Raw genomic sequence first — 57,213 nt, 5'->3', positions numbered from 1 at the left:
CATGTCCTCCTTGAGTCCCATTTCGCCGAGTTCGATCCGCGAGACGTCGAGGATGTCGTTGATCAGCTCCAGCAGATGGGCTCCCGCGGAATGGATATGGTGGACGAACTCGACATATCGCTCGCTCCCGATCGGCCCGAACATCTCCTTCTGAAGCAGATCCGAGAACCCGATGATACTGTTGAGCGGCGTGCGCAATTCGTGGCTCATGTTGGCCAGGAACTGCGTTTTTGCGAGACTTGCGAGATCGGCCCGATGCAGGGCCTCTTCGAGCTGGCGGGTCTTCTCCGCGACCTTGCTCTGGAGATCGTGAGCCTGGCGCTTGCGGACCGAAATGTCGCGAAACCAGACGATCCGGGCCGCATTTCCCTCGAACGTAATCGGACGCCCGCTCAACAGCATCCAGTGCGTCTCGCCGTCGGCGGCATCGAGCTGAACTTCATACTCCGTCATGGACATACTGAAGTTCGGATCGGCCAGCACGGCCATGAGGTTGTCAGGCTCCCCGTCACCCCGACGCGGCGCCTCGGCCGACAGTGACGCCAGAAAATCCGGACCCAGCCAACTCTTGAGGGGTGTGTTTGCGACCAGACAAGCATTCGTGTCGTTGCAGAGAACCAGCACCCCGACGGGACAATCCTCCAGAATGTCGCGAAGAGACACAATCTCCGCCCCAACCGCCGCAATCTGGATGTCCGCGTTCGACAGTTCCGTTAGGACGGTCGCGAGGCCGCCATCGTGACAGGGACGGCTATCGACACGAACCATGCGGCCCGACTCCAACAATACGCGTAAATCTTCTCGCGGCTCGCAAAGTGCGAGGTCGCCCGTCAGGAGATCGGAGGCGAACCCATTCAGCAACCGGACGTCTTTGTGAGTCTTCTGCAAGACATGGATATCGCTCGCGTCCATGCCAAGCGACAAAGTGCCGTCAGGCATGCCGAGCAGTTCGAGCACAGCAGCGTTAAAGGCCTCGAGGCGTCCGCTTCGCCCCCAGAGAACCACGCCATCCCGCGTCGGATCGGGAGCCTTCCGGAACACGCTCTTGATAACGTCTTCCACATCCGCGGAGAGATCGGTGTTCCACAGTTCATTCATCGCTACTTGTCGGCAAACTCTTATTCTTGCCGGCCCCAGAATATAAAATGCAGCGATTTCAATAAAACAATCCCGGCGAATACTCCACAAAATATAAGTGAGATATTTAACCAAGATTTCCGGTTATTTTGCGAAAATCTCACCAGTCAATAGTGCAAGCCGGTCCGTGCAGTCTGCTTAGAGAAGTCCGAGATTTTGCAACGCATCGGCCAGATCGTCGCCGAACTGGGCTCCCTTGCGAACAATCGGCACTGAGTCGGGCAACCCGCGAAGCAGCTGATTGTCCCGCGCAAACGCCGTCAAAAGCGCACAGGGGATCGCTTCCGTCGCCTTCATGGCCTTCAGGGCGCGGACAAAATCGACGCCATCGAGGCCGGGCATGTTGGCGGACACAAACACGCAGTCCGGACGGGTCTGGTAGACATATCCGATCGCCTGGATCGAAGACTGCAGATGCGTGACGCGATAACCGCAGGCTTCCAACTCCTTCGTCACGAGCCTGGCTTGCGCCCCGCCTTCCATGATCAGACCGACTTCGACATCCGTGATAGAGACATCCGCAATATCGAAACGGGAGCGCATCGGTAGGGAGCGGACAATGGTATCAATCGGCCCTTCGCGGGAAATCCGCCCGTCCACCACATCTCCGATGCGATCTACAAAAATCCGGACATCTTCCAGCTTCAGTGGCGCGGAGACGTCGGAGGCGCCGAGATAATCTTCGAAACGATGCGCCAGTACGGTCAGATTGGGATAGTCGAACGTCCCGCCGGATCCTTTCAGCGAGTGAACTATGCGCGCGATGTTCACAAGTTCCGAAGTTTCGAGCCCGCCGCGTTCCACCGCTGCATCGAGCATGCCGTCAAGCTGAGCAATGCTATCGTTCGCCTGATCCAGAAACTCCTGGTGCAACTGTGCTAGATGTTTCTCGAAATCTTCCATCACCTGATCCTGACCACTCTGTACAGCGGAATTGCATCCATTGCCGGGCCCGCCCGAAAACGGCGCTTTTGGTATTTCGTTAACCTGCAAACGTTACCATTCGGTTAGGAACCGCGGTCCCGGCCAGATTATTCTCACGCCGTCCGAAGCGGGTCCATCACTCAGTGCGACAGGCAAATGCCGTAGCTTCGGAGAGCCTTCAGGAATGAAGAAGATACTTCATGTCGATGACGAGAAGGACATCCGGGCCGTTGCCAAGCTCGCCTTGCAGTCCGTCGGCGGCTTCGAACTGACGTCTTGCGCATCGGGGCAGGAAGCGCTCGATTGCGTGGCGGAAACCGCGCCGGACCTGATCATGCTGGACGTCATGATGCCGGGCATGGATGGCCCTTCTACCTTGATCGAGCTTCGCAAACGCGAGGACGTCTCGGGAGTTCCTGTAATATTCATGACGGCAAAGACGCAGCAGGACGAGATCCGCAGTTTGCTGGAGCTTGGCGCGATCGGCGTTATCGCAAAACCGTTCAATCCGATGAAACTGAGCGAGGAAGTCCTGAAGGTCTGGTCAGCCTGGAAAGAGAGCGAAGCGAAAACCTGAGCCCCTTTGGTCAGAACGGCACGGTGCCGATTTCGGGGTCGGCGAACATCCGGTCCGCGTCCGAGAGGAGACTTCGGTAGGCTTCTGTCAGTCCGCTCAACTGCACGTCGCCAAGGCGCTCCAGATCGCCGGAAGGTACGCTGCAGCAAAACTCCTCGAGCGCACGTGCGCTTCTGGAGACTTCCGCATACCCGTAGGTACCGGAACTTCCCGCAATTGTGTGGGCCTCGCGCCTCATCGCATCCAGCGCCGCGAGCCGGTCCGTCTCTCCGGCATCACTCTGGAGCACGGCCATCTGACTTTGCAACAATTCGATGCGTCCCTTGCAGATATCGAGAAATTCGGAACGAAGCCTGATGAACGCTTCCCTCATGCTGGTGTCTGACACTTTGAGATCCCTTGTTCTTAGTTCCTTGCAACCGCCCCGGCCGAAATCCGGCTGTTGCCGGAACCAGCTGTTTCGGGAATAGCGCCGAAGAGCTTTCCACCGGCAATCCTGCGCGAAGCGGCAAATTGCCTCGGATCGGAGCAGAAACCGCAAGAGCGCAACGATAATTCGAATAAAATTACGATTTGTTAATCGTCCGATAGCATTGTGCCCGCTGGCACAATCGGTTCAATTCATCTCGTAGAGGCACTTTGCCATATCTCGGGCGTCCAATCGATTCAAGCAGGACTACGGACTATCCGGTGGCATGGCGGATTTGAACGTGGAACAGCATGATGCCGACAAGAAGAAAGCTGATGGCGCTCAGCTGTGTGCTCTTCAGAAACTGACCCGTTCCGTCTATTGGGAGTGGGACCGCAATGACCGTCGCTTCCACCTCCCCGGAGGCCACGACACGTCGATATGGTTTCCGCGCCTCGATCCGGAAGGCTGGCCGGACGTCTCGCTGATCGCTCCCCAGCACCGCGAGCATGTCCTCCAAAAGCTTCACGAAATCTGCGCCGGTTCCGCCCCCCAGGAATTCACATTCCAGGCCCGCTCCGATGCGACCGCGCCCTACAAGACGCTCATGCTCCGGACTTCGCCGAAAGCTCCGGGTCACACCGCGGATATCGGCATTGTTCAGGACATTTCAGAAAGCACGGCCCTCTCGGAGAGAGCGCGTCTCGCCGAGACAAAGCTCCTGGACGCGATAGAGTTTCTCGAAGACGGGTTCGTGATCTACGACGCGGACGATCGGCTTGTCGTCTGCAACCGGCGCTACAAGGAGATTTATCCGCTCTCGGCTCATGCCATGGTCCCCGGGGCGACTTTCACCGAAATCCTGAAGGCCGGACTTGCGGCCGGCGAATATGCGGAAGCCGTCGGCCGCGAGGACGAATGGCTTTCGGAGCGGCTCGAACGTCATCGCCTTTCCGAGCTCGAAATCGAGCAGAGACTCGCTGACGGGCGCTGGCTCAGGATTGCCGAGCGGAAGACGGCCGACGGAAGCCATATCGGTCTCCGGATCGACATCACACGCATAAAACAGAGCGCCGAAGACCTTGCCGAGCGTGCCGAATCCATTCGCGCAATTCTGGACACTGTCGTCGATGCAATCGTGACCATCGATGCCGGCGGAACGATCCTGACGTTCAACCCCGCGGCCGAGCGGATGTTCGCAATGACCCGCGATGCCGCTCTCGGAGAGAATGTCGGTATCCTCATGACGGATCAGGATGCCTTCCCTCACGACGGGTTCATCTCCGGCAATCTCGGCGAGCAAGCACCGAATGTCATCGGCAAGGTTCGGGAAATTACGGCCAGGAGGTCCGACGGCGCCGAGTTCCCGGTTGAACTTGCTGTCGGGCAGATGGAGGTCGGAGGAGAGACACGCTTTGTCGGCATCATCCGGGACATATCCGAACGCAAGCAGCTCGACCGGATCAAACGGGAGTTCATCTCGACGGTCAGCCACGAGCTGAAGACTCCCCTCACCTCGATCACCGGCGCGCTGGGACTGCTTCAGGGCGGACTCGCCGGAGACCTGCCGGAGCAGGGACGCGAACTGCTCGAAATCGCCTACAGAAACAGCGAACGCCTTGGTGCGCTGGTCTCGGACATCCTCGACGTCGAAAAAATCGAGGCTGGCCGCATGTCCTACGACATGCGCGAATGCGATATCTCGACACTGATCGGTGACTGCGTCTCCTCACTCAAGACTTATGCATCGAGGTACGACGTCACCATCGAGACGACCGGACTTCCGGAAAATCCCCGCGTCACAGGCGATCCGGACCGGCTCACCCAGGTGATCTCCAATCTGCTCTCGAACGCGGTCAAGTTCTCGCGTCAGGGACAGCAGGTCGAGGTAAGCGCCGACAGGAGTGACGGCTGGATCGTACTCAGGGTGCGCGATTTCGGAGAGGGCATTCCTCCGGACCTGCAGGACAAGATCTTCACACGCTTCTTCCGCGTCGACAGCTCCGATGACCGTCACAGCGGCGGCACGGGCCTCGGCCTCAGCATCTGCAAACCGATCGTCCAGGCTCATGGCGGCACGATCTCGGTGACGAGCGCACCGGGAGAAGGGTCGACATTCGAGGTCCGCCTACCGGCCTAGCGGAGACGGCGCCGATCGTCAGTGAAGATGTTCCCGCGTTTCCGCAGTCTTTGACGTCAGCGCGGACAAACGTTTCATCAGATACTCGACATCGTCGTCCGAAAGACCGAAATCATCCGTCTCAAAGGCCGTCAGAAGCCGTTCGAGTACCTTGAGACTGAAGCGCTCGCGGTCGTTCTCAAGGCCGTCGTAATCGGTATCGCGCATGACATCTAGAGCCTTGCGCAGGACCGGGTAGCTCCGCTTCGGCAGGCCCGTGCGGTCGAACAGCGCCTTCAGGCCGAGCGCGCCCGAATCATCGAACAGTTTCTGGGCGTTGATCAGCGGAACCGACGCGAGCTCCGCCATCGCGGCCTGGGCAAAATCCATATCGCCGAGGCAGGCGGCCCGGAGAACGATGGATTCCGTCAGCCGGCCGTTGCGGTGTAGTTCGGCGACCAGGTCTTCGACCTTCTGCGACGGCGCCCCGTTGGAGACCAGGCTCAGCGTCGCGTTTTCGCGCGCTTCGAGCAGCAGGTCGGTCGCGGTGTTGGCCGGCAAATCGTGATGTTTCACCAGATGTTCGCGCAGCCTGTCAGAGACAATGGACACCAGGCGCTCCGAAATCCCGACCGGCAGCTTCTGACGATGGACCAGACCGTCCTGAATATTCTCATCTTCGCCGAAACGTTCGATCGCCTTCTCGAATCCGCTCTCCGAAATGGAAGCACCTTCGTTCCGGACCAGGGTCTCGACGACCGTCTGGTTGCCCTTGTCGATCAGGGTTTCGGCCAGCGCCTCGGAGACATTGCCCCGCCGCGCGATCGCCGTCTGCTTCATCTCGTCCGCGGCGGAGGCGATCTCGATCAGGTCTTCTTCTCGCAGGACGTCGGAAAATTCCAGCACAGGCATGGCAACGGACTCGACATCCTTTGCCAGCAGAATGGCCACATCGTGAGGCAGATCCTTCGCCGATCGCGCCTCGCGGGCCAGCGCTTCGCGCACCCTGCGCTCCGCATCGCGCGCCATCACCCTGAGGATCTCCTGGGCCATGGGCAGTTCCGTTGCGGAGAAACTGGCGGCCGAAAGCTGACCGGCAACTTTCGCCGCCGTAACCGCACGGTTTTCCGCCGAAGGATCCTTCAGCAGAGCCTGCACGTCCGCGACAGAAAGCGCTCCGCCGGAGCCGCTGCCGCCTTTATCACCAGAACCCACCATGCGCTTCCCCACTTCTCGCCGGAAACCAAGCGAAACAGTGTCCCGCAGCAAGAGTTAACGTTCTCTTATCAACCCGTTTTTCTCTGCGGATACATCTTTGAGTGTAACAGCTTTCACCGAGCTTCGCGCAAGTTCTGAGATGGTGCGGCAAGCATGCCGCACCATCGCCGGTTTTTCGTCGGCCTCAGAGATTGAGCTGATAGCTTGCCGGGACCCAGCGATAGCCGCTTCCCTGAGCTTCCACGAATCCGACCGCCGGGAACGGCATGTGATAGCCCGTCGCCGGAATCCGGTCCGCAGCCACCATATCGAGCACGCGTTTGCGGCTCGCCGCGGCGGCCTCCTTGTCCATATCGAAGCGCACATGCCAGTCGGGCCGCTGCAGCGACGCGACGTAATGGTTGGTCGTATCCGCCCAGGCGAGCAAACGGCGACCTTCGCTTTCGAAGTGATAGGCCATATGTCCCGGTGTGTGGCCGGCGGCGCCAACCGCCTGAATACCCGTGACCACATCGTCGCCCGGTTTCACGAAAGTGGTCTTCTCGGCAAACGGAACGACGTTGCTCTGCACCAGCTTGCCGACGCGGGCGAGATTCCCTTCCGCCATCGCCGGAGGGGACCAGAAATCGTATTCGGCGGCACCGGTGACATAGCGCGCGTTCGGGAAGAGCGGCTGGCCGCCTTCCATCAGACCGCCGATATGGTCCGGATGGAAATGGGTCAGTACAACGACGTCGATCTGCTCCGCGGTGAAGCCGGCCTTCGCGAGCGCGGCCGAGAGCTGGCCCGCGTTCGGCCTGCGCCCGTCCCCGTTGCCGCTATCGAACATGATCACTTCGGACCCGGTATTGACGATCACCGGGGTGAAGGAGATTTCCATGCGGGTCTCGGGCAGGAAATTCTCCTTTGCGAGCGCGGCGACATCCTCCGGCATGACGTTCTCGCCGAAAATCGGATGCGGTCCATCGAGCTGAATGGCGCCGTCCCAGATTGTCGTCACCTCGAACGCGCCGAGCTTGAACCGGTAATGTGTCGGGTGCGCCGCGCCTTGCATCGGAGCCGCCGCCTCGGCGACGGACGCGAGCGTCGACAGGACCGCCGGCGCAGCGAGGGCTCCGGCAGCCCCAAGGACCAGTTCACGCCGGTTCAGTCCATCTTTCTTCAGTGCCATTCTCGGTCCTCCCTCGACCAGAAACAAAAACACGAACGAGATGTAGTCTGACGCGCGCCGACGAAAAGTTCCGGCGCCGGGGCTTTCCGCAATCATCGGCCGGACCGGGCCGGTGAACCGCCCTTGTCCGTTTCCGGACATGGCGTATAAAGAAGTTGGATTCCCGCAGGTTAGCATCCGGCGGAGGAACGAAACGAGCGCATGCGGAGCCTGCTTCAGATGGCATTTTTCCAACACGGATCACGAACAATTCACTATTCGGACCGCCTTTTGGGTGACGGCCCGACCCTCGTGCTCGCCAACTCGCTCGGAACCGATTTCAGAATCTGGGATCCGCTTCTGCCCCTGCTGGACGGGATCGGTCGGATCGTGCGCTACGACAAGCGCGGGCATGGGCTCAGCGACGTCGCGCCGGCGCCCTATTCGATCCGTGACCTCAGCGGCGACCTGAAGGCCGTGACCGAGCATGCGGGCCTGGACCGCTTCATCCTCGGGGGCGTATCCATCGGTGGGATGATCGCGCAGGATTATGCCGCGCAGTTTCCCCAGCAGGTCGATGGGCTGGTCTGCATGGATACCGCGCCGAAGATCGGCGACGCGAAACTCTGGCAGGACCGCATCGAGGCGATCGCGAGGATCGGCCTCGAAGGCATCGCCGACGGTGTGATGGAACGCTGGTTCACCGCCGCCTTTCGCGGCAAATACCCGGAGCGGACCGCCGGCTGGCGCAATCTTCTGACCCGCACCCCGCAGGAAGGCTATGTCGGCTGCTGTGCCGCGATCCGTGACGCCGACCTGACCGAGGCCACCCGCGCACTCGCCATTCCGACGCTCGTCGTATGCGGCGCCGAAGACGGCGCAACGCCGCCCGCCCTTGTCCGCGCAATGGCGGAGAGCATGCCGGACGCGCGCTATGTCGAGATCGCGGAAGCGGGCCATATCCCGAGCCTCGAGCAGCCGCAGGCCCTCGCCGACGCGATGAACGCGTTCTTCAAGGAGAAAGGACTGGTCTGAGCATCACGGCGCCCAGTCCAGAGAGAACAGGCGCCCCTCGGCGTCCAGGTAGGCTACGCTGCCAGCCCCCCAGCGAACGACCGCCGATTCCGGAGCGCTCGGGATCGGCGTCCTGGCAATTTCCCGGATTCCGTCTGGGCCAAAGCCGATCGCGACGAAGTGGCGGTAGCCCCGGTCCGGCAGCAACAGGTCGGGTATGCCATCTCCGTCCACATCCGCCACTTCCGATAGATCCTGAACGGTGGAGCCGCCATGATGATTGGCGAAGCCGCCTGCCCTTTCCTGCTCCCTCAAGCGCCCGCCGCGCCATTCCAGAAAGACCAGCTCGCCGCGGATATGCGGGCGATCCACATAGGCGATCTCGGTAAAGCCGTCGCCGTCGAAATCGGCGATACCGGCAATATTGAGCCAGCGGAACCCTGATCCGATATGGCTCGACGTCGCGAGCCGAACCAGCGCGGGATCGCCGTTAGGGTCGCGGGACATGCCGAACACGGCGATGGCCGCCCCCTCCTCCGCCGAGGCGACGATCGTCACAATTTCCGGCCTGCCATGCGGTTCGTTGTCGAGGTCGACGATCCTCGGCTCGAGATCCTCGAACACCTCGTCGCCGCTCGTCTGGTAGAGCGCGGGTTTACCGTCATCCTCGCGAACGACAAGCGCTAGGGCTTCGACCGGATCGCCAAGCGCGCCGTGGCGGTACTGTTCGGTTTCTTCGGCATACCAGGCCAGAATGCGCCCCGTCCCGTCGCGGCCGATCCGGCCGTCGCGGACCACTGGCGGCAAAAGCGCGACGACAGTCGACGGCCACGCCGTTCCAGGCACCGCTACGAGCGCGCCGCCCTCCCCAAACCGGAAGACGGAGCCATCGACGGTTTTCACCAGAACCTGGCCGTCCGCCGCCACCAGCGAAGTACCCGCCTGCGCGAGTTTCAACTCCCGGACCTCAAGCTCCGCGGCGGAGAGCGGAGCTGACAAAAAGAGCAGCAATGCGGCGCAGGAGGTCAAATATCGATACATCAGGGTCCCATCTCCAAACGGGAGGAAAGCGGCTTCAATATAGGGCTGGACGCCTTGTCCGGGCTGATCGATTCTGAAGCCGAGCTTCATAGCTGCGCGACCGCGGGCAACGCGTCGCATCGGTCCTCCCAAGGAAGGAGCCTGTCATGAGCTTTGTCTTCACGCCTCCCCCTGCCGTTTCCCTTCTGGTCCGGGGCCAGGACGACCGCTTCCCGGTACACCGCGTCTACTGCGTCGGCCGAAACTATGCCGAGCACGCGATCGAGATGGGGCACGACCCGGACAAGGAGCCGCCCTTCTTCTTCCAGAAGAATCCGGACAATCTCGTGGTGCCGGAGCTGAACTTTCCCTATCCGCCGAAATCGAACGACGTGCATCACGAGATCGAGATGGTCGTGGCTCTGCACAAGGGTGGCAGCGATATTCCGGTCGCCGAGGCTATGGACTGCGTCTATGGCTACGCCGTCTCGCTCGACATGACGCGGCGCGATCTTCAGGGCGAGATGAAGAAACTCGGGCGTCCCTGGGAGATCGGCAAGGCCTTCGAGAAATCGGCCCCATGCGGCGAGATCGTTCCGGCAAGAGATATCGGCCACCCGGAGAGCGGCGCGATCTGGCTCAAGGTCAATGGAGAGATACGGCAGGAAGGCGATCTCAACCAGATGATCTGGAAGGTGCCCGAGATGATCTCCTATCTCTCCGGACTGTTCGAACTCGCCCCCGGCGACATCATCATGTCGGGCACCCCGGCCGGGGTCGGCCCGGTGCAGCGCGGCGACGTGCTGCACGGACATATCGACGGCATCGGCGAGCTGGTGGTGAACGTAATCTGAAGTCCCCGGGGTATAATCGAAAAGGGGCGGTCCGACAGGGCCGCCCCTTCGCGTTTGAAGTACATGTCCGAGTCTAGGCTTGGGCTTCTTTGGCCTTCTTCCGCTTCTTCCGGATCACCTGGACCAGCGGCAGGAAGAGCAGAACGATCGCGATGATGGTGATCGGCCCGGCGATCGGGCGGGTGAAGAACACCGTGGCATCGCCGCCCGAGATGATCAGGCTCTGCCGCAGGGCCGGCTCGGCGATCGGACCGAGCACGATCGCCAGCACCGCCGGCGCGAGCGGATAGTCGAGCTTGCGCAGCAGATAGGCACCAAACCCGAAGATCACCATCAGCCAGACATCATGCATGTCCTCCGTCGGCGCATAGCCGCCGACGAGGCAGAGCACGAAGATGATCGGTGCAAGAATGGTGAACGGCATCTTCAACACCCAGAGGAAGACCGGGATGAAGAGAATGTTGATCACCACCGCGAAGAAGTTCGCGGCATAGAGGCTGGCCGTCAGGCCCCAGACGAAGTCGGACTGTTCCACGAACATCAGCGGACCCGGCACCATGCCCCAGATCACCATGCCGCCGAGCAGGATGGCGGTCGTTGGCGAGCCCGGAATGCCGAGTGTCAGCATCGGCAACATCGCACCGGTCGAGGCCGAGTTGTTCGCCGCTTCCGGAGCGATCACGCCGCCGACCTCACCCTTGCCGTATCCTTCCGGGTTCTTCGAGGTCATCTTGGAGATGCCGTAGGCCATCAGCGAACCCGGCGTGGCACCCGCCGCCGGAAGAATTCCGACGAAGAAGCCGAGCAGAGAGCCGATCCAGGCCGGCTTCCACTCTTTGAGAATGTCCTTCATATGCATGAAGGTTCGCTCGACAGAAATCTGCACCTTGGACATCGAGGGATTTCCGCGTGTGGAATCGATGGTCCAGAGCATCTCACCGATACCGTAGACCCCGATCGCCAGCACCAGGAAGTTGATACCGTGGAGGAAGCCCGTGATATCGAAGAAGACCAGTCGCGGCGTGCCGCTGATGATGTCCATTCCAACGGCGCTGAACACCAGACCGATGCAGATCGAAAAAATCGTCTTCGGAATATCGTCGCCGCCGAGACCGACGAAGGTCGCGAAGGCGAGCAACATCAGAGCGAAAATCTCCTGATCGCCGAAATCGAGCGCGACGCTGGCCAGCGCCGGCGCAAACCCGGTGAAGAGAATGATCGAGATCGTGCCTCCGAAGAAAGAGGCGACGGCGGCCGCGATCAGCGCCTTGTCCGCAAGCCCCTTCAGGGCGAGAGGACGTCCGTCGAATGTCGTTGCGACCGCGGTCGACGCCCCGGGTATCCCGAGCATGATCGAGCTGATGGCTCCGCCATACATCGCGCCGTAATAAATCGCAGCGAGGAAGATAATGGCTGAAGTCGGCGGCACCAGGAACGTCAGCGGCAGCAGGATCGCCACTCCGTTGACCGAACCGAGGCCCGGCATCGCGCCGATGAAAAGCCCGACGGTGACACCGACGATGACCAGCCCGAGATTGAGCGGTTCGAAAGCGATCAGGAAGCCGTCGAGAAGATGCTGGATGATTTCCATAAGTCAGTCCCCCCGTCCGGCGCTTAGAGGAAGAGGTCGTAAAGCGGATAGAACAGCGGCTCCAGGTATCCCTTGGGCAGCACGATCCGCATCGCGACATCGAAGAAGAAGAAGATAACGACAGGAGCAACGACCGCGACCGAGGCGGTCAGCCTCCAGGTGTGCCGTCCGAGCACCCGCAGATAGAAAAGCAGGAAGATCGGGACAGACCCGTAAACCCCGACGAAATGCACAAGGGCGACAAGGCCCACGACGCTGCCGCCGACGAGCACGAACATCCGGATCGCATGCGCATCCATGAACTGCTCGACGGAGCGCGACTGAGGCGTGGATCGACGGACCCAGTTCACAATTGTCCAGATATTGCAGATCAGCATGATCCCGGCGAGCCAGAACGGCCAGGCGCCGCCTCCGGGACCTTCGTACTTCACCCAGCCGATGTTGAGCTCGGTGCTCTTCCACATCAGGTAGATGGAAAACACTGCCAATATGACAGCCGTGATCAATTCCGCGCGACGCATCTGCGGCGACCTTCCCGTTCAGTCGTGAAAAGAAAACATAGCGGGATAGCGAGATCCCGAGAACCGCAGCCCCGAAGCGGCAGGCGCCCCGGGGCTGTCGGCACAGGCAATGTTACGAGGCGCCCATCTTGGCCAGCATCGCGCGATGCGTCTCGTTGTTGACCTTCCAGTACTGGCGCAGCCCGTCACCGGTCAGGAAATCACCGTAGAGGCTCTTGCTCGTCCGGTAGTCCTGCCATTCCTTGCTGTCATACACCTTCTTGAAGAGAGCGGTGTAGTAGTCCTGCGCTTCCTGGGACATGCCCGGCGCACCGACGACGCTGCGCTGCATGTAATAGGCGAAGTCGACACCCTTTTCCTTCATGGTCGGCGCGTCCGGGAAAGCCGCGAGACGTTCGTTGGTAAAGGCGACCAGCGGCACGGCGGTGCCGGCCTTGTAGAAGCCTTCGATCTCGGACGGGTTGTTGACCGAGGAATTGATGTGCTTGCCCGCGACCTGCTTCGCAACGGTACCGCCGCCCTTGTACGGCACATACTTCATCTTCAGGCCGAAATTGGCATTCAGGAAGTCGGTGATGAGCTGGTCTTCCTGCAGCTTTCCTGTGCCGCCCATGACCCACTTGTCACCGACGCTCTTCACATGATCGACCCACTGGTCGAACGAGGTGAGGCCGGAATCCTTGTGGACCCAAAGCAGGAAGGTGTCTTCCGCCATCCGCGCGATCGGCGCGAACTTGAGGGAGTCGACACCGAGACCCGGCTGACGCATCGGAGTGGTGTAGAAGCTGTTCAGGGTCACCATGATGGTGTGATCCTGATCCTTCGCATTCTGGACATGGACCAAGGCTTCGGCGCCCGAGCCGCCCGGTTTGTTGATTGGGATCAGCGGCTTGGATGCCATGTTATGCTTTTCGACAATGGTCTGCATCAGGCGCGCCATCTTGTCGGCGCCTCCGCCCTTGCCGGCCATAATAATAAAATCGACCGGCTTTACGGGTTCGAACGCCTGAGCCGGCGCGACCGCACCGAAACCAACGCCAGCAAGAACCGCCAGCCCCAAAAGACTCCGTCTTGAGAAATTCATGAAACACCTCCCAGTGTGGTTTCACGGGTACTATATTTTGTTATTGTTACCCGTCGCCAGATAGTAGTCCCACTTTTTGTTTGCGGGGACCAACAACTTTTCATGGCATAGAAATGGTATACCAACGCCTCGTATCTTGTATACCAGTTTCTCGGCTAAGCCCGGCTTCTCCCTTCCCCACTCTTTATAGCAACCGATTCCGGCTGGATTTTTTGCTCTTGCGGCCGCCGTTTTCCGGCTCTCGACAGGCTGTCCTCGCGAGACTATGGTATACAAGATGCCACGGCAATTGACGCCGACGGACCGGGATCGGAGAAAGACACAAATGAAAAATGGTTTTTCGATTTTTTGGCGAACACGCCGATCATAGCCACGTCGTTTCGATGCCGCGGCGAGGAGCCCGCGACTGAAGTCAGTCGCACTCGATCCGACGCTTACAAGCGAATTGATGGCGTGAACGGACGAAGCCTGTTCCAACCCCGCAGATAGCGTTTCAGCCGAACGCTATTGGGAGAGTGCCCTAGGTGCCGCAAGAGCGTCAGGGATGCTGAGGAAGCAACAAGAAGGCCCGACAGGAATGAATGAGATCAAGAGCGGTCAGAAGATCCACCCCGGATCCGGTCGCCGCAAGGCACCGACTTTCAACAAAGGCCGCGTGCTGGACGGAACGGATCTGGAAAAGGTCCGGGCATTACTCGGCGATCGCCCCCGACGCCGCGACCTGCTGATTGAGCATCTGCATCTGATCCAGGACAGCGAGGGCTGCCTGCCGGCCGGCATGCTGCATGCCCTCGCCGCCGAAATGCGGATCCCGATGGCCGAAATCTTCGAGGTGGCCTCGTTCTATGCCCATTTCGACATCGTGCGGGACGGTGAGGCACGCCCTGCTCCGGTCACGATCCGTGTCTGCGAGTCCCTGAGTTGCGCCCTTGCCGGCGCGGAACGCTTGATCTCCGAGCTGGAAGGCCATGCGGGCTCAGACATTCGCGTGTTGCGCGCGCCCTGCATGGGCCGCTGCGACCTCGCTCCCGCGGCGGAAGTCGGGCATCGACATGTCGATCACTGCACCTCGGATGGCGTTCTCAAGGTTGCGAGAAGCGGGCATCTGCATCCGGATATGCCCGAATACACCGACTTCTCCACTTATCGCGCGACCGGTGGCTACAAGGTTCTCGAGGCCTGCACCGCCGGAAGGCGCAGCGTCGAAAGCGTCATCGAAACACTTTCCGACGGTGGCCTGCGCGGCCTCGGCGGCGCGGGCTTCCCGACAGGTCGTAAATGGAGCTTCGTGCGGGCCGAGACCGGTCCCCGCCTCATGGCCGTGAATGGCGACGAGGGCGAACCCGGCACCTTCAAGGACCGGCTCTATCTCGAGAGCAATCCGCACCAGTTCCTCGAAGGCATGCTGATCGGCGCCTGGGCCGTCGAGGCGGAGGAAGTTTACATCTATCTTCGCGACGAATATCCGGCGGCCCGCGAGATCCTGCTGAAGGAAATCGCCGCGGTTGAAGCCGCGGGGCTCGCGAAGCACACGAAGATCAATCTTCGCCGCGGCGCCGGGGCGTATATCTGCGGCGAGGAGTCGGCGATGATCGAGTCCATCGAAGGCAAGCGCGGCCTACCGCGACACCGCCCGCCCTTCGTCTCGGTTCGAGGCCTCTTCGACCGCCCGACCCTTGTGAACAATGTCGAGACCCTCTACTGGATCCCGGAAATCCTGAAGAACGGCGCCGAGTGGTTCGCCAGCCAGGGCAAGAACGGCTGTAAGGGCCTGCGCAGCTATTCCGTCTCCGGCCGGGTGAACAATCCAGGTGTTAAGCTTGTCGCTGCTGGAACCACCGCGCGCGAGCTGATCGAAGATCATTGCGGCGGCATGGCCGACGGACACAGCTTCAAGGGTTACCTTCCCGGCGGTCCGTCCGGCGGCATTCTGCCCGCCGACATGGCCGACATCCCGCTCGATTTCGGCCAGCTCGAGAAACACGGCTCGTTCGTCGGCTCACACGCCGTCGTCATATTGTCCGACAAGGACGACATGAAGGACGTCGCCCTCAACCTGCTGAAATTCTTCGAGGACGAGAGCTGCGGCCAGTGCACGCCGTGCCGCAACGGCACGGAAAAGGCGGTGAAGCTGATGAGTCAGCCGAGCTGGGACACGGATCTTTTGACCGAACTCAGCCAGGTGATGGCCGACGCCTCGATCTGCGGCCTCGGCCAGGCCGCGCCGAACCCGATCAAATCGGTAATGAAATATTTCCCGGGAGACCTGAAATGAGCGAGCGCATCTCTTTCGAGTTGAACGGCGAGACCGTCGAAGCCAATCCGGGTGAAACCATCTGGCAGGTCGCGGACCGTCTCGGGACCGAGATCCCGCATCTCTGCTGGCAGCCGGAAAAGGATTATCGGGCGGATGGCAATTGCCGCGCCTGCATGGTCGAGATCGAGGGCGAAAGGACCCTCGCCGCCTCCTGCATCCGCACGCCGAGCGCGGGCATGAAGGTTCATACTGCAAGCGAGCGGGCGAAGAAGTCGCGCGAGATGGTGTTCGAGCTGCTGATCGCGGACCAGCCGGAGCGCGAGACCAGCCACGATCCGGACTCGAAGTTCTGGAACTGGGTCGACGCGATGCAGATCAGCGACGCCAGCCGCTTTCCGGCCGGCCGGAAGCCTCTCGCCGACAGCAGCCATTCCGCGATCGCGGTCAATCTGGATGCCTGCATCAACTGCAATCTCTGCGTCCGCGCCTGCCGCGAAGTGCAGGTCAACGACGTGATCGGAATGGCCTATCGCGGCAACGGCTCCAAGATCGTCTTCGATTTCGACGAGGGCATGGGCGAGTCCACCTGCGTCGCCTGCGGCGAATGCGTCCAGGCCTGCCCGACCGGCGCCCTGATGGAAGCCAACCTGCTCGACAAGACCGGCAAGCGCACGGAATACGCCGACCGCGTGGTCGACACGCTCTGCCCCTATTGCGGCGTCGGCTGCCAGACCCGGGTCCATGTGAAGGACGACAGGATCCTTCATATCGACGGCCGCGACGGTCCGGCCAACGTCAACCGGCTCTGCGTCAAGGGGCGCTTCGGCTTCGACTACATCCATCACCCGGACCGGCTTACCGTTCCCCTCATCCGGCGTGACGACGCGCCGAAGGCCGGCACCCAGCAGATCGGCCGCGGGGAGGTCTCGAAATATTTCCGCGAGGCGACCTGGGAGGAAGCTCTCGACCGCGCGGCGTCGGGCCTGAAGAAAGTCTTCGACCGGGACGGCGGCGGCGCGCTTGCAGGATTCGGCTCGGCGAAATGCTCGAACGAGGAGGCCTACCTCTTCCAGAAATTCATCCGCCAAGGATTCGGCACCAACAATGTCGACCATTGCACCCGGCTCTGCCACGCCTCCTCCGTCGCGGCGCTGATGGAAGGTCTCAATTCCGGCGCGGTGACGGCGCCCTTCACGGCGGCCGAGCAGAGCGACTGCATCATCGTCATCGGCGCCCGTCCGGCGGAGAATCACCCGGTCGCCGCCACCTTCCTGAAAAATGCGGCGAAGCGAGGCAAGGAACTGATCGTCATGGATCCGCGCGGGCAGAATAACGGCCTCTCGCGCCATGCCACCCGCGTGCTGCAATTCAAGCCGGGCTCCGACGTCGCCCTGCTGAACGGCATGCTGCACACCATCGTCGAGGAAGAGCTCTACGACCGGCAATATGTCGCGGCCAATACCGAGGGCTTCGAGGCGCTGAAATCCAGCATCAAGGATTTCTCACCGGAGAAGATGGCGGAGATCTGCGGCATCCCGGCGGAAACCGTCCGTTCCGTCGCACGTCTGTACGCGACCTCGACCGCCTCGCTGATCTTCTGGGGCATGGGCGTCTCGCAACATATCCACGGCACCGACAATGCGCGCTGCCTGATCGCGCTGGCGCTCACCACGGGCCAGATCGGCCGCCCGGGCGCGGGACTGCATCCGCTGCGCGGCCAGAACAACGTCCAGGGCGCGTCCGACGCCGGCCTGATCCCGATGGTCTTCCCCGACTACAAGTCCGTCGAGGACGCGGATGTCCGCTCCCACTACGAGGAGTTCTGGGGAACCCAGCTCGATCCGAAGAAGGGTCTCACCGTCGTCGAGATCATCGACGCGATTCTCGCAGACGAGATCAAGGCGATGTACATCCTCGGCGAGAACCCGGCGATGTCGGACCCGGACCAGAACCACGCCCGCGAGGCGCTCGCCAAACTGGAGCATCTGGTGGTCCAGGATATCTTCCTGACCGAGACAGCCTGGCATGCCGATGTCGTGCTGCCGGCCTCGGCGCATGCGGAAAAATGGGGCACCTTCACCAACACCAACCGGCAGGTCCAGATCGCCCGCCCGGTGGTTCCCGCCCCCGGCCAGGCCCGTCAGGATTGGGAGCTTGTGCAGGAGCTCGCCAAACGTATCGGTCTCGACTGGAACTACGGCCACCCCTCTGACGTCTTCGCCGAGATGACCGAAGTCATGCCGTCGCTGAAGAACATCACCTGGCAACGGCTTGAACGCGAGGAAGCCGTCACCTACCCGTGCGACGCACCGGACAAGCCGGGGAACGCGATCATCTTCGGCGACCGTTTCCCAACCGCTTCCGGCCGGGCCAAGATCGTGCCCGCCCAGGTGACGCCGCCCGCCGAGCTGCCGGATGCGGACTATCCGATGGTTCTGACCACCGGCCGCCTGCTGGAACACTGGCACACCGGAAGCATGACGCGCCGCTCCTCGACCCTCGACATGCTTGAGCCGGAAGCGATCGCCGGTCTCAATCGATGGGACATGAAAAGGCTCGGCGTTTCCGCCGGCGATTATGTCCGCGTCTCGACCCGCCGCGGCGAGGTTACGCTCAAGGCGCGGCAGGACGTCGATGTGCCCGAGGGGATGATCTTCATCCCGTTCTGTTTCGCCGAGGCGGCCGCCAACCTGCTCACCAACCCGCAGCTTGATCCGATGGGCAAGATCCCGGAGTTCAAGTTCTGCGCAGCGAAGATCGAACCGATTTCGGAAAAAGTCGAAGCCGCCGAGTGAACAGGCGGTAAGGGGAGGAAAAAATGGCAATCAAGGATCTGGCCGTCGCATTCAACGGCGGTGAAAGCTCGCGTGCTGCCCTGCGTCTCGCGGTGCGGATGGCGGGAAAATATGGCGCCACTATCACGGGACTGCATGTCAGCCCGCCGATGAAACTGGACAGCCTGACCCGCCAGTGGATCCCGGAAAGCACGCTCGAATCCCTCAAGAAAGCGGAAGCCGACAATGTCGCCGGTATCGAGGCCAAGTTCCGCGAGGACCTGAAAGCGCTCGGTTATACGAACAACGGCGACTGGTGCTCGGAGAAGGGAGAACCGACACGCGTTCTCGCCAAGGCCTCGCGCTATTTCGATATCCTTCTGACCGGCCAGGTCGACGGCGGCAACGGAACCGCCGACATGTTCCGGCCAGAGGACGTGGTGCTGCTCTCCGGCAAACCGGTGATCATCGTGCCGACGGTCTACAAGGACCGCGCCTTCAACGAGTTCGCCGTCGTCGCCTGGGACGGCAGCCGCCCGGCGGCCCGCGCCCTGACAGACGCGATGCAGATACTCGAAACCAAGAAACGCCTGGACCTCGTGACAGTCGTGCCGGACGACACGCCGCCGGATTGCGGCCACGATATCCTGCGGCATTTGCGACGGCACGGCATCGATGCGCGCCAGGTCGTATTGCGCGAGGACGGCGGGATCGGCAAGACCATCCTCGCCCATTGCGCCAAGACAGACCCGGATATCATGGTCATGGGCGCCTACAGCCGCACCCGGATCCGGGAGGACATATTCGGCGGCACGACGCGAGATGTGCTCGAAAACATGACCGTCCCGGTGCTTATGGCGCACTGAGCCTGCGGCCAAGCGTCACGAAAGAGTCAAATTGGGCTTCAATCCGCGACTCTTTGCTTTCAACGGCGCCTTTCTTTGAGTAAACAGCTTCCGTCCCGTTGCACCTTCGCAGGTGCAACAATCAAACGGTGCCGTGCGTCCCGGACGCGAGTGCCCTGGACGCAAGGCACCGGAACCATGACTTGGAGAGAGCGACTTGGCCAAGTGGGTGTATAATTTCGGAGCTGGAAAGGCCGACGGTTCGGCCAAACTGCGCGAGCTGCTCGGCGGCAAGGGCGCCAATCTGGCGGAAATGGCCAGCCTCGGCCTTCCTGTGCCCCCGGGCTTCACGATCTCGACCGAGGTCTGCACGCATTATTACGCCAACGGCCGCACCTATCCGGGCGATCTGGAAGCCCAGGTCGAGGCCAGCCTGAAGGCGGTCGAGACCCAGCTCGGCCGCGGGTTCGGCTCCACCAACAAGCCGCTCCTCGTCTCCGTCCGCTCGGGCGCCCGCGCCTCGATGCCGGGCATGATGGACACGGTGCTCAATCTCGGTCTCAACGACGACACCGCCGCCGCGCTGGCGCGAGAGACCAATGACGAGCGCTTCGCCTATGACAGCTTCCGCCGCTTCATCCAGATGTACAGCGACGTCGTGCTCGAGGTCGAACACTACAATTTCGAGGAAATCCTCGAGGACTACAAAGACCTCAAGGATTACAGCCTCGACACCGAAATGACGGCGGACGACTGGAAGGTCATCGTCAAGGAATACAAAGCCCGGGTGAAAGAGGTTCTCGGCAAAGACTTCCCGTCCGATCCGAAGGAGCAGCTCTGGGGCGCCATCAGCGCCGTATTCGGCTCCTGGATGAACCAGCGCGCCAACACCTACCGGCGCCTGCACGGCATCCCGGAGGAGTGGGGCACCGCCGTCACCGTGCAGAGCATGGTGTTCGGTAATATGGGTAACGACTGCTCCACCGGCGTCTGCTTCTCCCGCAACCCGTCGACCGGCGACAATCATTTCTACGGCGAGTTCCTGGTCAACGCGCAGGGCGAGGACGTGGTGGCGGGTATCCGCACGCCGCAGCCCCTCACCCTCAAGGAGCGCGAAGAGAGCGGCAGCACGCTCGCCTCGATGGAAGAGGCACAGCCGGAGGTCTTCAAGGAGCTCTGCGACATCCGCGCGAAGCTCGAGGGCCATTACCGCGACATGCAGGACATGGAGTTCACGGTTCAGCAGAACCGCCTCTGGATCCTGCAGACCCGCAACGGCAAGCGGACCGCCAAGGCGGCGCTGAAGATCGCCTGCGACCTCGTGCGCGAGGGCGTGATCGACAAGCGCGAGGCGATCAAGCGCATCGACCCGGCACAGCTCGACCAGCTGCTGCACCCGACGCTCGATCCGTCCGCGGAGCGCGACGTGGTCGGACGCGGCCTGCCTGCCTCCCCGGGCGCGGCCAGCGGCCAGATCGTCTTCACCGCCGACGAGGCCGAGGAATGGGTCAAGGCCGGCAAGAAGGTCGTTCTGGTCCGCAACGAGACCAGCCCCGAGGATATCGGCGGCATGCATGTAGCCGAGGGCATTCTGACCACCCGCGGCGGCATGACCAGCCACGCGGCGGTCGTCGCCCGCGGCATGGGCACGCCCTGCGTCTCCGGCGCCGGCGAGATCAAGGTCGACGCGAAGAACAAGGTGATGCTGGCCGGCGGCCGTGAATTCGCCGAGGGCGACGTCATCACCCTCGACGGCACCACCGGCGAGGTGATGAGCGGCGAAGTGGCCACCATCAAGCCGGAACTGACCGGCGATTTCGGCGAGCTGATGAGCTGGGTCGACGAGTTCCGCGTCCTCGGTGTCCGTGCCAACGCGGAAACGCCGCTCGACGCGCAGACCGCGGTCGATTTCGGCGCCGAGGGCATCGGCCTCTCGCGCACCGAGCACATGTTCTTCGATCCGGAGCGCATCGTGCACATGCGCGAGATGATTCTCGCCCGCGACCCCGAAGCGCGCCGCGCGGCGATCGCCAAGCTGCTGCCGTACCAGCGCGAGGACTTCACCGCCCTCTTCCGCATCATGAACGGTCTGCCGGCGACCATCCGCCTGCTCGACCCGCCGCTGAACGAGTTCCTGCCGCATACCGAAGAGGAAATGCAGGATGTGGCCGACGCGGCCGGCGTCTCCCTTCGCGCATTGGAGCTCCGCAAGGCGGAACTGGACGAAGCCAACCCGATGCTCGGCCATCGCGGCTGCCGCCTCGCGGTGACCTATCCGGAAATCTGCGAGATGCAAGCCCGGGCCATCTTCGAGGCCGTCATCGCGGTCAAGAAGGAAGGCATCACGGCCATTCCGGAAGTGATGATCCCGCTGGTCGGCATGAAGGCGGAAATGGATGACCAGGCGAAGATCGTTCACCGCATCGCGGACGCCGTGAAGAAGGAAAGCGGCGAGGAGTTCGACTATATGGTCGGCACCATGATCGAGCTGCCGCGCGCCTGCATGGTCGCGGACGAGATCGCCGAGACCGCCGAGTTCTTCAGCTTCGGCACCAACGATCTGACGCAGACCACCTTCGGCTTCTCGCGCGACGACGCCGGCTCCTTCATCGAGGAGTACCTGCAGCGCGGCCTGCTGCCGGCCGATCCCTTCATCACCATCGATCGTGACGGCGTCGGCGCCCTGGTGCGCATGGGCGCTGAAAAAGGCAAGAAGACGCGCCCGGACCTCAAGATGGGGATCTGCGGCGAGCATGGCGGCGATCCCGAGTCCGTGCGCTTCTGCCACGAGGTCGGCCTGACCTACGTCTCCTGCTCGCCCTACCGCGTGCCGATCGCGCGTCTGGCTGCGGCCCAGGCGGCGATCGACGAGGCGGATGCCGCCGGAGCGCGAAGCGCGGCTTAATCTGCGTAAGACATACGAAAAAAGAGACGCCGCCCATCGGGCGGCGTTTTCTTTAGGTGGTCGTTCCAGAGATTGCCGGAACGATCACTGAGAGACCGATGTCGAGCTTCTTCCATACCGAGCGACCGACCGCGAACGCGGTTTTGGATTGATCATCGTTCTTGACGGCGACATGCTGCAACCGGCCGTGCTGCGGCGTCTTAAAGTGGATGCGGGTGTCCTGCCCGCGTTGGTCCAACGGAGAAATTCAATGGTTGCCGTCTATTCGCACGGCCGTCCGACAGTGCGTGCTGTCGGCGGAATGGTCTCTTCCGCTCACCCGCTCGCCTCGGCGGCCGGCGCGAAAATGCTGGAGGCCGGCGGCAACGCGTTCGATGCGATCGTCGCCACCGCCGCAGTCCTGAATGTCGCCGAACCCTTCATGTCCGGTCTTGCCGGCCTCGGCTGCGCCACGCTGTTCACGGCGAAGGACGGACAAGTCCGCGTTCTCGACTTCCATCCGCCGGTGCCCGCCGCCTTCGACGCCGACAAGCTCGGCAGTCTCGATATCCGCGACGGCGCGAATGCGAGCGGCACGCCGGGCAATCTCGCGGGCTGGTGCAAGCTCGCCTCCGAGCTCGGCACACTCCCCCTCACCACCCTGCTGGCGCCGGCGATCCGGCATGCAAGGCAAGGCGTCCCGGTCTCACCCTTCTTCGTCGAGATGGTCGCCGTCAGCCGTCCGAGAGAGATGCAGCCGGAATGGCTCACGACCTATATCGAGCCGTCCGACAACGCCACGCTCAATACGGTCTTCAAGCAGCCCGATCTGGCAAATACTCTGGAAGCCATCGCCTCCGAGGGACCGTCCTATCTCTACGACGGCCCGCTCGGCCGGCAGATGGCGTCGCATCTCCAGTCGCTCGGCGGCTGCATGTCCGAGGACGATCTCGCCGCCGTCGAGGCGGTCTGGGAAGAGCCGGTGGTCACGCGTTATCGCGGCCTCGACATTCACGTGCCGCCACCGCCCGCCGAGTCCTTCCAGTTCCTGCTGACCATGAAGCTGCTCAGCGGCATCGATTTCGCCGGCAAGGAACATCTCTCTGCCGATCATCTGGATACAGTGTTCCGGGCCGTCCGGCTGGCGGCCGAGACCCGTATCCGCAACAACAAGTGCAGCCCCGACATGGTCGCGGAACTCCTGAGCGATCGCTATATGGACCCGCTGCGCGATCTCCTGCTCGCCCCCGCACCGATCATCGGACGGACGGAACAATTCGGCACCGGCCCCCGCCCCGACGGTGTCAAGCTGCGGGAGCACACGACGTCCATGTCCGCCGTGGACCGCGACGGCAACGCGATCTGCCTGACCCAGAGCCTCGGATCCATGTTCGGGTCCGGCGTCGTCATCCCGGGCACGGGCGTCATCATGAACAACTTCATGAACTGGGGCGATCTGCATCCCGACTCGCCGAACCGCCTCGTCGGCGGAGAGCGCTTCGGCATGTGCCTCGCCCCCTCGATCTCTCTTGCGGATGGCGACGTTGTGCTCGCGCTTGGCACGCCCGGGAGCTACGGCATCCTTCAGACCCAGGCGCAGGCCATGGTCCATCACCTCGATTACGGCCTCGAACTCCAGGCCGCCATCGATGCGCCGCGTGCCCGGCTCTGGGATGGTGCCAAGGTCAATCTGGAAGCGCGCGTGGAGGAGCCGGTGATCGAAGAACTGAAGCGGCGCGGCCACGAGATCGCACTGGTCAAGCCGTTCTCGATGGAATGTGGCGGCATGCATGCGATCCGCCGCGACCCGAAAAGCGGCGCACTCTCCGGCGCAGCAGATTCCCGCCGCGACGGCGCGGCGATCGCGATCTGAAGATCGGCCTCAGGCCGCACAGTCAGAGATCCACAAGGCGGATGGCGCCGGAACGCGGAGCGCGGCCTGACAAACTCCTAAAACGGGCAACAGGGATACCTGTTGCCCGTGCCGTCTGTTTTACGTCTATGCGGATGTCGGGGATGTTTCGCCCTAAAGAAGGAATAGGCCTGCCGTTCCAGCCCTTACCAGCGATAAAATTCCTCAATTCCCAGACAGCTTTCACCTTGCATGATCCGTTCATGCAGGTCGTCGCCCAAGTCGAGGTCCAGATTGAACCTGTTCTTTGACTGCTCTCCGGCGACAACAGGCTCAAGCCGGTCCAAGCCGTAAAACTCGCCCACGTCTCGCACGGCGCCAGCCCAATCGCGCACTGCGTCCTCGTAGCGCAATACAAGACAGCGGTCCTTGAGCCGGTCTTTCTGGTCTTTCCAGTCACGGAGCCATGTAATGTTTTGGCGGACCAGTTGCTTGGCACGGTCCTGATCCGGGTTTTCCAATCCTTCTCTTCTGAGCAGAGAAACGGTCGAATCTATCGGGTTTCGGATCAGCAGTACCAGTTTCGAAATACCCGACTGCTCGATCTTTTCGAGCTCAGCGGCTTTCGCTTCCGAATGCATGCGGGAAATCAGGCCCCCCAACCCGAGTTTGCTGGAATAAAGCCCATCGCACTCGGTGAAGCCCAGCTCGTTTGAATTGTAGCAGAGGTAATTCTTGAATCCCCACGTGTTGATCACGCTGTCCCTGAGATAAGTGCTCCCGGATCTCGGCAAGGCGACTATCAGTACGCTCGGCAAGTTCGGGTTTCTTTCGAGAAGCGCCCGGGACAGATCCACGCCCCGATTGCTGTCACTGAACCGCTCCACGATCCGGTTCAACTCGAGAAGTTCCTCGAAACAGTCATTGTCGAATGAAAACTTCATCAGGCTCTTGATCAGAGCGACATTCCGCTCCTGTTCCGCTTGGGCGATCACCTGTCGAAGCTTCTGCCGTTCCGGAGACAATGCTCCACTCATAGAAACCCTCCCGATGGCAGACACTCGACATCGGCGCAGCGTGCCAGCTCACTTGAATTCATCATGCGGTTTTCGGCGTCAGGCGGCTTTGTGCGCCGGATTCATCAGCATCTCATAATGCGGGATGCCATCCTCGTCATACGGACCGCGGATGATCTCGTAGCCCACGCTTTGATAGAAATCCTTGAGGTAGGCCTGCGCATTGAGTCGAAGCGGCACATCGCCATAAAGCGCCCTCGCCCGCGCATGCCCCTCCTGCATCAGGGTCCGGGCGATGCCGCGGCCCCGCGCCGCCGGCGTGACCAGCACACGGCCGAGCGCCGGCTCGTCGTAATAATCGCCGGGACCGAGGATCCGCAGATAAGCGAGAAACGTATTATGCGCTCCCCGTCCGATCAGATGACGAGCGACCTGATCCTTGCCGTCGATATCCGGATAGAAACACTTCTGCTCCAGGACGAAAACGTCCTGTCGGTGGCGCAGGATATCGTAGAGATCCGCGCCGGTCAGCTCGTCAAAAGTTACGAATGTCCAGTCGATCAAAGCGACTTCCTTTTCCGCTCTCAGGAACGTCCCGCCGCCTGCCATAACGCGGGATAGCGCCTGCGGACAAGCGCCGTTATCGGCACGATAGCAAAACCGCGTGCCTTTGCATCCGGAATCCAGTCCCGGAGCACGGTGATGGTCGCGTCGTGCGGATGCCCGATGGCGATTGCGCTGCCGGTCTGGCGTGCGATCTTCTCCACCTGCTCCAGCCGGTAACGCACCTCTTCGGGCGAGTCCTCGTTGTCGAGGAAAACATCGCGCTTCAGAACCGGGACGCCGGCCGCCGCCGCCGCCTCGGGCCCCGCGGTATCCGGCGCCGTCACGCTATCGAGGAAGAACAAGCCGCGCGGCGCCAGCGCCGCCATCACCGCGTCCATTCCGGTCCGATCGGAGGTAAACCGGCTGCCCATATGATTGTTGATGCCGACATAGCCCGAAAAACGCGACAGGCCCCAGTCGAGCTTGCGGGCCAGTTCGGCCCGGTCGTCCCTGATTCTGAGGACGTTCGGCCCCGGATCCGCATCGGCGCTCTTCGGCTGCATCGGGATATGCACCATCAGCTCGTGACCGTGAGCCCGCGCGTTGGCGGCCTGTTCAGCGATATCCTGCGCGTAGGTGAGGTAGGACAGCGTCAGGGGGCCAGGGAGGGCGACCACCGCATCCGAACGGCGCCGGTCGATGCCGACATCGTCGATCACCAGCGCGATCATCGGCAGTCCCGGCTGCGGCGTGACGGAGACGGCGTATTTGACCCAGGCGAGCGGGTCATTGCGAACAGCAGGCTTTACCGGCAGGGAGGGCGCGGGAACAGCCGCCGGGAGCGGCGTCGCAACGGGTTCCGGTTCCGGCTCGGGTTCCGCGATACGGGCCACCAGACGGTCCATCGCCGCCTGGTCCGACGGCCCCGGAGCACTCGGCGGAGCCTTCTTCGGAACAGGCGAGGCGGCGCGCGGTGCGGCGGCAACGGGCACGGTTTCCGGATCGCTCCCGAACTGCATCCCCGCCCAGAGTCCGGCAGCGAAAACGGCCGCGATGAAACCGCCGGCGCCAAGCGCGACTGCCGCCTTGCCAAACCTGCTGCTCGCCTTGCGTTTCCGCGCCATGCACCGGACCCAAAAAAATTTGCCAAGCCCTGTCTCGCGGGGCAGTCTCTATTCGCAAGCTTGGCCACTTGCTATAAACACTAGAAGAGCCTTCGATCTTACTTCAACTGAATTCGATAAAAGACTGAAAATGTTCATACTTATCGACAACTACGACAGCTTCACCTACAATCTGTGGCACTTTCTCGGATCGTTGGGTGTCGAGGTCGTCGTTCATCGTAACGACAAGATCTCGGTCGATGAAGTGATGGCGCTCAACCCGCAGGGCATCGTGCTTTCCCCGGGACCGTGCGATCCCGACCGCGCTGGCATCTGCCTGCCGCTCATCGAGGCGGCGGCCGGAAAGGTTCCTGTCTTCGGCGTCTGTCTCGGACTGCAATCGATCGGACAGGCTTTCGGCGGCAAGATCACCCGCGGCCCGATCCCGATGCACGGCAAGATCAGCAAAGTCAGCCACACCGGCAAGGGTGTGTTCGAAGGCCTGCCCAGCCCGTTCGACGCGACGCGCTACCATTCGCTCGTGGTCGACCGCGCCACCCTGCCCGATTGCCTCGAGATCACCGCCGAGACCGAGGATGGGATGATCATGGGGCTGCAGCACCGCGAGCTGCCGGTGCACGGCGTGCAGTTCCATCCGGAAAGCATCGCCTCCGAGCACGGCCACAAGCTGCTGCAGAACTTCCTCCGCATCGCAGGCGTCAATGCCGAACCACTGAAGCCGCTCGATGTTCTGGAATCCGAACTGAGGAAGACCGGGACATGAGTGGCGACATCCAGGACATGAAGTCGCTCATCGGGCATGTGGCGACGGGCGCCACCTTGTCCGAAGAACAGGCAGAGGCCGCGTTCGACATCATTATGACGGGCAATGCCACGCCCGCTCAGATGGGCGGGTTCCTGATGGCGCTCCGGGTCCGCGGCGAGACCGTCGAGGAAATCACAGGCGCCGCCCGCTCTATGCGGGCGAAGGCACTGCGCATCAAGGCACCGGCCGACGCGATCGACACGGTCGGCACCGGCGGCGACGGCGCCAAGACGTACAATATCTCCTCCGCCAGCGCTTTCGTGCTCGCGGGCGCCGGGATCCCGGTCGCCAAGCACGGCAACCGCGCCCTCTCCTCTCGCACCGGGGCGGCCGACGTGCTGACCGCCCTGGGCATCAACAACGAATGCGACATGAGCCTGGTGCAGAAGGCGATCGACGAGGCCGGAATCTGTTTCCTGATGGCGCCGCGGCACCATTCCGCGATGCGTCACGTCGGCGGCACCCGCGTCGAGCTCGGAACACGAACGATCTTCAACCTGCTCGGCCCGCTCTCCAACCCCGCCTTCGTGAAACGGCAACTTGTCGGCGTGTTCGCGAAGGAATGGGTCGAACCGGTCGCGCACGTGCTCCAGAGGCTCGGTTCCGAGAAGGCATGGGTGGTGCACGGTTCCGACGGGCTCGACGAGGTGACGACGACAGGCCCGACCTATGTCTCCGCACTGGAGAACGGCGCCGTGCGCTCTTTCGAAATCTCCCCGGAAGATGCCGGTCTGCCGCTGGCGAAAGCGGAGGACCTGAAGGGTGCCGGGCCGGAAGAGAACGCGAAGGCGCTGCGCGCGCTGCTCGAAGGCAAGCCGGGCGCCTACCGCGACATCGTTCTGTTCAACAGTGCCGCGGCACTGATGGTTGCCGACAAGGTCTCCGATCTGAAGGACGGTGTCGCGATGGCCGCCGAGGTGATCGACAGCGGCAAGGCGCTCGCACGTCTCGACGACCTGATCCGGGTTACCAACAGCCTGAACGAGGCGGCGGACGATGAGTGACGTACTGGCGAAAATCTGCGCCGACAAGCGCGAGCACGTTGCCGCCTGCAAGGCCGCGCGCCCGCTTGCCGATATCAAGGCCCGTGCCGGCGACGCCTCGCCGCCCCGTGGCTTCGCCAAGGCATTGACGGCGGCCTCGCGCAGCGGATACGGACTGATCGCGGAAATCAAAAAGGCCTCGCCGAGCAAGGGACTGATCCGCGCAGATTTCGATCCTCCCCGCCTTGCCGAAGCCTACCAGGCGGGCGGTGCGACCTGCCTTTCGGTGCTGACGGACGTTCCCTATTTTCAGGGCCACGACGATTTCCTCGTCGCCGCGCGCTCCGCCGTCACGCTACCGGCGCTGCGCAAGGACTTCATGCTCAATCCCTACCAGGTCTGGGAAGCGCGCGCGCTCGGCGCGGATTGCATCCTGCTGATCATGGCCGCATTGGAGGACGCCGAGGCGTCGGAGCTGGAAGCGCTCGCCTTCGAGCTCGGCATGGACGTGCTGATCGAAGTGCATGACGGCAACGAACTGGACCGCGCCCTGGCGCTGAAATCGCCGCTGCTCGGCATCAACAACCGCAACCTGAAAACCATGGTGACGGATCTCGCGGTAACCGAGGAACTTGCGGCACGGGTACCGGCCGAGCGGACACTCATCTCGGAGAGCGGCCTCTATGCGCCGTCAGACCTCGCCCGCATGGCTGCCGTCGGCGCCCGCTGCTTCCTCGTCGGCGAGAGCCTGATGCGGCAGGCCGACGTCACCGCCGCCACCAGGGCCCTGCTGAGCGATCCCGTCCCGGCGGTCGCCTGAACCAGAAGGCCGCAAGAGCCATCGGGAGGAAATGTTGGGCGAACTGACCCATTTCGACGAGCGCGGCAATGCCGCCATGGTCGATGTCGGTGACAAGGAGATCACCGAACGGATCGCGACCGCGGCCGGCACGGTGACCATGGCTCCGGAAACCATGAAGCTGATCGTGGATGGCGGTGTGAAAAAGGGCGACGTGCTCTCCGTCGCGCGCCTCGCCGGGATCATGGGAGCTAAGAAGACGCCGGACCTGATCCCGCTCTGCCATCCCCTCGCCCTCACCTCCGTGAAGGTCGACCTCCACTGCGATCCCGCGCGCAATGCGGTCGACATCACCGCCACCTGCAAGCTCAAGGGCCGGACCGGCGTCGAGATGGAAGCGCTGACCGCCGTCAGCGTCGCCGCCCTCACCGTCTACGACATGTGCAAGGCGGTCGACCGGGGCATGAAGCTCGAGAACATCCGCCTGATCCGGAAATCGGGCGGCAAATCTGGAGACTGGCATGGCGAGTGACCTGCTGCCAGTCGAGGAAGCCCTGAAGCGCATCCTCGCGGCGATGCCGCTGATGCCGGCCGAGGAAGTTCCGCTGACCGAGGCTCATGGCCGGACCGCCGCCGCCGACATCGCCGCGCGGCGCACCCAGCCGCCGGAGGCGGTCTCGGCAATGGACGGGTATGCGGTGCGCGGCGCCGACGTGGCTGAAGCGGGCGCGAAGCTGAAACGCATCGGGACCGCTCCTGCAGGCCACATCTTCGAAGGCACGGTCGGCCCTGGCGAGGCGGTCCGGATCTTTACCGGCGGCGCCATTCCCGACGGGGCCGACACCATCGTGATCCAGGAAGACGTGAACGCCACCGCGGAAGCGGACGGCGCCACGCTCGAGGTGACAGAGGCCACGAAGACCGGCGCGTTCGTGCGTGCGGCCGGCCTCGATTTCCGCGAGGGCGACATCCGCATCAAGGCCGGCAAGGTGATGACCGCCCGCGATGTCGGCATGGCCGCGGCGATGAACGTGCCCTGGATCGAGGTTCGACGGAAACCGCGCGTCGCGATCCTGCCGACCGGCGACGAGATCATCCGCCCGGGCGACCCGACCGGTCCCAACAAGATCGTCAGCTCCAACAGCTATGCGCTGGCCGCGCTTGTGCGCGCCTGCGGCGGCGAACCGACGCTGCTCGGCATCGCGCCGGATACCGTCGAAGGCATCCAGGCCATGGTGCGCGGGGCGCGCGGCGCGGACATCCTGATCACGACGGGCGGCGCCTCCGTCGGCGAGCACGACCTGATACGTCAGGCCCTCGGCACCGACGCCTTCGGACCGGACGGGCTGGAGCTGGATTTCTGGAAGATCGCGATGCGGCCGGGCAAACCTCTGATCTTCGGGCATATCGCACGAACGCCGCTCCTCGGCCTGCCGGGCAATCCGGTCTCGACCATCGTCTGCGGCACGATTTTCCTGCGCCCGGCGATCGCCACCATGCTCGGACGGACCGAACCGCATACGACGGTCCTGAAGGCCCGGCTGGCGAAGCCGCTGAAGGAAAACGACCGGCGGCAGGATTATCTGCGCGCGGTCTATCATCTCGACGGGAACGGCGAGGCCGTGGCCGAGGTCTTCGAGCGGCAGGACAGCTCGATGCTCGCGCTGCTCGCCGACGCCAATTGTCTGCTGATCCGCCCGCCGCATGCGCCCGCAGCACCTGCGGGAGAGAAAGTGGACATCATCCCGCTCGGCATCGGTTCCATTTCGATCTGATCGCCCCGTGCAATCAATAGCTTGACGCGCCACAGGAACCAAAGTAGAACATTTCCGATGTTTATCTTTTGTTCCTGAGGGAACCGGCACGGGAGTCTCTGATGCTTACGAAAAAACAGCACCAGCTATTGCTGTTCATTCAGGAAAGATTGGAAGCGACCGGCGTTTCTCCCTCTTTCGACGAAATGAAGGACGCGCTGGACCTGAAATCGAAATCCGGTATCCATCGGCTGATCACGGCGCTGGAGGAGCGCGGCTTTATCCGCCGCCTTCCGCACCGCGCCCGTGCGCTTGAGATCTTGCGCACCCCGGACGCAAGCTCCGCAGCCAAAGTCGCGACAGCCGCGCATCCGGCGGCGCTCGACCGGCCTGCGAGCCGCGGCTTCACGCCGAACGTCATTCCCGGCAACTTCGCCCGCGCCGAACGCGGTGAGGAAGAGGTCGCTCCGGCCACCGCCAGCGCCCCGCCGCCCCCCCTTCCCGCCGGTTCCGACGAGGAAATTGTCGAAGTGCCGATGAAGGGGCGGATCGCTGCCGGCACACCGATCGAGGCGCTGAGAGACGACAGTGCCAAGGTCGCGATCCCTGGCTCGATGATCCGTGCGGGAGAACATTACGCGCTCGAGGTCGCAGGCGATTCCATGGTCGATGCAGGCATTCTCGACGGCGACACGGTGATCATCCGGCGCTGCGACACCGCGGAGAATGGAAGCATCGTCGTCGCCTTGGTCGACGAGCACGAAGTCACGCTGAAGCGGCTGCGCCGCCGCGGTTCGGCGGTCGCGCTGGAGCCGGCCAACCCGAATTACGAAACCCGGATCTTCGGCCCGGACCAAGTGCAAATCCAAGGCTGCCTTGTCGGCCTTATGCGGAAATATTGAGGAAACGCGAGGACGGCATTCGCCGACCGAGGGATCAGCGGGTGTTGCCGCCCCAGATCATGCCGAGATCGGCGATCCGGACATCCGCCTGCTTCTTCTCACGGGCGCGCACCGAAAGAACATGGCGCTTCTCTTCCTGCGCCTTGTTGATCGCGACACTCTTGATTTCGCGCCGGTTGGTCAGCGGAATCTGATCGAACACCGAGGTCGCCCATTCGTGACGGGCGGCATTCTCGACTTCGTCCGAGGCTTTCTTGATGGCGATATAGGCGAGGTTTTTCTGCCCGACGACATCGGAAACAGACGCGGCCAGAATGTTCAACGCGCGTTTTTTGACCGTATCCGCCACCTCGGGCCCACCTTCCTGAGAAAGACACTCACTAAGGAGTTGAATTCTATCACTTAATAATATGATCTATTTTTTGAGAAAATTCAATCTTTTTTAGCTTTAGGAAAAGTCTTTCGTCCGGTCCACGGCCGCTCTCCACGCACGTAACGCGCATAAACCACTCTGGGTCTTGGCCCGTCAAACCAGACCGCGATCGATCCTCCAGGACGCAGGTCCCGAGGCCCCAGAATCAGCCGTGGAACCGAACAGCCTTCCGGAACCCTGATGCGGGTTACAAGGATGTCGGCTCTAAGGCAGTCCTCCGCCAGAGATTGGGCACTCGAAGACCACGCGACGGTGCCGATGCCGGCGGCCACGAACACGCAACCGAGCGGATCGCAGTCGAAGCGCCTGCCGGTGCCCTCTTCCCGCAGACCTGCGCGGCGGCGCCAGACAAGAGCCTCGAATCCGTTCCGCCCCGAACTCGTCGCAAGCTCACTGCCGGCATGAACCCCGATGACCCGCCCCCGGTCGCTGATCACCAGAGCGGGCGGGCGCCAGGGCGAGAGCAGCAGAAGTACCGAGGTGACGATCAAGGGCGCCACACCGAGGTAGCGCCAGCGCGATCGCCACAGGCAGAGCCACAGGCCCGACAGGGCCGCAGCTCCCGCGACCCAGCCGGGACCTGCACTCACCGCATAGGTGGCAAATGGCCAAGTCTGGATCTCCGTGGCGAGGGACAACACCAGATCTAGCCCCCAGCCCATGGGCACGAGCGCGACGGCTTCCCATCCGAACGGTAACAGAACCAGGGCGGCCACGCCCCAGGGCATGATCCACATACCCGCCGCCGGGACCGCGAGAAGATTGGTCGCGACGCCATAGAGAGCCGCTTTCTGGAAGTGATGGAGCGCGACCGGCAAGGTTGCGAGGGACGCAACCAGGGAGGTGAGCGCCAGCAGGAGAAGGTGGCGGAAGCTCTTTCTGAGCAGACCGTCGGAACCCGTTGCGCCGCTCCAGTAACCGGTCTCATAGACTGCGACGAGCGCTGTAACGGCGGCGAACGAGAGCTGAAAACTCGCACTCAGGAGATAATCCGGCCGAAAGAGCAGAATGGTCAGCGCCGCGAATGCGATCAGCCGCATCGAGATCGCCCGGCGGCCGAGCACGATCCCGCCAAGGACGATCGCGGTCATGACATAGGCGCGCAATGTCGGGACCGCAGCGCCCGAAAGCAGCAGGTAGAATGTCGCGAAGGCCAGGGCTGCGACCGCCGCGATCACCCGGGTCGGACAGAGCAGGGCCGTTCTGGCCGAGAGACTGAGAAGCAGGCGGACGAAACCGAAGACGCAGCCGGCGACCAGCCCCATATGAAGCCCGGAAATGGCAAGAAGATGCGCGATCCCCGCATCGCGCATCGCCGTTTCCGCAGTCTCGGATATCCAGTCCCGGTCGCCGACGAGAAGCGCCGCCGCAAGCGCTCCGGTATCGCCGGAGAGGCGATCGCGGATCCGCTCCGACAAAACCTGCCGGAGCTCTTCGACCCTCCCTCTATAGCCGGGCACCTGAACGGCGGCTTCGACGGAGTGCGGCGCCAGAGCGAACCCGACGGCGCCGATGCCCTCGAAAAAGAGTGCGCGCTGAAAATCGTAGGCATGGGGAGACACCGGTGGAGGGGGCGGCTGGAAGCGTCCGAACACCCGGATCCGGCTGCCGGGCAGAGGGACCTGGTCCCGATTCAGCAGGAGCACGCGCGCCCGTCCCGGCAGCTTCTCCGCAGGCAGGCGCCCAAGACTTTCCACCTGCAGGATAATCCTTCGGCCGCGCGGCGTCATGCCGACCGTTTCCACCACACCGGCAACAGCGGCGGTGATCCCTCTCTCAAGTACCGGCGCTTCCACACTCAGGGTGCGGACCTGAGCCGCCGTAAACCCTGCGGCACCGACCACCAGAAGACCCGCGAGGAAAGCCGGCAGCGCGCGCTGACGCACCGCCAGGAAGACCATTATCGCGCACAGCAGGGAGGCTGGTCCGGACAGAAAGTGCGGTTCGACCGGCAGATCGAAATAGATCAGTATCCCTGCCGCCAGGGCGACAGGAAGCCAGAGTCCGGCCCGTTCCCGCTCGGCCTCCTGAAAATGCGCCAGTCCTGCCGCGGCCCTCGCGGCAAGCGGCAGGAGGCTTTTCGTCCAATCTCGCACTGCCCCGGCCAATGTGCTAAATAGCCCCGCGCCCGTGGGATCCAGACCCCGCCGGCGCCGCCAGATCCACAGGAATCACGAGAAACCGCCCCATGTCCGTCGTTACGCGTTTTGCCCCCTCGCCGACCGGCTTCCTCCATATCGGTGGAGCCCGGACCGCGCTCTACAACTGGCTCTATGCGCGGCACATGGGCGGAAAATATCTGGTCCGCATCGAGGACACCGATCGCGCGCGCTCCACGCCGGAAGCCGTGCAGGCGATTTTCGACGGGCTCGACTGGCTCGGTCTGCTCGGCGACGAGGAGCCGGTCTATCAGTCGACCCGTCTCGAACGGCATGCCGAGGTCGCCCACGAGCTGGTGAAGATGGGCCGGGCCTATTTCTGCTATTGCACGCCGGAAGAACTCGCGGCCATGCGCGAGGAGGCCAAGGCTGCCGGCAAGCCGATGCGTTACAACGGCATGTGGCGCGACCGCGATCCCTCCGAAGCCCCGGCCGGCGTCGATCCCGTGGTGCGCCTGAAGGCGCCGCTCGAGGGCGAGACCACGCTGGTCGACCATGTCCAGGGCGAGGTCACCGTGCAGAACCAGCAGCTCGACGATTTCGTCCTGCTCCGCGGCGACGGCACGCCGACCTACATGCTTTCCGTCGTGGTCGACGATCACGATATGGGGATCACGCACGTGCTGCGCGGCGACGATCACCTGAACAACGCCTTCCGCCAGGCCGCGCTCTATCGCGCGATGGACTGGGACGTGCCCGAGTTCGGCCATATCCCGCTGATTCACGGTGCCGACGGCGGAAAGCTCTCGAAGCGACACGGAGCACTCGGGGTCGATGCCTATCGCGAGATGGGCTACCTCCCGGAAGCGCTGAACAATTATCTGCTGCGCCTCGGCTGGGGCCATGGCGACGACGAGATCATCTCCTCCGCGCAGGCGATCGAATGGTTCACGCTAGAGGCGGTCGGCCGCTCGCCCTCGCGCTTCGACCTCGCCAAACTGGAAAATCTCAACGGCCATTACATCCGCGAGGCCGATGATGCCCGCCTCACCGATCTCGTGGTCGATGGGCTCGGCAATATCAGTGAGATCGGCCGCAGCCGGATTCTGAAGGGCATGAACGGCCTCAAGCAGCGCGCCAAGACCATTGTCGAGCTGACGGAGAATTCCGCTTTCTACGCCGCCTCCGTGCCGCTGCCCTTCACGGAGAAGGCCAACAGCCTGCTGACCGAAGAGGCGATCGGACATCTGAAGACGCTCACCCAGCGCCTGGAGGTTCTGTCCGACTGGACCGAGGAAGCCGTCGAGAACGCCGTCCGCGAAGTCGCCGAGGAGGCGGACCTGAAACTCGGAAAGCTCGCCCAGCCGCTGCGGGCGGCCCTCACGGGATCAACCGTTTCCCCCGGGATTTTCGAGGTCGCAGCGGTGCTGGAACGCGCGGAAACCCTTGCCAGACTCAAGGCTGTTTGCGGCACTGCACAATAACGATTAATATCCGCCGCGATTTAGCGGCAATGTTGCTCCACCCGAACGTGGAGCGGCCGCTCAACGAGAACTAAGGGAAGCTCAGGATGAACAAATCAAACACCGGCAGCTTTACGCTCACCGACAATCAGTCCGGCAAGAGTTACGAACTCCCCGTCCTGAAAGCCTCGGTCGGCCCGGATGTGGTCGATGTACGGAAATTCTACGCTGAGACCGACCACTTCACCTACGACCCCGGCTTTACCTCGACCGGCTCCTGCGAGTCCGGCCTGACCTTCATCGACGGCGACAAGGGTATCCTGCTGCATCGCGGCTACCGGATCGAAGACCTCGCCGCCAATTGCAGCTTTCTCGAAGTTGCCCATCTGCTCCTCAACGGCGAACTGCCGAACAAGGAGCAGAAGGCCAAGTTCGACCATGACGTCACCTATCACACGATGGTGCACGAGCAGCTGAGCAACTTCTATCGCGGCTTCCGCCGCGACGCGCATCCGATGGCAGTGCTGTGCGGCGTCGTTGGCGCGCTGTCGGCCTTCTATCACGACTCGACCGACATCAACGATCCGCATGCCCGGATGGTCGCGTCCTTCCGTCTGATCGCGAAGATGCCGACGCTGGCGGCAATGGCCTACAAGTACTCCGTCGGCCAGCCGTTCAACTACCCGAAGAACGATCTGTCCTACGCCGAGAACTTCCTGCACATGATGTTCGCGGTCCCTGCCGAGGACTACAAGATGAACCCGGTTCTGGCGAAGGCCATGGACCGCCTGTTCATCCTGCATGCCGATCACGAGCAGAACGCGTCGACTTCGACCGTCCGCCTCGCCGGTTCCTCCGGCGCCAACCCGTTCGCCTGTATCGCCGCCGGTATCGCCTCGCTCTGGGGTCCGGCCCACGGCGGTGCGAACGAGGCCGTGCTCACGATGCTCAACGAGATCGGCCACAAGGACAACATCAACGAGTACATCAAGAAGGCGAAGGACAAGGACGATCCGTTCCGCCTGATGGGCTTCGGTCACCGGGTCTACAAGAACTACGACCCGCGCGCGAAGGTCATGCAGGAGAGCTGCCACGAGGTGCTCGAGGTGCTCGGCGTCGAGGATCCGCTGCTCGAACTGGCGATGGAACTCGAGAAGATCGCGCTCGAGGACGAATATTTCGTCGACCGCAAGCTGTTCCCGAACGTCGATTTCTATTCGGGTATCGTGCTGAAGGCGATGGGCTTCCCGACCTCCATGTTCACCGTGCTCTTCGCCGTTGCCCGGACCACGGGCTGGGTCGCGCAGTGGAAGGAGAGCATCGAGGATCCGCAGGCGAAAATCGGCCGCCCGCGCCAGCTCTACACCGCCCCGCCCGACCCCCCGTCCGCCCCGCGGGACAAACGCTGAGACCTCCCCCGAAACGAAAAACCAGACGGCGGCCCTTCGGTGCCGCCGTTTTTTTCGCCGATATTGGAAACTCCCGGATCTACTTGAGGGCGATCCCGGCCGCTGCGGCAACGGCGAACGCGGCGGTATCCGACGGAGAGGCATCGTCGGTTCCGAGGGCTTCCCTGAGATCGCGTGCGGCGGCGGCACAGTCGGCACGCGCCCGGGTGTCGTCGAACATCCGCGCCGCCGCGACCGTGAGTGCCTGCGGTATGCAGTTCTCCTGCAGGAAGAACGGCTGCACGACCCGCCCGAGAATCCGGTTTGCCAGAACCACGGCATCCAGATTGACCAGCCTCCGGCCAATAGGCGCGGAAAGCGGGCTGACCTTGTAGGCCACCACGGTCGGCACGCCGGCGAGCGCGAGTTCGAGTGTGACAGTGCCGGAGGCGGCGAGCGCCACGTTCATCGCATCGAACGCGTCGTATTTCTCCGCTTCGCCCTCAAGGACGACCGGACGGCCCGGCCAGTCCTTGACCGTTTCCCTCACCTCCTCGGCAACGCCGGAGACGGTCGGCACCAGAATGCGAAGATCCGGATAGCGCGCAATCAGCCGTCGGACGGTATCGGCAAAAATCGGCATCAGGCGGCGAACCTCTCCCGGCCGGCTGCCGGGAAGAACCCCAAGCACCGGCGCCCGCGGCGGGATCTGGGCACGGGCGCGCAAACGGGACCCGTCTCCTTGCGGCTGAACGGAAGCGGGATGTCCGACGAAAACCGTCTTAAGCCCATGCTCTTCGAAATAGGGCGGCTCGAACGGAAACAGGACCAGAAGCCGGTCGAGGAAACGGGAGATCGCCTTGGCCCGCCCAGGACGCCAGGCCCAGACCGTGGGCGCAACCATGTGCACGAGCGGGAAATCGACCGTCCCTCCCTTGGCGCGGAGCTTGTTCAGCCGTTTCTGCACCCGGAGGCTGAAAGCCTTCGAATCCACGGTGACGAGGATGTCCGGCTGCTTCGATAGGATATCAGTGACGGTCTGCCGGATCCGGCGGAGCAGCTTCGGCGCATGGGGCAGAATTTCGAACACCCCCATGACCGCCATCTCCGAGATCGGGAACAGGCTTTCCAGCCCCTCCCGGCGCATCAGGTCGCCGCCGACCCCGGCAAAGCGGATATTCCCGCCCGTCATGCGCTTCAGGGACCGCATCAGACCGGCGGCGAGAACGTCGCCGGAGGCCTCGCCCGCGATCAGATAGACCAGCGGCGCACCCGTCTCTTCCGTGCTCATCTTCTTTCGTCCCGCAACGCGGAAATCCCGGTCAGGAAGAGCCCTTCCGCATCCGCCGCCGCAACCACGGCCTCCCGGTCCACCAGAATGGTCGAGCCCGCCTCGACGGCGATCCCCTGGAACCCCGCGCTGACCGCACCGCGAACCGTCTCAACACCTATGGTCGGCAGATCGGCGCGCCGCTCCTGGCCGAGTTTCTTGATCTTCACCAGAACCGGGCCCGGCGCCCCGCTCCGCTTCAGTTGTCCGGCCCGCGCGACCATCGCGTCGGTGCCCTCGACAGCTTCGACCGCCAGCACCAGCCCCTCCTGAACCGCGACCGCCTGGCCGACATCGGCCGGGCTGAGAGCCGTCAGGACCTCGAGTCCGCGGAAAATGTCCTGCCGTGCCGCTTCGCCCGGGACGGCATCGGTCAGAGTGCCCTCGGGCATCAGATATCCGCCGAGCACGTCGTCAATTCCGACAACCCGGAAGCCGTCGCGCTCAAGCTCCTCGATGATCAGGGAGAGCAGTCCGTCGTCGCCGAAGGCCTTGCGACCGGCACGGGCCAAGGCCTTGGCGGACCGCAGATCGAGACTGAGATCGGAGAAGGCCGGACGACGCATCGGTCCCGCCATGACGACTTCCTCGACCGAAGCCTCCTTCAGCCTCTTCAGGGTCGCGCCGGTCGCTCCGAGGCGCATCCAGGCATGCTCCAGCCCCTCGACCGTCTCCGGGTCGGTCTGCCCCTCGAAGGCGATGACGAAGACACCGTCGCCGCTTTCGAGACGGCGTTCGGCAATCCGCCGGGGAAGAACCCCGCCGCCGGCCAGAATTCCGAGCTTGGGCATGGCCCGACCTCAGTCCTTGCTGGGCTGGCAGATCGCGCCGCGGCTGCTGGTGGCGCGAATGAAGTCGACGATCTCGGCGACCGCTTCGTGGTCCTGGTATTCCCGCGCAACCTCGTCGACCCGCTCCTGGAACGTTCCCTCGTTCGCGAAGAGCAGGCGGTAAGCCTTTCGCAGTTCGGAGATCTGCTCCGGCGTATATCCACGCCGCTTGAGGCCGATCAGGTTGAGACCGGAAAGTCGCGCCCGATCACCCATAACGAGGCCGAAGGGAATGACGTCGTTTTCCACTCCGGTGAGCCCGCCGACCATCGCGTGCTTGCCGATACGGCAGAACTGACGCACCGCGCTGAGGCCGCCGAGGATGGCAAACTCGCCAACCGAGACATGCCCGGCCAGAGTGGCATTGTTGGCCAGGATCACATTGTCGCCGACATTGCAGTCGTGCGCGACGTGGGAACTCGCCATGAAAAGGCAGCCGTCGCCGACCTTCGTCAGCATTCCGCCGCCTTCCGTGCCCGGATTCATCGTCACATGTTCCCGGATCACGTTTTTCGCACCGATATGGAGCTCCGACGGCTCGCCGCCATATTTCAGATCCTGCGGAATATGCCCTATCGAGGCGAAGGGGAAAATCTCCGTCCCCGGACCGATCCGCGTGCGGCCTTCGACCACCACGTGGGATTTCAGGCGGCAGCCGTCACCGAGGACAACGTTAGGCCCGACGACGCAGTATGGCCCGATCTCGACGCCCTTGCCGATCTCGGCCGCCGGATCGACGATCGCGGTCGGGTGGATCTTCCGCTCTGCTGATGTCATCGGCTCTATTTGTCCACGATCATGGCGGAAAAGGTGGCCTCCGCGACGAGGTTGCCATCGACTTTCGCCGCGCCTGTGAATTTCCAGACCGGTCCGCGATTGCGCGCTTTCTCGACATGAATCTTGATCTGGTCGCCCGGCACCACAGGCTTGCGGAAGCGGGCATCGTCGATGGTCATGAAATAGACCAGCTTGCCTTCCGCATCCGGACCGAGCGTCGCCACGACGAGACAGCCCGCCGTCTGCGCCATCGCCTCGATGATCAGCACACCCGGGAAAACCGGACGGGCCGGAAAGTGTCCGTGGAAGAAGTTCTCGTTGATGGAAACGTTCTTTATGCCGACCGCCTTGACGCCGAGTTCGATCTCTTCGATCCGGTCCACCATCAGAAAGGGATAGCGGTGCGGAATCAGTTCCATCACCCGGTTTACGTCGATATCGGTCTGCGTGACGTTTTCTGTTTCCGAATCTGCGGCGCTCATTTGCTCTCCTGGTCTTTCTTGCGTCGCCCCAAGGCTCTCAACGCCCCAACCTGACGGCGGAATTCGTTGATGGGCACAGCGGGCGCGCCGCCTATTTTCTGGCCCGGGTCGACCGAATTGCTGATCCCGGACATCGCCGCGGCCTGCACTCCGTCCCCGAGTTCCAGATGCCCCGCGACACCGACCTGTCCGGCCAGCACCACGTAATTACCGATCCGAGCGCTTCCAGCAACGCCAACCTGGCCGCAAATTATGCAGCCTTTTCCGATTTGTACGTTGTGGCCGATCTGCACGAGATTATCAATCATGGTGCCGCGGCCGACCACCGTATCGGGCCCGCTTCCGCGGTCGATACAGCTGTTCGCGCCGATCTCGACATCGTCCCCGATGATCGCCCGCCCGAGTTGCGGCATCTTGATCAGCCCGGTCTCGTCGACCTCGAAGCCGAAGCCACAGGTTCCGATCCGGGCGCCGGGATAGATCACCACCCGTTCCCCGACCAAACAATGACTGAGCGACGCATTCTCGCCGATCACCGTTCCCGCACCGATCTCGACGGCGCGTCCGACGGCAGCCCCGGCGCGGACACGAACACCGGCACCGAGCTTGGCATCGGCTGCAATCGTCACGCCGGGTCCGACGAAGCACCCCTCGCCGAGGGTGGCGCTCGGATCGATATGGGCAGACGGATCGATGCCGGCGGGTTCCTCCTCCTCCGGGTAGAACAGCGCCGCGATCTTCGCGAACGCCCGGCGCGGCCGCTCGCTGACGATCAGCGCGACCGTTTCGGGTGCCCGGTCCGCGATGTTGCGCGGCAGCAGGCAGACGGCCGCCTTAGAGCTCTCTAGCGCGCCGACATAACGCCGGTTCTCGACGAAACAGATATCCGCCGCCGTGGCCTCCTCGACCGCGGCCACATCCTCGATCACATAGCCGGGGTTAGGGCAATTGATCAGCTCGCCGCCGACCCGCTCCGCCAGCTCCGCGATCGAATAGGTTCCAGATTTCCTGAAGAATCTCTTGTCCGGCATGTGCGGCAGCCAGCGCTAGTTCGCAGCTTCGGAAAAGGTCACGTCGACCTTCGGCAGGCGCTTGTTGAGCCGAACCATGACCTCTTCGGTCAGGTCGATCTTCCGGTCGCCGAGAAAGATCTGGTTCTTGAACAGGACCAGGCCGACATTCGCCTCCTTCGCCACTTCGGCAACGATCTCGATCATCGCCTCGCGCACCTTGCCGTTGGCGCGCCCGAAAGCCTGGTCGAGCTGCCGCTTCATCGACTGCCCGTCGCGCTGAAGCGAAGCGACCTTTTCCTGATGCTCGCGCAACCGTGCCTGGAACACGTCGTTCGCAAGAATCGCGCGCTGCTGCGGCAGCGCCTTTTCCGCCTCGCGGACTTCGGCCTCACGCTGCTGGTATTCCTTCTCGTAGATCTTCCGGCGCGCTTCGACTTGCTCGCGGATCATCTTCGCGGCGTCCGACTGCCGCATGACGAGCTGGGCGTCGACCACGGCGACGCTAACCGGCTCGATCTCGTTCACCGCGACCGCAGGTGCGATGCAGACCGCAACCGTCAGAACGAGAGCAAGCCCGATCCCGGCAAGTAACCTAGAAGCGCGTTCCGAAACTGAACCTAAAGATTTCAGTGTCATCGACATCTTCCTTCAAAACTGCTTGTGCGACATCGATGCGAATCAGGCCGAAAGCCGTAGCCCAAGCGATGCCGGTACCGACAGACGCACGCAATTTCGAGCTGTCGACAATCTCGGCGCCGCTGTCGTCGATGCCATAGAGCGATCCGACGTCCGTAAAGACGAAGCCTTTGATCCCAAGATCTCCTGGAAGCCCCAGCGGAAATCCAACCTCGGCTGTACCAACATAGTAAGTATTGCCGCCCAATGCATCACTGCTGGTCGAGTCTCGCGGACCAATACCATTGCGGGCGAAGCCTCGGAAATTGTTGCCTCCGACGAAATAGCGCTCGGCGATTCCGACATCGTCCCCGAGACCGACGATATGGCCGCCCTCTCCGATCAGCCCGAGAACATAATCCTCATAGATCGGAACGTAATAGGCGCCGCGAACGTTGGTGCGCAGATGGGCGACCGTGCCGCCGAGGCCCGCGATATCGTTCGAAATGCTCGCGAAATAGCCTTCCGTCGGATCCGTCCGGTTATCCCGGGTATCGTAGGACAGCACATGCCCCACCTGCGAGACGGTCTCGGAGCCTTCCTGGTCCCGGACAAATCGCGAGGCATCGTCCTCCACATCCCGGATTTCCGTCGTCTTCAGAAGATAGTTCACGGAGTGCTGGAGATCGTTGGCCAGCTCATACCCGGCACGGAAGCGGATACCCGTGCTTTCCTCCTTGAAGGAACTGTCGTCGGTTTCGTCGCGGATGATGCGGAACAGATCCACTCCGGCCGAAACGTCGCGGTCCATGAAATAGGGTTCCGTAAAGCCGAGGTCGAACTGCTGGCGATTGACCGAGCCCGAGAACTTGAGCCGGAGGTCCTGCCCGCGGCCGAGCAGGTTGCGCTCGCGGATGCCGATATCGCCGATGATGCTGTCCACCGTGGAGAAGCCGATACCGAAGGAAATCTCCCCGGTCGACTGCTCCTCGACATTCGCTGTGATGACGGTCCGGTCCGGCTGTGAGCCTTCCCGGTTGGTCACCTCGACCTTCTTGAAGAATCCGAGATTACGGATCCTGCGGTTCGATCGGCGCATCTTCGAGGTGTTGAAGGCGTCGCCTTCCGCGAGCTGGAACTCGCGCCGGATCACCCGGTCCAGGGTCCGGACGTTGCCCTCGATATTGATGCGCTCGACGAATACCTTCGGTCCCTCGCCGACAAAATAGGTGATGCCGACGGTTCGGCCCTGGCGGTCCTGGGTCGGTTGCGGGCGCACATCGACGAAGGCGAAACCGAGGGTCCCGAGATAATCGGTGATCTGGTCGACGGACTCGTCAACCAGATCGGCGTCGTAGGTCTCGCCCGGGATGGTCTGGATCAGCGGCCGCAGCGCTTCCGCCTCGATGCCTTTCAGCCGGATATCGAAATCGATGTCGCCGAAGGTGTATTGCTCGCCTTCCTCAAGTGTGAAGGTGACGACGAAATCCTTCTGATCCGGCGTCAGCTCCGCAACAGCGTTGACGACCTTGAAATCCGCATAGCCCTCGCTGAGGTAAAAGCGCCGAAGCAATTCCCGGTCGAAACTCAGCCGGTCCGGGTCATAGGTGTCGGTCGTGGTGAGAATCCGCCAGAAGGCGTATTCCTTGGTCTGGATCTTGTCGCGCAGCTTCGAGTCGCTGAACTCCTTGTTGCCGATGAACGAAATCGAGCGGATACGAGTCAACGGCCCCTCGTCGATCTCGAACACGAGATCGACCCGGTTCTGCTCGAGCTGGATCACCTTCGGCTCGACGGTGGCAGCGAAACGCCCGCTGAGACGGTAGACGTTCAGAATGCGCTGGACGTCCTGCTGGACGCGGGTGCGGGTGAAGACCCGCCGCGGCCGCAGCTCCACTTCGCGCTCCAGTTCCTCGTCCTTGATCCGCTTGTTGCCTTCGAAGGCGATGCGGTTGATCACCGGGTTCTCGACCACGGTGACGATCAGACGGCGTCCTTCCGGCCGGATGCTGACATCGGCGAACAGGCCTGTTCCGAAGAGCGATTTGAGGGAGCGGTCGAGCATCGCCGCGTCCACGCTATCGCCGACCTTCACCGACATGTAGGACCGGACCGTCTCCGGATCCACGCGCTGGGTTCCGACCACCTCGATCTCGTCGACCTGCATGGTCTGCGCCACGGCCGGTGAGATGCCGCCGGGCAGCAACGGAGTCCCCAGGAAACACGCCGCAACGACCGCAATGGCAACAAACAAACGGGCAAGCGCCAGTCGTGCCGACACGTCAAACTCCGCCATCAATTCTTATAACCCTGTGAAGGTCACCTTGGGGGCGGACTATAGACGGGATGGAACACGCATTAAACCGGTGATTCCGTTGAAAATTCGAAATCGTCCCCCGCATGGTGCCGGACCCGCCCCGGCTCAACCGAAAATATCGCCAATTCTCTGCACGAGCGGATGGTTCACGATGTCGTTCCAGGTTACGAAAACCATCAGCGCGATCACCAGCGAGAGACCGGCGACGGACGCATATTCGCGGAAGCGCTCGTTCAGCGGCTTTCCTCGAATCGCTTCAGCCGCGTAGAAGACAAGATGGCCGCCGTCGAGAACCGGAATCGGGAACAGGTTGATCAGGCCCAGATTGACCGACAGCACCGCCATGAACCAGAAGGTCATCGCCCAGCCGATTTGCACGACGTCGCCGGACATCTGCGCGATCTTGATCGGACCGCCGAGTTCCTCCGTACCACGCGCACCTGTGATCATCTGGCCGACCGCGCGCAACGTCTGCGCTGTCAGATTGTAAGTCTCGAGGGTCGCGTTCCAGAGTGCCGCGGCCGGGCCGTGCTTGACGAATTCGACATTGTGGCTTTTCACGCCGAGCTGGCCGAAGCGCAGGACGTTGCCGAAATTGTCCTCGGTCACGACCTCTTTCGGCGTGACGGAAAAGGTCAGTTCAGCATCGCCGCGTTGCACGCGCATCGGCAGCGCCCTTCCCGGATTCTCCCGCACAACCATCTGCAGGTCGGCAAAACGGGTTACTTCGGCGCCATCGACCTCGAGCACACGGTCGCCGGCGACCAGCCCCGCTTCGGCGGCGGCGCTCCCGGCCATCACCTCGTCGATCGTCGCCGGCGCGTAGCGCTGGCCGACGACCATGAACATGCCGGTGAGCAGGATGATGGCGAAGAGGAAGTTCGCGGCGGGACCTGCTGCGACGATGGCAGTCCGCTGCGCGACCGACTTGTAGTGGAACGAGACCGCCTTCTCTTCCGGCGTCATTTCCGCCAGCCCCTCCGAGGTCGCACTGGCGGGATCGGCATCGCCGAACATCTTCACATAGCCGCCGAGCGGGATCGCGGAGAACTTCCAGCGGGTTCCGTGCTTGTCGTCGAAACCGAAGATTTCGGGTCCGAAACCGATCGAGAACACCTCGACCCGGACGCCGGTCCGCCGCGCGACCCAGTAATGCCCGAGCTCGTGAACGAAAACGAGCACGGTCAGGATCAGCAGAAACGGGATGAGGCTCCCGGCGAAACCGGACAGGAATTCCATGATGGACACGACCTTCGGAGTTTTCGTGGATGTTGGTACTATTTAGAGACGACCGGCACCGATCTCAATGGCGCTGTCAGCATCCGGTAGGCGCGCGCCGGACGAGACGCGTCGATCGAGGCGCCTGGACGCTTCAGCCCGGATCTCGCGATCGAGCCCGATCACGTCGTCGATCGTATCCGGAGCGGCCGGATCGACTGCCTCCATCACCTCCTCGACGAGCTCGGCAATGCCGGTAAATCCGAGTTTGCCCGAGAGGAATCCCTCGACGGCAATCTCGTTACCCGCATTGAGGACGGCCGGCATAGCGCCGCCTGACCGAAGCGCCGCCCGCGCCAGGGCAAGCGCCGGGAACCGTGCCATGTCAGGCGCGGAAAAGGTCAGCGTCGCGATTTCCGAGAGATCGAGCGGGCGGACATTGGTCGGCATGCGGTCGGGCCAGGCCAGCGCATAAGAGATCGGCGTCCGCATGTCCGGCGTGCCGAGCTGCGCCAGCACCGACCCGTCCCGGTAGGCGACAAGGCTGTGAATGATCGATTCCGGATGCACCAGAACGTCGATACGGTCCTCCGGCAACGCGAAGAGATGCGCCGCCTCGATCACTTCCAGCCCCTTGTTCATCATGGTCGCAGAATCGACCGAAATCTTGGCCCCCATATCCCATCGCGGATGCGCGACCGCCTCGGCGGGGGATTTATTTGCCATTTCCACGAGCGACGCCTCACGGAAAGGCCCGCCGGACGCGGTCAGGACGATCTTTTCGATCGCTTCCCGCCGGTCCTGCTCGAAGACCTGAAAGATCGCGTTGTGCTCGGAATCCACCGGCAGCAGCGTCGCCCCTGCGGCCGCGACCTCGCGCATCATGATGTCGCCCGCTGAAACGAGGCATTCCTTGTTGGCGAGTGCCACCGTGGCACCGCGGCGCACCGCCGTCAGCGTCGGCAACAGCCCGGCACAACCGACGATCGCCGCCATCACCCAGTCCGCCGGGCGGGCCGCGGCCTCGCAGACCGCCTTGTCGCCCGCCGCAACCTCGATCCCGCTGCCGGACAGGGCCTCTTTCAGCGCGCCGTAACAGGACGGGTCGGCAATGGCGACGAACTCCGGGCGCAAGGCTCGGGCAAGCTCGGCAAGCCGCGCCACATTGCGTCCGCCGGTCAGCGCCTCGACCGAGAACCGCTCCGGGTTCGCCAGAAGCAGATCGACGGTGCTGCCGCCGACCGATCCGGTCGCGCCCAAAATAGAAACCGACTTCCTGTCAGAGTCTTGCATTTCGTCTGCCGATTGCAGTTTCGCGTTCACGGCCATGACCAGAGCAGCATGCTCTTGCCGGAGAGCAGCATCAATGCCGCCGCCAGGGGCAGAACCGCGATCTGCCCGTCCACCCTGTCGAGAATGCCGCCATGTCCCGGTATCAGTCGCCCGGAATCCTTCGCCCCGAAGGCGCGCTTCACCGCGGATTCCGCAAAATCGCCCGCCTGCGCCACAATTGCGATCACCGCCCCGACACCGGCGAGCAGCGCAGGATCTGCCGCTTCGACAATAGTGCCGAGAACCGCTCCAAGACAGGCACTGCCTGCCATACCGCCGACCAGCCCCGCCCAGGTCTTGCTGGGACTGACACGCGCCCACAGTTTCGGCCCGCCGACGGTCCGTCCGGCGCCATAAGCGGCAACATCGGTCACGACCACGGAGAAGGCGAGCCAGAGCGCGGTTTCGAGGCCGAGTTCCGGCATTTCCCGGATCCAGTGGATCGCAATCGCCGGACAGAGCGCGAGAAACAGACCCGGCAGAAGCTGAGGCCCCCAGTCGCCGGAGCCGATTCGGACAGCCAGTGCGAAAGCGAGCGGAAGCGCGACCAGCAAGACCAGTGCTGCCGGCTTCTCGAAAGCCAGCGACGCCGCGAGCACCATGAGCGCGCCGATCAATCCGGCCAGGCGGCGCAGGCTCGCGGGACAGCGCGGCGCGACGAGATTTGCCCACTCCCAGGCCATCACAGCCGCAACGACGGTCACCAGCGCCAAGAAATAAGGCCCTCCGACCCAGAACAGCAGAATGACGGGCGGCAGGATGACGGCGGAGGAGAGAATTCTCAGCAGAAGCTCACGGGACCGGATTGCCGGAGCCGCCCCCGGATCGGGCTTCCGTCCGGCATCGTGGCTTGCCGCGCCGTTGTCCCGGGCCGGCATTCCGGGTCAGCCGACGGCCGCGCCGAAGCGCCGGTCCCGCTGGCAGAATTCGTCGATCGCCTCGATAAGCTGGTCCTTGCCGAAATCCGGCCAGAGAGTCGGCAGGAAGACGTATTCGGAATAGGCGCACTGCCACAGCATGAAGTTCGAGATGCGCTTCTCGCCGCTGGTCCTGATCAGGAGGTCGGGATCGGGGATGTCGGCTGTTTCGAGGTTTTCCGCGAAGACCTGCTCGTTGATCTGCTCCGGTCGGAGCGCACCCTCGGCAACCATGGTCGCCAGGCGGCGGGCCACGCCAGCGATCTCGTCCCGCCCCCCGTAGCTGAGCGCGATGGTGAGCACCAAAGCGCGATTGCCGCCGGTCAGGCGCTCGGCCTGCTCGATCAGGGAGACGATGTCACTGTCGAGACGCGCGCGGTCGCCGATCACCCGGAACCGGACGCCCTTCTCGTGCAACTCTGCAATCTCGCTCTTCAGATAGCGGCGCAGGAGCCCCATCAGGTCGAGCACTTCGGTTTTCGGCCGTTTCCAGTTTTCCGAGGAAAAGCCGAACAGAGTCAGGTAGCCGATCCCCAGTTCCAGGGACGCCTCGACCGCGCGCCGGACCGCTTCCGCTCCGCGCTGATGGCCGACCGTCCGCGGCAAACCGCGTGCGCTGGCCCAGCGCCCGTTGCCGTCCATGATAATGGCGACATGACGCGGATGTTTTTTTTGTTCTCGTGCGTCGGATTCCGCCATCGGTCAGACCTGCATGATCTCCTTTTCCTTGACGCTCAGCGCCTCGTCGATGCGGGAAACGAACTTGTCGGTCATCTCCTGCACTTCCTCTTCGTAGAGGTGCTTCTCGTCCTGGGAAAGATCACCGTCCTTTTCGGCCTTTTTAAGGCTGTCCATGCCGTCGCGGCGCACGTTGCGCACTGCGATGCGGGCCGACTCGGCGTATTTCGCCGCGACCTTCGCCAGCTCGCCGCGACGTTCCTCGGAGAGGTCCGGCAGCGGGATGCGCAGCAGCTGGCCGTCGACCTGCGGGTTCAGCCCGAGATCGGATTCCCGGATCGCCTTCTCCACCGCCTTGGTCATGGACTTGTCCCAGACCTGGACGGTGAGCATGCGCGGTTCCGGAACGCCGACCGTGCCAACCTGATTGATCGGCATCTTCGCGCCATAGGCGTCGACCATGATCGGCTCGAGCAGGTTCACCGACGCACGGCCGGTCCGCAGGCCCTGGAACTCCTTTTCAAGGGCGGTCAGAGCGCCTTCCATGCGGCGCGTGAGATCGTCGAGATCGGGTCCTTCAGACATTGTTAGTCGGCCTTTTCGCTTATGATTGTGAAGGTACCGCGTCCGCGGATGACGTCCGCGAAGGCTCCCACATTCTGTATCGAGAAGACAAGGATCGGAATGCCGTTCTCCCGGGCAAGAGAGATGGCCGAGGCATCCATCACCCGGAGGTCGCGGGAAAGCACGTCCATATAGGTCAGATGGTCGTAGCGGACCGCGTTCTTCTCCACGGCCGGATCGGCATCGTAGACTCCGTCGACCTTGGTGGCCTTCAGCATCGCGTCGCAGCCCATCTCGGAGGCGCGCAGCGCGGCGGCGGTATCGGTGGTGAAGAACGGATTGCCGGTCCCGGCGGCGAATACCACAACCCGGCGCTTCTCCATGTGCCGCATGGCGCGGCGGCGGATATAGGGCTCGGCAACGGCCGAGATCGGGAGAGCGGACAGCACGCGGGTCGGGACGCCGATGGATTCGAGCCCGCTCTGCATGGCGAGCGCGTTCATCACCGTCGCCAGCATGCCCATATAGTCGGCGGTGGCCCGCTCCATGCCCTTGGCGGCGGCGGACACGCCGCGGAAGATATTCCCGCCGCCGATGACGACGCAGACCTCGCCACCCAGGTCCCACACGGATTTGATCTCATGTGCAACCTGGGAGACCATGTCCGGGTCGAGGCCGTAGGACCTGTCGCCCATCAGGGCCTCGCCCGAGATTTTCAACAGAACCCGTTTATACCTGGGAGCCGCCGGCTCCTGAACTTGTTCGATCGCCGTCATTTCGTGCTCCCTCGGTATCTATCCGGTTCCGTCTTTGCCGATCAGCTGCCCAGGGTGGCGGCGACTTCGGCGGCGAAGTCTTCTTGTTCCTTTTCAATGCCCGCGCCAAGCACGAAATGGCGGAAGCCGACGAGCTTCACCGGAGCACCGACCTCCTTCGCGGCATTCTCGACGACCTTGGAGATCTTGGTCTCGTTGTCGATCACGAAGGTCTGCTCAAGCAGGACGACTTCCTGGTAGAACTTGCGAATCCGGCCCTCGACCATCTTCTGGGCGATTTCCTCTGTCTTGCCGGAGGCCTTCGCCTGATCGACCAAAACGGTGCGCTCGCGCTCGACGACTTCCGGATCGAGATCGTCGGTGGAAAGGCTCTGCGGGGAAGTCGCAGCGATGTGCATGGCGATCTGCTTGCCGAGGTCGGCGAGCTTGGCCGCATCGCCGGTCGACTCGAGGGCGACCAGGACGCCGATCTTGCCAAGGCCCGGAACGACCGCGCTGTGCACGTACGGCACGACAACGCCGCTATCGACGGAGATCGTCGCAGCGCGGCGGATGCTCATGTTCTCGCCGATGGTAGCGATGTTGTGGGTGAGCTGCTCCTCGACGGTGCGGCCGGTGCCCGGATAGGCGAGACTTTTCAGCGCTTCGATGTCGTCGCCGTTCTGCAGCACGAGACCGCCGAGCGTGGAGACGAAGCCCTGGAAATCGGCGTTGCGGCCAACGAAGTCGGTCTCGGCGTTGACTTCGATCAGCGAGCCCTTGTTGCCTTCAGTCGCGGCGGCGACCAGGCCTTCGGCGGCGACGCGGCCGGACTTCTTCGCGGCGGCGGCGAGGCCCTTGGTGCGCAGCCAATCGATCGCGGCTTCGATATTGCCGTCGGTTTCGCCCAGCGCCTTCTTGCAGTCCATCATGCCCGCGCCGGACTTCTCGCGCAGTTCCTTAACCATCGCAGCGGTGACAGCAGCCATCGTCTTCCTCTTTTCTTGTTCAAGCGGCCCGCGCACCCCAGTGGCGCCGTCGGACCTGTCAGACAATCGTAACTTTTCGAACCCATATCGTAACGGCGGCGGCTCCGCCCTCGCGTGCCGCCGCTGTCACGAACAAGTCTAGCAGACCGGGCCGGTTCAGGCGCTCGCGGCTTCCGTTTCGGCCTTTTCGCCTTCAGCAGCCGGAGCTTCCTCGGCAGCTTCCACGGCCGGCTCGGCCGGCGCTTCTTCCGACTCGCCGATATCGGCGCCGGAGGCGGTCATTTCTTCCTGCAGACCGGCGAGCACCGCGTTGCCCACCAGTTCGCAATAGAGGGTCACCGCGCGCATCGCGTCGTCGTTACCCGGGATCGGATAGCTGATGCCCTTCGGATCGGAGTTGCTGTCCAGAACCGCCACGACGGGAATACCGAGCGTGTTGGCTTCCTGGATCGCGAGCTGTTCCTTGTTGGTGTCGATCACGAACATGATGTCCGGAAGACCGCCCATCTCCTTGATGCCGCCGAGGGCGCGCTCGAGCTTCTCGCGCTCACGGGAGAGGTTCAGCTGTTCCTTCTTGGTCAGGCCCTGCATGCCCTGCTCGAAGCGCTCTTCCAGCTCCTTCAGGCGACGGATGGAGTTGGAGATCGTCTTCCAGTTGGTCAGCATGCCGCCGAGCCAGCGGTGGTTGACGTAGTACTGACCGGTCTTGGACGCGGTCTCGGCGACGACGTCGGCCGCCTGGCGCTTGGTGCCAACCATGAGCACGCGGCCGCCGGACGCGGTCACGTCGCGGATCGCGGCAAGGGCGCGATGCAGGAGCGGCACGGTCTGCTGCAGGTCGAGAATGTGGACGTTGTTACGGACGCCGAAGATGTATTCCTGCATCTTCGGGTTCCAACGGCGCGTGTGGTGGCCGAAATGGACGCCGGCTTCGAGCAGCTGGCGCATCGTAAACGTGGGTACGCTCATCTTTCCGTCTTTCTCCGGTTATGCCTCCACGGGTTTTGCCGGGACACCTGTCCCGACACCGGAGCGCTGCGCCGGGATGTCTCCCCGGCACCGCGCACACCCGTGTGCGTGATGAATGCGGCGGTTTCTAATGCGCCCGTCGCATAAATGCAAGGGGTAAGCGCAACGGACCCGGCCCCGGATTACTCCGCCCACGGCGAGGAACGCCACGCATTGCGGAGCGCAGCCGCCATGGCAGAGACGAGGTCGGATGGAGCTCCCGCCCGCACGAGGATGGAACGATTCGACACCGGAAGAGACGGAAACCCTTCCTCCGGCCCCAGAACCCTCAGCCCCGGACCGATGCAGGAACGCGGCAGGACGCCGACAGCCAGCCCGGATCGGACGGCCGAGACCAGGCTCTCGAAACTGCTGCCGTAATAGGCCTTCCGCCATTCCTTGCCGACGGCGTCGAGCGCATCGACAGGAATTCGAGGCCACCAGCAGCTTCGATCCAGAAGCGCGAGAGGAACGGGGTGCGACGGATCCGGGGTCATGCCGTCCCGGCAGCACCAGACCGTGGGCTCGGACATCAGGAACTCTCCGGGTACTTCGCCCGGCCCGGAACAGACAGCCACATCGAGCTCTCCGGCTCCGATCAATTCGGGATAGCGCGACGCGCAACTGGACACGACAACGGTCTCGACCTCCGGGTTGCGGACTGAGAACTCGGCAAGGGCCCGCTCCAGAATTTCACCGACGAAATCGTCGGGAATGCCGACCCGGATACGGCCGGCGAGCGGCTCCTCGAAAAAACGTCCTACACGTTCAAGTTCGGTCAGTGTCCGCTGCGCCGCCGGAAGAAAACTGCGCCCGCTTTCGCTCAGCGCCATGCCACGGACACCGCGCTCGAACAAAGATACTCCGAGCGCCTGTTCCAGCTTGCGAAGCTGAACGCTGATCGCCGACTGAGTCCGGTTCAGCCGGCTTGCGGCCAAAGTCAGATTCCCTGTCTCCGCGATCTCGACGAAGGTCCGCAACTGTTCGCTGTTCGGCAACATGCATTCGAGTTACTCGAACGAGACAATTTATTCAATTCATTTTATCGAACGCGTGGACTGGGATAGATCTGCCGAGCGACCGCAACTTCCGCAATCGATAACAAGGACCGTTTTTCATGTCCCCAGAGATCCTGGCCGTCCTCCTTTTGATCGGGCTCTTTGCCGGCGCCTGGAACGCCGTTGCCGGCGGTGCGTCCCTATTCACTTTTCCGGCTCTTATGGCCGCAGGTCTTCCGCCGATGACCGCGAATGCGACGAACTATCTTGCATTGCTGCCGTCCGGCGCTGCTGCCCTTCCCGCCTATAAGGAAGAGTTGAAACTTGCCGGGTTCCGGCTCATCCCGCTTCTGCTGATTTCCGGCGCCGGTGCCGTGACGGGGTCGTTTCTGCTGACCGTTTCGGATCCCGACATGTTCCGGGAGATCGTCCCCTTCCTTCTGCTCACCGCAACGGCCCTGTTCGCATTCGGCGACCAGCTACGGGCGTTCCTGCTTCGAACACTGGGTCACAGCCGGAGCCGCATGCTGATCCTGTTCGCGATGTTCGGGTTCTCGATCTACGGCGGCTATTTCGGCGCCGGACTCGGGATTGTTCTGCTCGGCGTGGTGCAGATTTTCGGCTTCGAGGGTTATCACTCGGCAAACGGCGTGAAGAACCTCGTTGCCACCTTCTTCACGATCCTGAGCGTGACAGTCTTCGGCATCGGCGGCCTGATCTCCTGGCCGGCCGCCATCGCCATGATGATCGGCAGCACTATCGGCGGCTACTTCGGCGGACGCCTCGCCAAGCGTATCAATACCCGCTGGCTGCGGAGCGGCATCATCTGCTTCGGTGTGGTTCTGACGGCGGTCTACTTCCACCGCATCTACTTCGCCTGAGGCGTCAGGCGGAGACTTCCGTCACTCCGATCATCGAATCCCGATGGACGAGCGCGGCGAGTTCCGCCTCGCTCATTCCCTCGGTTCCGGCGGGGCGCATCGGCAGCACGAAGTAGCGCATGTCCGCCGTGCTGTCGTGCACCCGCACCTCGCGATTGTCCGCGATCTCGGTACCGAATTCCCGGAGCACCGTGCGCGGTTCCCGGACGACGCGGGAACGGTAGGAACGGCTCTTGTACCAGTCCGGCGGAATGCCGAGGATCCAGCGCGGATAGCAGGAACAGAGGGTGCAGACGACGACGTTGTGCACCTCGGGCGTATTCTCCAGCACCACCAGCTTCATCGGACCGATATCGTGACCGACCTCGGCGATCGCCTCCTTCGGCGTCTCGATGAGCCGCTTCTTGAACGCCGGATCGGTCCAGGCCCGCGCCACGACCTTCGCGCCGTTCGCCGGGACCCGCGCGTCCATCGCCTCGACCTCGGCGCGGATATCGTCCTGCGTCACCAGCCCCTTCTCGATCATCAGTTCGCGCACCGCCTCTTCCATCAGGCGGTAATAGGTCATCGTGTCGTCCTGGTCGGGACGGTGTGGATGATGGTGTTCCGGATCGTAGGGATGCAAGTGATCGTGATCATGATCGTGATGATGGTGGTGATGATCGCCGCTCATGCCTCGTCTCCCTCTGCGTCGAGCCAGAATTCGAAAATCTCGATCTCGATCTTGTCGGCTTCGTTGCCATCGTAATCCGGCCAGACGTCCTTCTGCCGGAAGCGCACCCGGTAGAGCGGAACCTCCGGCGTTCCCGGCCTTCCGAAGGCGAGTTCCTCCGGATTCCTGAACGCGCCGCAGACCCGTTCCACGGTGCCGGAAAGGCCGCGGATGTAATAGGGCGTGCGGATATGGCTCGGCGGGGTCGGCGGGAACTGCTTGTGAACCCGGACCCTGTCTCCTGCGGCGAAGCGGGTCATCAGCAGCCTCCCCCGGCTGCGCCGCCCGGCATGACACCGTCCGGATAGCGCGCCTTGACCTCTTCCATCTTGGCGCCGAGCTCGTCGGCGGTGAACACGCCGCGCTCCAGCAAGGTATTGGTGACAGAGGAGATCCAGCGCTCGTAGTACGTCATATTGTCGTAAGCCTCGGGCGGCAGCGCCTCGATGCCCTTGCGGAGCTGGTCGACGGTCATGAGTTTCAGCCTGTTGGTGCAGAGCATCATCAAGGCATCCACCCGCTTCTCCCAGAGCGCGTAATCGTGCTCCTCCCGATCGATCTCGCCGGCGTCCAGTCCGCCCATATCGTGGTGCCCGCGCGCGGTGAAGTCGCGTTCCATTACCCTCGCTCCCTCTCTTCTCCAAGGCCCCATCTTGCCAGAGCCGATTACCGGCGCAAGGCCCGGGCGATCACTCTTTCACGAGGCAAATCGCGAGCCCGTCATAGCCCTTGATCCCGACGAGCTGCAGCGCGGTCGCGTCCACCCGCGGCTCCTTCGCAATCATGTCGATCACCTTGCGCACGCCCTGCACGTTCACGTCCCGCGTCGCCGCGTCGAGCACACGTCCGTCCCGCACGACATTGTCGATGAGGATCAAACCTCCGGGCCGAACCAGCTTCAGAGCCCATTCGAAGTAACCCGGATTGTTCTTCTTGTCGGCGTCGATGAAGGCGAGGTCGAACGGACCGATCCCGTCCGCCTCGACACCGGGAAAACTGTCCAGAGCGGGGCCGACCCGGACCTCGATCCGGTCCGCATATCCCGCCTCGCGGAAATTGCCCCGCGCGACCTCGGCATGCAGCGGCTCGAACTCGAGCGTCACCACCTTACCGTCCGCCGGCAGCGCGCTCGCGAACCAGAGCGTGCTGTAACCGCCGAGCGTGCCGACTTCCAACACCTTGCGGGCGCCAATCATCCGCGCGAGAAGCTGCAGGAACTTGCCGACATTCGCGGAGACGCTGATCGCGGGCAGGTCCGAGGCCTCGCTCGCATCCAGAGCTTTCTGGAATTCTGTCTGCTCGGGCACCAGGGCCTCGGTGAAATACCCGTCGACGGCGTCCCAGGTCTTCTGATCGCTCATGCCTTGCTCCTGTCCCAGGCGGCCTTGTCCCCGTCGACCGGGAAGAACGGCCGCTCGACATATTTCCAGTCGAAATTCGCCAGATTCGGAGACGTCAGGCCGGGCACGTCCACCTCGACGATGCGCTCGGGCGGGAACATGTGCGCGAAACCGGCGCGGAAATGGCCGCGCGACTTGACGACGATGCAGCGCTCGCCGTTCGGATCGATCCCGAAGGCGCTCAGATAGTCCGGCGAGAGGCACTGGGTCCGTTTCGTGATGCAGACCAGCTTGATGCCGCCGATCTTCAGCACCGCGGTCGCGCCGAGATCGACGGTCTTGCCCTCGACCATGCCGTAATTGCCGACGAAGATACCGTCCGAGACATGCAGAACTTCGGCGCTCACGTCGAGCTTGCCGGAGAACTCGTTCTCTTCTTCGGAATTCAGCGTGACGTCGATCGTCGCTCCGACGCCCGCCGCATGCGCAGCTTTCACCGCCGCCGGATCGTAAAACACCGCGAGTGTGCAGCCGGTGACGCCGGCCTCAAGGAAGGATTTCAGGATATAGATCGTGTTGCCGCGCCCGCCGCCGCCTGGGTTGTCCGCCGGGTCGGCGAAAAGGATAGGCTCGCGGGCCGGATCGTCGCCGACCGCTTTCGCCAGCGCCGTCGCGTCGGCGAGCGGCATCATTTTCGGCACATAGCGGTGCCGGTCGGCCCAGGCCGCCTCCGCGAGCTCGGCCGCGACCTCTTTCGCGTCGGCTTCGTTGCCGCGCGTCGTCACGATCACCGTCATGCCGTTCTTCGGCGTGTCGCAGAAGGCGAAGCCGGAGAGGCAGGTCACGTTCATCACGCTCTCGTCAAGCTTCGTCTGCCCGAGCCGGATCAGGTCGCCATAGGGGTGCCCCTCGGCG

General features: G+C 63.0%; 53 protein-coding genes (2 of these 53 only partly in view). 18 read left to right on the top strand and 35 right to left on the bottom strand.

The features are described 5' to 3' along the window. Window positions 1–1,098: the 5' portion of a sensor histidine kinase gene (locus tag IG122_RS02930; RefSeq protein WP_193180229.1), read on the bottom strand. The gene continues 474 nt to the left of window position 1, outside the view; 1,098 of the gene's 1,572 nt are visible here — the first part of the coding sequence; the start codon lies at window positions 1,096–1,098; the stop codon falls past the left edge of the window. Window positions 1,099–1,275: 177 nt separating this feature from the next. After that, a complete protein-coding gene (locus IG122_RS02925; RefSeq protein WP_193180227.1) occupies window positions 1,276–2,040 on the bottom strand; it encodes an ATP-binding response regulator in 765 nt (254 codons plus the stop codon). Between the two features lie 205 nt (window positions 2,041–2,245). Between IG122_RS02925 and IG122_RS02920 the strand changes: the two genes are divergently transcribed. Next, window positions 2,246–2,638: a response regulator gene (locus tag IG122_RS02920; RefSeq protein ID WP_193180225.1), complete on the top strand. Its 393-nt coding sequence runs from the start codon at window positions 2,246–2,248 to the stop codon at window positions 2,636–2,638. A gap of 10 nt (window positions 2,639–2,648) precedes the next feature. Here IG122_RS02920 and IG122_RS02915 read toward each other — a convergent pair whose 3' ends face one another. Further along, complete coding sequence (locus IG122_RS02915) at window positions 2,649–3,026, bottom strand: Hpt domain-containing protein (RefSeq protein ID WP_193180224.1); 378 nt, start codon at window positions 3,024–3,026, stop codon at window positions 2,649–2,651. A 307-nt stretch (window positions 3,027–3,333) separates the two neighbouring features. Between IG122_RS02915 and IG122_RS02910 the strand changes: the two genes are divergently transcribed. Then, the gene (locus IG122_RS02910; protein WP_193180223.1) at window positions 3,334–5,187 is read left to right on the top strand and encodes an ATP-binding protein; all 1,854 of its coding nucleotides are present in this window, start codon (window positions 3,334–3,336) and stop codon (window positions 5,185–5,187) included. 18 nt (window positions 5,188–5,205) lie between these two features. Here the strand turns inward: IG122_RS02910 and IG122_RS02905 are convergent, their stop codons facing one another. Continuing rightward, a complete protein-coding gene (locus tag IG122_RS02905; RefSeq protein WP_193180222.1) occupies window positions 5,206–6,384 on the bottom strand; it encodes a DUF2336 domain-containing protein in 1,179 nt (392 codons plus the stop codon). Window positions 6,385–6,568: 184 nt separating this feature from the next. Beyond that, entirely contained in the window at window positions 6,569–7,555 is a 987-nt protein-coding gene (locus IG122_RS02900; RefSeq protein WP_193180221.1) for an MBL fold metallo-hydrolase, read from the bottom strand. 219 nt (window positions 7,556–7,774) lie between these two features. On the opposite strand from IG122_RS02900, the gene pcaD reads away from it, so the two are divergent. After that, complete coding sequence (pcaD, locus tag IG122_RS02895) at window positions 7,775–8,569, top strand: 3-oxoadipate enol-lactonase (RefSeq protein WP_193180220.1); 795 nt, start codon at window positions 7,775–7,777, stop codon at window positions 8,567–8,569. Between the two features lie 3 nt (window positions 8,570–8,572). Here pcaD and IG122_RS02890 read toward each other — a convergent pair whose 3' ends face one another. Then, complete coding sequence (locus IG122_RS02890; protein ID WP_193180218.1) at window positions 8,573–9,679, bottom strand: FG-GAP repeat domain-containing protein; 1,107 nt, start codon at window positions 9,677–9,679, stop codon at window positions 8,573–8,575. Between the two features lie 56 nt (window positions 9,680–9,735). Here IG122_RS02890 and IG122_RS02885 point away from each other — a divergent pair, with 56 nt between their 5' ends. Continuing rightward, window positions 9,736–10,422 carry a fumarylacetoacetate hydrolase family protein gene (locus IG122_RS02885; RefSeq protein WP_193180216.1) on the top strand — a complete coding sequence of 229 codons (687 nt, stop codon included), beginning with the start codon at window positions 9,736–9,738 and terminating at the stop codon, window positions 10,420–10,422. A 73-nt stretch (window positions 10,423–10,495) separates the two neighbouring features. Here the strand turns inward: IG122_RS02885 and IG122_RS02880 are convergent, their stop codons facing one another. The 3 genes from IG122_RS02880 to IG122_RS02870 form a co-directional block, all read right to left on the bottom strand. Continuing rightward, a complete protein-coding gene (locus IG122_RS02880) occupies window positions 10,496–12,013 on the bottom strand; it encodes a tripartite tricarboxylate transporter permease (protein ID WP_193180214.1) in 1,518 nt (505 codons plus the stop codon). Between the two features lie 23 nt (window positions 12,014–12,036). Further along, window positions 12,037–12,534: a tripartite tricarboxylate transporter TctB family protein gene (locus IG122_RS02875; protein WP_193180212.1), complete on the bottom strand. Its 498-nt coding sequence runs from the start codon at window positions 12,532–12,534 to the stop codon at window positions 12,037–12,039. Window positions 12,535–12,646: 112 nt separating this feature from the next. Then, entirely contained in the window at window positions 12,647–13,618 is a 972-nt protein-coding gene (locus tag IG122_RS02870; RefSeq protein ID WP_193180211.1) for a Bug family tripartite tricarboxylate transporter substrate binding protein, read from the bottom strand. 577 nt (window positions 13,619–14,195) lie between these two features. On the opposite strand from IG122_RS02870, the gene IG122_RS02865 reads away from it, so the two are divergent. The 5 genes from IG122_RS02865 (at window position 14,196) to IG122_RS02845 (ending at window position 24,251) form a co-directional block, all read left to right on the top strand. Continuing rightward, entirely contained in the window at window positions 14,196–15,893 is a 1,698-nt protein-coding gene (locus IG122_RS02865) for an NAD(P)H-dependent oxidoreductase subunit E (RefSeq protein WP_193180210.1), read from the top strand. Next, on the top strand, window positions 15,890–18,670 hold the full coding sequence (gene fdhF / locus IG122_RS02860) for a formate dehydrogenase subunit alpha (protein WP_193180209.1): 2,781 nt from the start codon (window positions 15,890–15,892) through the stop codon (window positions 18,668–18,670). Before IG122_RS02865 ends, fdhF begins: the two co-directional genes overlap by 4 nt. A gap of 23 nt (window positions 18,671–18,693) precedes the next feature. Further along, the gene (locus IG122_RS02855) at window positions 18,694–19,515 is read left to right on the top strand and encodes a universal stress protein (RefSeq protein ID WP_193180208.1); all 822 of its coding nucleotides are present in this window, start codon (window positions 18,694–18,696) and stop codon (window positions 19,513–19,515) included. 196 nt (window positions 19,516–19,711) lie between these two features. Continuing rightward, the gene (gene ppdK, locus IG122_RS02850; protein WP_193180207.1) at window positions 19,712–22,399 is read left to right on the top strand and encodes a pyruvate, phosphate dikinase; all 2,688 of its coding nucleotides are present in this window, start codon (window positions 19,712–19,714) and stop codon (window positions 22,397–22,399) included. A gap of 250 nt (window positions 22,400–22,649) precedes the next feature. Further along, a complete protein-coding gene (locus tag IG122_RS02845) occupies window positions 22,650–24,251 on the top strand; it encodes a gamma-glutamyltransferase family protein (protein ID WP_193180206.1) in 1,602 nt (533 codons plus the stop codon). 185 nt (window positions 24,252–24,436) lie between these two features. Here IG122_RS02845 and IG122_RS02840 read toward each other — a convergent pair whose 3' ends face one another. The 3 genes from IG122_RS02840 to IG122_RS02830 form a co-directional block, all read right to left on the bottom strand. Then, window positions 24,437–25,267 carry a sulfotransferase gene (locus IG122_RS02840; protein ID WP_193180204.1) on the bottom strand — a complete coding sequence of 277 codons (831 nt, stop codon included), beginning with the start codon at window positions 25,265–25,267 and terminating at the stop codon, window positions 24,437–24,439. Between the two features lie 78 nt (window positions 25,268–25,345). Then, on the bottom strand, window positions 25,346–25,810 hold the full coding sequence (locus tag IG122_RS02835; protein ID WP_226893273.1) for a GNAT family N-acetyltransferase: 465 nt from the start codon (window positions 25,808–25,810) through the stop codon (window positions 25,346–25,348). Window positions 25,811–25,830: 20 nt separating this feature from the next. Then, on the bottom strand, window positions 25,831–26,916 hold the full coding sequence (locus tag IG122_RS02830; protein WP_193180200.1) for a divergent polysaccharide deacetylase family protein: 1,086 nt from the start codon (window positions 26,914–26,916) through the stop codon (window positions 25,831–25,833). Between the two features lie 130 nt (window positions 26,917–27,046). Between IG122_RS02830 and IG122_RS02825 the strand changes: the two genes are divergently transcribed. The 6 genes from IG122_RS02825 (at window position 27,047) to lexA (ending at window position 32,159) form a co-directional block, all read left to right on the top strand. Continuing rightward, window positions 27,047–27,679 (top strand): anthranilate synthase component II, encoded by a 633-nt coding sequence (locus tag IG122_RS02825; protein WP_193180198.1) that lies wholly within the window; start codon window positions 27,047–27,049, stop codon window positions 27,677–27,679. Further along, complete coding sequence (gene trpD, locus IG122_RS02820) at window positions 27,676–28,725, top strand: anthranilate phosphoribosyltransferase (protein ID WP_193180196.1); 1,050 nt, start codon at window positions 27,676–27,678, stop codon at window positions 28,723–28,725. The genes IG122_RS02825 and trpD overlap by 4 nt, the downstream gene beginning before the upstream one ends. Beyond that, window positions 28,718–29,524, top strand: a complete 807-nt coding sequence (trpC, locus tag IG122_RS02815; RefSeq protein ID WP_193180194.1) for an indole-3-glycerol phosphate synthase TrpC — start codon at window positions 28,718–28,720, stop codon at window positions 29,522–29,524. Before trpD ends, trpC begins: the two co-directional genes overlap by 8 nt. A 31-nt stretch (window positions 29,525–29,555) precedes the next feature. Beyond that, window positions 29,556–30,035: a cyclic pyranopterin monophosphate synthase MoaC gene (moaC, locus tag IG122_RS02810; protein WP_193180192.1), complete on the top strand. Its 480-nt coding sequence runs from the start codon at window positions 29,556–29,558 to the stop codon at window positions 30,033–30,035. Further along, on the top strand, window positions 30,025–31,278 hold the full coding sequence (locus IG122_RS02805; RefSeq protein ID WP_319024798.1) for a molybdopterin molybdotransferase MoeA: 1,254 nt from the start codon (window positions 30,025–30,027) through the stop codon (window positions 31,276–31,278). Before moaC ends, IG122_RS02805 begins: the two co-directional genes overlap by 11 nt. 101 nt (window positions 31,279–31,379) lie before the next feature. After that, window positions 31,380–32,159, top strand: coding sequence for a transcriptional repressor LexA (gene lexA / locus IG122_RS02800; RefSeq protein WP_193180190.1), 780 nt, complete (start codon window positions 31,380–31,382; stop codon window positions 32,157–32,159). A 34-nt stretch (window positions 32,160–32,193) separates the two neighbouring features. Here the strand turns inward: lexA and IG122_RS02795 are convergent, their stop codons facing one another. Continuing rightward, the gene (locus IG122_RS02795) at window positions 32,194–32,508 is read right to left on the bottom strand and encodes a hypothetical protein (RefSeq protein ID WP_193180188.1); all 315 of its coding nucleotides are present in this window, start codon (window positions 32,506–32,508) and stop codon (window positions 32,194–32,196) included. Window positions 32,509–32,591: 83 nt separating this feature from the next. After that, window positions 32,592–34,688 carry a ComEC/Rec2 family competence protein gene (locus IG122_RS02790; RefSeq protein WP_193180187.1) on the bottom strand — a complete coding sequence of 699 codons (2,097 nt, stop codon included), beginning with the start codon at window positions 34,686–34,688 and terminating at the stop codon, window positions 32,592–32,594. A 92-nt stretch (window positions 34,689–34,780) separates the two neighbouring features. Here IG122_RS02790 and gltX point away from each other — a divergent pair, with 92 nt between their 5' ends. Beyond that, complete coding sequence (gltX, locus tag IG122_RS02785; protein WP_193180185.1) at window positions 34,781–36,175, top strand: glutamate--tRNA ligase; 1,395 nt, start codon at window positions 34,781–34,783, stop codon at window positions 36,173–36,175. An 86-nt stretch (window positions 36,176–36,261) separates the two neighbouring features. After that, complete coding sequence (gene gltA / locus IG122_RS02780) at window positions 36,262–37,563, top strand: citrate synthase (protein WP_193180183.1); 1,302 nt, start codon at window positions 36,262–36,264, stop codon at window positions 37,561–37,563. 79 nt (window positions 37,564–37,642) lie between these two features. Here gltA and lpxB read toward each other — a convergent pair whose 3' ends face one another. From lpxB to IG122_RS02700, 16 genes are all read right to left on the bottom strand, one after another. Further along, window positions 37,643–38,833 (bottom strand): lipid-A-disaccharide synthase, encoded by a 1,191-nt coding sequence (lpxB, locus tag IG122_RS02775; RefSeq protein ID WP_193180181.1) that lies wholly within the window; start codon window positions 38,831–38,833, stop codon window positions 37,643–37,645. Then, a complete protein-coding gene (locus IG122_RS02770) occupies window positions 38,830–39,663 on the bottom strand; it encodes an LpxI family protein (RefSeq protein WP_193180179.1) in 834 nt (277 codons plus the stop codon). Before IG122_RS02770 ends, lpxB begins: the two co-directional genes overlap by 4 nt. Window positions 39,664–39,672: 9 nt before the next feature. Next, window positions 39,673–40,479, bottom strand: a complete 807-nt coding sequence (gene lpxA, locus IG122_RS02765) for an acyl-ACP--UDP-N-acetylglucosamine O-acyltransferase (RefSeq protein WP_193180178.1) — start codon at window positions 40,477–40,479, stop codon at window positions 39,673–39,675. Between the two features lie 5 nt (window positions 40,480–40,484). After that, a complete protein-coding gene (gene fabZ / locus IG122_RS02760; protein ID WP_193180177.1) occupies window positions 40,485–40,961 on the bottom strand; it encodes a 3-hydroxyacyl-ACP dehydratase FabZ in 477 nt (158 codons plus the stop codon). Then, window positions 40,958–41,992, bottom strand: a complete 1,035-nt coding sequence (gene lpxD / locus IG122_RS02755) for a UDP-3-O-(3-hydroxymyristoyl)glucosamine N-acyltransferase (RefSeq protein ID WP_193180176.1) — start codon at window positions 41,990–41,992, stop codon at window positions 40,958–40,960. The genes fabZ and lpxD overlap by 4 nt, the downstream gene beginning before the upstream one ends. A gap of 15 nt (window positions 41,993–42,007) precedes the next feature. Further along, window positions 42,008–42,610: an OmpH family outer membrane protein gene (locus IG122_RS02750; protein WP_193180175.1), complete on the bottom strand. Its 603-nt coding sequence runs from the start codon at window positions 42,608–42,610 to the stop codon at window positions 42,008–42,010. Further along, window positions 42,567–44,870: an outer membrane protein assembly factor BamA gene (bamA, locus tag IG122_RS02745; RefSeq protein ID WP_319024797.1), complete on the bottom strand. Its 2,304-nt coding sequence runs from the start codon at window positions 44,868–44,870 to the stop codon at window positions 42,567–42,569. The genes IG122_RS02750 and bamA overlap by 44 nt, the downstream gene beginning before the upstream one ends. A 141-nt stretch (window positions 44,871–45,011) precedes the next feature. Continuing rightward, window positions 45,012–46,145 (bottom strand): RIP metalloprotease RseP, encoded by a 1,134-nt coding sequence (rseP, locus tag IG122_RS02740; protein ID WP_193180172.1) that lies wholly within the window; start codon window positions 46,143–46,145, stop codon window positions 45,012–45,014. A 42-nt stretch (window positions 46,146–46,187) separates the two neighbouring features. Next, the gene (locus IG122_RS02735; RefSeq protein WP_193180170.1) at window positions 46,188–47,417 is read right to left on the bottom strand and encodes a 1-deoxy-D-xylulose-5-phosphate reductoisomerase; all 1,230 of its coding nucleotides are present in this window, start codon (window positions 47,415–47,417) and stop codon (window positions 46,188–46,190) included. A 26-nt stretch (window positions 47,418–47,443) separates the two neighbouring features. Continuing rightward, window positions 47,444–48,334: a phosphatidate cytidylyltransferase gene (locus IG122_RS02730; RefSeq protein ID WP_193180168.1), complete on the bottom strand. Its 891-nt coding sequence runs from the start codon at window positions 48,332–48,334 to the stop codon at window positions 47,444–47,446. A gap of 6 nt (window positions 48,335–48,340) precedes the next feature. Next, entirely contained in the window at window positions 48,341–49,072 is a 732-nt protein-coding gene (locus IG122_RS02725; protein ID WP_193180166.1) for an isoprenyl transferase, read from the bottom strand. A 3-nt stretch (window positions 49,073–49,075) separates the two neighbouring features. Beyond that, window positions 49,076–49,636: a ribosome recycling factor gene (gene frr / locus IG122_RS02720; RefSeq protein ID WP_193180165.1), complete on the bottom strand. Its 561-nt coding sequence runs from the start codon at window positions 49,634–49,636 to the stop codon at window positions 49,076–49,078. 2 nt (window positions 49,637–49,638) lie between these two features. Then, window positions 49,639–50,391: a UMP kinase gene (gene pyrH, locus IG122_RS02715; protein WP_193180164.1), complete on the bottom strand. Its 753-nt coding sequence runs from the start codon at window positions 50,389–50,391 to the stop codon at window positions 49,639–49,641. Between the two features lie 41 nt (window positions 50,392–50,432). Next, window positions 50,433–51,359: a translation elongation factor Ts gene (tsf, locus tag IG122_RS02710; protein ID WP_193180163.1), complete on the bottom strand. Its 927-nt coding sequence runs from the start codon at window positions 51,357–51,359 to the stop codon at window positions 50,433–50,435. Between the two features lie 156 nt (window positions 51,360–51,515). Next, entirely contained in the window at window positions 51,516–52,328 is an 813-nt protein-coding gene (rpsB, locus tag IG122_RS02705; protein ID WP_193180162.1) for a 30S ribosomal protein S2, read from the bottom strand. A 182-nt stretch (window positions 52,329–52,510) separates the two neighbouring features. Then, window positions 52,511–53,368 (bottom strand): LysR family transcriptional regulator, encoded by an 858-nt coding sequence (locus IG122_RS02700; RefSeq protein ID WP_193180161.1) that lies wholly within the window; start codon window positions 53,366–53,368, stop codon window positions 52,511–52,513. 116 nt (window positions 53,369–53,484) lie between these two features. Here IG122_RS02700 and IG122_RS02695 point away from each other — a divergent pair, with 116 nt between their 5' ends. After that, a complete protein-coding gene (locus IG122_RS02695; protein ID WP_193180160.1) occupies window positions 53,485–54,246 on the top strand; it encodes a sulfite exporter TauE/SafE family protein in 762 nt (253 codons plus the stop codon). Between the two features lie 4 nt (window positions 54,247–54,250). On the opposite strand, the gene nthA is transcribed toward IG122_RS02695, so the two are convergent. The 5 genes from nthA to IG122_RS02670 form a co-directional block, all read right to left on the bottom strand. Further along, entirely contained in the window at window positions 54,251–54,919 is a 669-nt protein-coding gene (gene nthA, locus IG122_RS02690; protein WP_193180158.1) for a nitrile hydratase subunit alpha, read from the bottom strand. Next, on the bottom strand, window positions 54,916–55,218 hold the full coding sequence (locus tag IG122_RS24275; RefSeq protein WP_193180156.1) for an SH3-like domain-containing protein: 303 nt from the start codon (window positions 55,216–55,218) through the stop codon (window positions 54,916–54,918). Before IG122_RS24275 ends, nthA begins: the two co-directional genes overlap by 4 nt. After that, window positions 55,218–55,577, bottom strand: a complete 360-nt coding sequence (locus IG122_RS24270; protein ID WP_193180154.1) for an SH3-like domain-containing protein — start codon at window positions 55,575–55,577, stop codon at window positions 55,218–55,220. Before IG122_RS24270 ends, IG122_RS24275 begins: the two co-directional genes overlap by 1 nt. A gap of 70 nt (window positions 55,578–55,647) precedes the next feature. Beyond that, the gene (locus IG122_RS02675) at window positions 55,648–56,319 is read right to left on the bottom strand and encodes an O-methyltransferase (RefSeq protein ID WP_193180153.1); all 672 of its coding nucleotides are present in this window, start codon (window positions 56,317–56,319) and stop codon (window positions 55,648–55,650) included. After that, a protein-coding gene (locus IG122_RS02670; RefSeq protein WP_193180152.1) for a M81 family metallopeptidase crosses the window boundary here: on the bottom strand, window positions 56,316–57,213 show its 3' portion. It continues 644 nt past the right edge of the window; the window shows 898 of its 1,542 coding nt (coding positions 645–1,542); its start codon lies off the right edge, out of view; its stop codon occupies window positions 56,316–56,318. Before IG122_RS02670 ends, IG122_RS02675 begins: the two co-directional genes overlap by 4 nt.

Origin of the sequence: Nisaea sediminum, from assembly GCF_014904705.1 — a bacterium.
Lineage (GTDB): Bacteria > Pseudomonadota > Alphaproteobacteria > Thalassobaculales > Thalassobaculaceae > Nisaea > Nisaea sediminum.
Note: the sequence above shows the minus strand (reverse complement) of the source record. Positions and strands in the feature narration are given on the sequence as shown.

Excerpts from the sequence above, each read along its gene's own strand:
- IG122_RS02925 (WP_193180227.1), bottom strand. The coding sequence starts at position 2,040 with ATGGAAGATTTCGAGAAACATCTAGCACAGTTGCACCAGGAGTTTCTG.
- IG122_RS02920 (WP_193180225.1), top strand. The coding sequence starts at position 2,246 with ATGAAGAAGATACTTCATGTCGATGACGAGAAGGACATCCGGGCCGTT.
- IG122_RS02910 (WP_193180223.1), top strand. The coding sequence starts at position 3,334 with ATGGCGGATTTGAACGTGGAACAGCATGATGCCGACAAGAAGAAAGCT.
- IG122_RS02905 (WP_193180222.1), bottom strand. The coding sequence starts at position 6,384 with ATGGTGGGTTCTGGTGATAAAGGCGGCAGCGGCTCCGGCGGAGCGCTT.
- IG122_RS02900 (WP_193180221.1), bottom strand. The coding sequence starts at position 7,555 with ATGGCACTGAAGAAAGATGGACTGAACCGGCGTGAACTGGTCCTTGGG.
- pcaD (WP_193180220.1), top strand. The coding sequence starts at position 7,775 with ATGGCATTTTTCCAACACGGATCACGAACAATTCACTATTCGGACCGC.
- IG122_RS02890 (WP_193180218.1), bottom strand. The coding sequence starts at position 9,679 with ATGAAGCTCGGCTTCAGAATCGATCAGCCCGGACAAGGCGTCCAGCCC.
- IG122_RS02885 (WP_193180216.1), top strand. The coding sequence starts at position 9,736 with ATGAGCTTTGTCTTCACGCCTCCCCCTGCCGTTTCCCTTCTGGTCCGG.
- IG122_RS02880 (WP_193180214.1), bottom strand. The coding sequence starts at position 12,013 with ATGGAAATCATCCAGCATCTTCTCGACGGCTTCCTGATCGCTTTCGAA.
- IG122_RS02875 (WP_193180212.1), bottom strand. The coding sequence starts at position 12,534 with ATGCGTCGCGCGGAATTGATCACGGCTGTCATATTGGCAGTGTTTTCC.
- IG122_RS02870 (WP_193180211.1), bottom strand. The coding sequence starts at position 13,618 with ATGAATTTCTCAAGACGGAGTCTTTTGGGGCTGGCGGTTCTTGCTGGC.
- IG122_RS02865 (WP_193180210.1), top strand. The coding sequence starts at position 14,196 with ATGAATGAGATCAAGAGCGGTCAGAAGATCCACCCCGGATCCGGTCGC.
- fdhF (WP_193180209.1), top strand. The coding sequence starts at position 15,890 with ATGAGCGAGCGCATCTCTTTCGAGTTGAACGGCGAGACCGTCGAAGCC.
- IG122_RS02855 (WP_193180208.1), top strand. The coding sequence starts at position 18,694 with ATGGCAATCAAGGATCTGGCCGTCGCATTCAACGGCGGTGAAAGCTCG.
- IG122_RS02845 (WP_193180206.1), top strand. The coding sequence starts at position 22,650 with ATGGTTGCCGTCTATTCGCACGGCCGTCCGACAGTGCGTGCTGTCGGC.
- IG122_RS02840 (WP_193180204.1), bottom strand. The coding sequence starts at position 25,267 with ATGAGTGGAGCATTGTCTCCGGAACGGCAGAAGCTTCGACAGGTGATC.
- IG122_RS02830 (WP_193180200.1), bottom strand. The coding sequence starts at position 26,916 with ATGGCGCGGAAACGCAAGGCGAGCAGCAGGTTTGGCAAGGCGGCAGTC.
- IG122_RS02825 (WP_193180198.1), top strand. The coding sequence starts at position 27,047 with ATGTTCATACTTATCGACAACTACGACAGCTTCACCTACAATCTGTGG.
- trpD (WP_193180196.1), top strand. The coding sequence starts at position 27,676 with ATGAGTGGCGACATCCAGGACATGAAGTCGCTCATCGGGCATGTGGCG.
- trpC (WP_193180194.1), top strand. The coding sequence starts at position 28,718 with ATGAGTGACGTACTGGCGAAAATCTGCGCCGACAAGCGCGAGCACGTT.
- moaC (WP_193180192.1), top strand. The coding sequence starts at position 29,556 with ATGTTGGGCGAACTGACCCATTTCGACGAGCGCGGCAATGCCGCCATG.
- IG122_RS02805 (WP_319024798.1), top strand. The coding sequence starts at position 30,025 with ATGGCGAGTGACCTGCTGCCAGTCGAGGAAGCCCTGAAGCGCATCCTC.
- lexA (WP_193180190.1), top strand. The coding sequence starts at position 31,380 with ATGCTTACGAAAAAACAGCACCAGCTATTGCTGTTCATTCAGGAAAGA.
- gltX (WP_193180185.1), top strand. The coding sequence starts at position 34,781 with ATGTCCGTCGTTACGCGTTTTGCCCCCTCGCCGACCGGCTTCCTCCAT.
- gltA (WP_193180183.1), top strand. The coding sequence starts at position 36,262 with ATGAACAAATCAAACACCGGCAGCTTTACGCTCACCGACAATCAGTCC.
- lpxB (WP_193180181.1), bottom strand. The coding sequence starts at position 38,833 with ATGAGCACGGAAGAGACGGGTGCGCCGCTGGTCTATCTGATCGCGGGC.
- IG122_RS02770 (WP_193180179.1), bottom strand. The coding sequence starts at position 39,663 with ATGCCCAAGCTCGGAATTCTGGCCGGCGGCGGGGTTCTTCCCCGGCGG.
- lpxA (WP_193180178.1), bottom strand. The coding sequence starts at position 40,479 with ATGACATCAGCAGAGCGGAAGATCCACCCGACCGCGATCGTCGATCCG.
- fabZ (WP_193180177.1), bottom strand. The coding sequence starts at position 40,961 with ATGAGCGCCGCAGATTCGGAAACAGAAAACGTCACGCAGACCGATATC.
- lpxD (WP_193180176.1), bottom strand. The coding sequence starts at position 41,992 with ATGCCGGACAAGAGATTCTTCAGGAAATCTGGAACCTATTCGATCGCG.
- IG122_RS02750 (WP_193180175.1), bottom strand. The coding sequence starts at position 42,610 with ATGACACTGAAATCTTTAGGTTCAGTTTCGGAACGCGCTTCTAGGTTA.
- rseP (WP_193180172.1), bottom strand. The coding sequence starts at position 46,145 with ATGGAATTCCTGTCCGGTTTCGCCGGGAGCCTCATCCCGTTTCTGCTG.
- IG122_RS02735 (WP_193180170.1), bottom strand. The coding sequence starts at position 47,417 with ATGCAAGACTCTGACAGGAAGTCGGTTTCTATTTTGGGCGCGACCGGA.
- IG122_RS02730 (WP_193180168.1), bottom strand. The coding sequence starts at position 48,334 with ATGCCGGCCCGGGACAACGGCGCGGCAAGCCACGATGCCGGACGGAAG.
- IG122_RS02725 (WP_193180166.1), bottom strand. The coding sequence starts at position 49,072 with ATGGCGGAATCCGACGCACGAGAACAAAAAAAACATCCGCGTCATGTC.
- frr (WP_193180165.1), bottom strand. The coding sequence starts at position 49,636 with ATGTCTGAAGGACCCGATCTCGACGATCTCACGCGCCGCATGGAAGGC.
- pyrH (WP_193180164.1), bottom strand. The coding sequence starts at position 50,391 with ATGACGGCGATCGAACAAGTTCAGGAGCCGGCGGCTCCCAGGTATAAA.
- tsf (WP_193180163.1), bottom strand. The coding sequence starts at position 51,359 with ATGGCTGCTGTCACCGCTGCGATGGTTAAGGAACTGCGCGAGAAGTCC.
- rpsB (WP_193180162.1), bottom strand. The coding sequence starts at position 52,328 with ATGAGCGTACCCACGTTTACGATGCGCCAGCTGCTCGAAGCCGGCGTC.
- IG122_RS02700 (WP_193180161.1), bottom strand. The coding sequence starts at position 53,368 with ATGTTGCCGAACAGCGAACAGTTGCGGACCTTCGTCGAGATCGCGGAG.
- IG122_RS02695 (WP_193180160.1), top strand. The coding sequence starts at position 53,485 with ATGTCCCCAGAGATCCTGGCCGTCCTCCTTTTGATCGGGCTCTTTGCC.
- nthA (WP_193180158.1), bottom strand. The coding sequence starts at position 54,919 with ATGAGCGGCGATCATCACCACCATCATCACGATCATGATCACGATCAC.
- IG122_RS24275 (WP_193180156.1), bottom strand. The coding sequence starts at position 55,218 with ATGACCCGCTTCGCCGCAGGAGACAGGGTCCGGGTTCACAAGCAGTTC.
- IG122_RS24270 (WP_193180154.1), bottom strand. The coding sequence starts at position 55,577 with ATGGAACGCGACTTCACCGCGCGCGGGCACCACGATATGGGCGGACTG.
- IG122_RS02675 (WP_193180153.1), bottom strand. The coding sequence starts at position 56,319 with ATGAGCGATCAGAAGACCTGGGACGCCGTCGACGGGTATTTCACCGAG.